48 protein-coding genes (2 of these 48 cut by a window edge) are annotated in these 57,671 nt (G+C 41.4%); 22 read left to right on the plus strand and 26 right to left on the minus strand.

The annotated features are described in order from the left end of the window. Window positions 1–311 carry the beginning of an undecaprenyl-diphosphate phosphatase gene (locus H6G18_RS02760; protein WP_190405554.1) on the minus strand. Its footprint begins 652 nt before the window's first position, so 311 of the gene's 963 nt are visible here — the first part of the coding sequence; its start codon is at window positions 309–311; its stop codon lies off the left edge, out of view. A 309-nt stretch (window positions 312–620) separates the two neighbouring features. On the opposite strand from H6G18_RS02760, the gene H6G18_RS02765 reads away from it, so the two are divergent. The 3 genes from H6G18_RS02765 to nadB all read left to right on the plus strand — a co-directional run bounded on the left by H6G18_RS02765 (window position 621) and on the right by nadB (window position 3,944). Next, on the plus strand, window positions 621–1,400 hold the full coding sequence (locus tag H6G18_RS02765) for a DUF3120 domain-containing protein (protein ID WP_190405555.1): 780 nt from the start codon (window positions 621–623) through the stop codon (window positions 1,398–1,400). A gap of 246 nt (window positions 1,401–1,646) precedes the next feature. After that, window positions 1,647–2,075: a photosystem II complex extrinsic protein PsbU gene (psbU, locus tag H6G18_RS02770; protein ID WP_190405556.1), complete on the plus strand. Its 429-nt coding sequence runs from the start codon at window positions 1,647–1,649 to the stop codon at window positions 2,073–2,075. Window positions 2,076–2,264: 189 nt separating this feature from the next. After that, on the plus strand, window positions 2,265–3,944 hold the full coding sequence (gene nadB, locus H6G18_RS02775; protein ID WP_190405640.1) for an L-aspartate oxidase: 1,680 nt from the start codon (window positions 2,265–2,267) through the stop codon (window positions 3,942–3,944). Window positions 3,945–4,167: 223 nt separating this feature from the next. Here nadB and H6G18_RS02780 read toward each other — a convergent pair whose 3' ends face one another. The 4 genes from H6G18_RS02780 to btpA form a co-directional block, all read right to left on the minus strand. Continuing rightward, on the minus strand, window positions 4,168–4,401 hold the full coding sequence (locus tag H6G18_RS02780; RefSeq protein ID WP_190405557.1) for a hypothetical protein: 234 nt from the start codon (window positions 4,399–4,401) through the stop codon (window positions 4,168–4,170). 758 nt (window positions 4,402–5,159) lie between these two features. Then, complete coding sequence (locus H6G18_RS02785; protein WP_190405558.1) at window positions 5,160–7,352, minus strand: CHASE2 domain-containing protein; 2,193 nt, start codon at window positions 7,350–7,352, stop codon at window positions 5,160–5,162. 637 nt (window positions 7,353–7,989) lie between these two features. Then, on the minus strand, window positions 7,990–8,970 hold the full coding sequence (locus H6G18_RS02790) for a vitamin K epoxide reductase family protein (protein ID WP_190405641.1): 981 nt from the start codon (window positions 8,968–8,970) through the stop codon (window positions 7,990–7,992). A gap of 89 nt (window positions 8,971–9,059) precedes the next feature. Beyond that, window positions 9,060–9,914, minus strand: coding sequence for a photosystem I biogenesis protein BtpA (btpA, locus tag H6G18_RS02795; protein WP_190405559.1), 855 nt, complete (start codon window positions 9,912–9,914; stop codon window positions 9,060–9,062). An 897-nt stretch (window positions 9,915–10,811) separates the two neighbouring features. Between btpA and rimO the strand changes: the two genes are divergently transcribed. The 3 genes from rimO to H6G18_RS02810 all read left to right on the plus strand — a co-directional run bounded on the left by rimO (window position 10,812) and on the right by H6G18_RS02810 (window position 14,465). After that, the gene (gene rimO / locus H6G18_RS02800) at window positions 10,812–12,134 is read left to right on the plus strand and encodes a 30S ribosomal protein S12 methylthiotransferase RimO (RefSeq protein WP_190405560.1); all 1,323 of its coding nucleotides are present in this window, start codon (window positions 10,812–10,814) and stop codon (window positions 12,132–12,134) included. Window positions 12,135–12,203: 69 nt separating this feature from the next. Continuing rightward, window positions 12,204–13,748, plus strand: a complete 1,545-nt coding sequence (locus H6G18_RS02805; protein WP_190405561.1) for a DEAD/DEAH box helicase — start codon at window positions 12,204–12,206, stop codon at window positions 13,746–13,748. A gap of 138 nt (window positions 13,749–13,886) precedes the next feature. Further along, window positions 13,887–14,465: a Uma2 family endonuclease gene (locus H6G18_RS02810; protein WP_190405562.1), complete on the plus strand. Its 579-nt coding sequence runs from the start codon at window positions 13,887–13,889 to the stop codon at window positions 14,463–14,465. A gap of 114 nt (window positions 14,466–14,579) precedes the next feature. Here H6G18_RS02810 and H6G18_RS02815 read toward each other — a convergent pair whose 3' ends face one another. From H6G18_RS02815 to H6G18_RS02865, 11 genes are all read right to left on the minus strand, one after another. Next, window positions 14,580–15,527, minus strand: a complete 948-nt coding sequence (locus H6G18_RS02815; protein ID WP_190405563.1) for an aldo/keto reductase — start codon at window positions 15,525–15,527, stop codon at window positions 14,580–14,582. Between the two features lie 104 nt (window positions 15,528–15,631). Further along, window positions 15,632–16,684 carry a tRNA dihydrouridine synthase DusB gene (dusB, locus tag H6G18_RS02820; protein WP_190405564.1) on the minus strand — a complete coding sequence of 351 codons (1,053 nt, stop codon included), beginning with the start codon at window positions 16,682–16,684 and terminating at the stop codon, window positions 15,632–15,634. Between the two features lie 35 nt (window positions 16,685–16,719). Then, complete coding sequence (locus H6G18_RS02825) at window positions 16,720–17,616, minus strand: MBL fold metallo-hydrolase (RefSeq protein WP_190405565.1); 897 nt, start codon at window positions 17,614–17,616, stop codon at window positions 16,720–16,722. Between the two features lie 531 nt (window positions 17,617–18,147). Beyond that, window positions 18,148–20,070, minus strand: coding sequence for a tetratricopeptide repeat protein (locus tag H6G18_RS02830; RefSeq protein ID WP_190405566.1), 1,923 nt, complete (start codon window positions 20,068–20,070; stop codon window positions 18,148–18,150). After that, window positions 20,064–21,506 carry a caspase family protein gene (locus H6G18_RS25160; protein ID WP_190405567.1) on the minus strand — a complete coding sequence of 481 codons (1,443 nt, stop codon included), beginning with the start codon at window positions 21,504–21,506 and terminating at the stop codon, window positions 20,064–20,066. Before H6G18_RS25160 ends, H6G18_RS02830 begins: the two co-directional genes overlap by 7 nt. After that, window positions 21,497–21,658, minus strand: a complete 162-nt coding sequence (locus H6G18_RS02840; protein ID WP_190405568.1) for a type II toxin-antitoxin system HicB family antitoxin — start codon at window positions 21,656–21,658, stop codon at window positions 21,497–21,499. Before H6G18_RS02840 ends, H6G18_RS25160 begins: the two co-directional genes overlap by 10 nt. Window positions 21,659–21,747: 89 nt before the next feature. Continuing rightward, window positions 21,748–22,923, minus strand: a complete 1,176-nt coding sequence (locus H6G18_RS02845; protein WP_190405569.1) for a hypothetical protein — start codon at window positions 22,921–22,923, stop codon at window positions 21,748–21,750. 214 nt (window positions 22,924–23,137) lie between these two features. Beyond that, window positions 23,138–24,259: a geranylgeranyl reductase family protein gene (locus tag H6G18_RS02850; protein ID WP_190405570.1), complete on the minus strand. Its 1,122-nt coding sequence runs from the start codon at window positions 24,257–24,259 to the stop codon at window positions 23,138–23,140. Window positions 24,260–24,379: 120 nt separating this feature from the next. After that, window positions 24,380–24,928, minus strand: coding sequence for a ribosome recycling factor (frr, locus tag H6G18_RS02855; protein WP_190405571.1), 549 nt, complete (start codon window positions 24,926–24,928; stop codon window positions 24,380–24,382). Next, entirely contained in the window at window positions 24,915–25,643 is a 729-nt protein-coding gene (gene pyrH / locus H6G18_RS02860) for a UMP kinase (protein WP_190405572.1), read from the minus strand. The genes frr and pyrH overlap by 14 nt, the downstream gene beginning before the upstream one ends. Before the next feature lie 70 nt (window positions 25,644–25,713). Then, window positions 25,714–26,268: a thioredoxin family protein gene (locus H6G18_RS02865; RefSeq protein WP_190405573.1), complete on the minus strand. Its 555-nt coding sequence runs from the start codon at window positions 26,266–26,268 to the stop codon at window positions 25,714–25,716. Between the two features lie 479 nt (window positions 26,269–26,747). Here H6G18_RS02865 and H6G18_RS02870 point away from each other — a divergent pair, with 479 nt between their 5' ends. Together H6G18_RS02870 and lepA are read left to right on the plus strand one after the other, a co-directional pair. Further along, window positions 26,748–27,677, plus strand: coding sequence for an alpha/beta fold hydrolase (locus tag H6G18_RS02870; RefSeq protein WP_190405574.1), 930 nt, complete (start codon window positions 26,748–26,750; stop codon window positions 27,675–27,677). A 148-nt stretch (window positions 27,678–27,825) separates the two neighbouring features. Continuing rightward, the gene (gene lepA, locus H6G18_RS02875) at window positions 27,826–29,637 is read left to right on the plus strand and encodes a translation elongation factor 4 (RefSeq protein WP_190405575.1); all 1,812 of its coding nucleotides are present in this window, start codon (window positions 27,826–27,828) and stop codon (window positions 29,635–29,637) included. A 105-nt stretch (window positions 29,638–29,742) separates the two neighbouring features. On the opposite strand, the gene H6G18_RS02880 is transcribed toward lepA, so the two are convergent. Next, a complete protein-coding gene (locus H6G18_RS02880) occupies window positions 29,743–30,465 on the minus strand; it encodes an SDR family NAD(P)-dependent oxidoreductase (RefSeq protein WP_190405576.1) in 723 nt (240 codons plus the stop codon). Between the two features lie 38 nt (window positions 30,466–30,503). Beyond that, entirely contained in the window at window positions 30,504–31,259 is a 756-nt protein-coding gene (locus tag H6G18_RS02885) for a glucose 1-dehydrogenase (RefSeq protein WP_190405642.1), read from the minus strand. A gap of 89 nt (window positions 31,260–31,348) precedes the next feature. On the opposite strand from H6G18_RS02885, the gene H6G18_RS02890 reads away from it, so the two are divergent. The 3 genes from H6G18_RS02890 (at window position 31,349) to H6G18_RS02900 (ending at window position 34,437) form a co-directional block, all read left to right on the plus strand. Next, on the plus strand, window positions 31,349–31,714 hold the full coding sequence (locus tag H6G18_RS02890) for a winged helix-turn-helix transcriptional regulator (RefSeq protein ID WP_190405577.1): 366 nt from the start codon (window positions 31,349–31,351) through the stop codon (window positions 31,712–31,714). A gap of 399 nt (window positions 31,715–32,113) precedes the next feature. Further along, on the plus strand, window positions 32,114–33,301 hold the full coding sequence (locus H6G18_RS02895) for a glycosyltransferase family 4 protein (protein WP_190405578.1): 1,188 nt from the start codon (window positions 32,114–32,116) through the stop codon (window positions 33,299–33,301). 164 nt (window positions 33,302–33,465) lie between these two features. Beyond that, the gene (locus H6G18_RS02900; RefSeq protein WP_190405579.1) at window positions 33,466–34,437 is read left to right on the plus strand and encodes a cyanophycinase; all 972 of its coding nucleotides are present in this window, start codon (window positions 33,466–33,468) and stop codon (window positions 34,435–34,437) included. 54 nt (window positions 34,438–34,491) lie between these two features. Here H6G18_RS02900 and H6G18_RS02905 read toward each other — a convergent pair whose 3' ends face one another. The 6 genes from H6G18_RS02905 to H6G18_RS02930 all read right to left on the minus strand — a co-directional run bounded on the left by H6G18_RS02905 (window position 34,492) and on the right by H6G18_RS02930 (window position 39,948). After that, window positions 34,492–35,658, minus strand: coding sequence for a cysteine desulfurase family protein (locus H6G18_RS02905; protein WP_190405580.1), 1,167 nt, complete (start codon window positions 35,656–35,658; stop codon window positions 34,492–34,494). 2 nt (window positions 35,659–35,660) lie between these two features. Further along, a complete protein-coding gene (locus H6G18_RS02910; protein ID WP_190405581.1) occupies window positions 35,661–36,287 on the minus strand; it encodes a type I restriction endonuclease in 627 nt (208 codons plus the stop codon). Window positions 36,288–36,496: 209 nt separating this feature from the next. Next, a complete protein-coding gene (bcp, locus tag H6G18_RS02915; RefSeq protein WP_190405582.1) occupies window positions 36,497–36,976 on the minus strand; it encodes a thioredoxin-dependent thiol peroxidase in 480 nt (159 codons plus the stop codon). Between the two features lie 72 nt (window positions 36,977–37,048). After that, the gene (locus tag H6G18_RS02920; RefSeq protein WP_190405583.1) at window positions 37,049–37,585 is read right to left on the minus strand and encodes a DoxX family protein; all 537 of its coding nucleotides are present in this window, start codon (window positions 37,583–37,585) and stop codon (window positions 37,049–37,051) included. Window positions 37,586–37,616: 31 nt separating this feature from the next. Further along, window positions 37,617–38,960 carry an NAD(P)/FAD-dependent oxidoreductase gene (locus H6G18_RS02925; protein ID WP_242040162.1) on the minus strand — a complete coding sequence of 448 codons (1,344 nt, stop codon included), beginning with the start codon at window positions 38,958–38,960 and terminating at the stop codon, window positions 37,617–37,619. Between the two features lie 199 nt (window positions 38,961–39,159). Further along, window positions 39,160–39,948, minus strand: coding sequence for an MBL fold metallo-hydrolase (locus H6G18_RS02930; protein WP_190405644.1), 789 nt, complete (start codon window positions 39,946–39,948; stop codon window positions 39,160–39,162). A gap of 218 nt (window positions 39,949–40,166) precedes the next feature. Here H6G18_RS02930 and H6G18_RS02935 point away from each other — a divergent pair, with 218 nt between their 5' ends. From H6G18_RS02935 to H6G18_RS02980, 11 genes are all read left to right on the plus strand, one after another. Further along, complete coding sequence (locus H6G18_RS02935; protein WP_190405584.1) at window positions 40,167–40,385, plus strand: hypothetical protein; 219 nt, start codon at window positions 40,167–40,169, stop codon at window positions 40,383–40,385. 359 nt (window positions 40,386–40,744) lie between these two features. Beyond that, window positions 40,745–41,131 (plus strand): DUF760 domain-containing protein, encoded by a 387-nt coding sequence (locus H6G18_RS02940; protein WP_190405585.1) that lies wholly within the window; start codon window positions 40,745–40,747, stop codon window positions 41,129–41,131. Window positions 41,132–41,509: 378 nt separating this feature from the next. Continuing rightward, window positions 41,510–44,962 (plus strand): response regulator, encoded by a 3,453-nt coding sequence (locus H6G18_RS02945; RefSeq protein ID WP_190405586.1) that lies wholly within the window; start codon window positions 41,510–41,512, stop codon window positions 44,960–44,962. 80 nt (window positions 44,963–45,042) lie between these two features. Continuing rightward, on the plus strand, window positions 45,043–45,819 hold the full coding sequence (locus H6G18_RS02950; RefSeq protein ID WP_190405587.1) for a CobW C-terminal domain-containing protein: 777 nt from the start codon (window positions 45,043–45,045) through the stop codon (window positions 45,817–45,819). Continuing rightward, on the plus strand, window positions 45,816–46,628 hold the full coding sequence (locus H6G18_RS02955; RefSeq protein WP_190405588.1) for a metallophosphoesterase family protein: 813 nt from the start codon (window positions 45,816–45,818) through the stop codon (window positions 46,626–46,628). Before H6G18_RS02950 ends, H6G18_RS02955 begins: the two co-directional genes overlap by 4 nt. A gap of 226 nt (window positions 46,629–46,854) precedes the next feature. Then, on the plus strand, window positions 46,855–47,613 hold the full coding sequence (locus tag H6G18_RS02960; RefSeq protein ID WP_190405589.1) for a metallophosphoesterase family protein: 759 nt from the start codon (window positions 46,855–46,857) through the stop codon (window positions 47,611–47,613). A gap of 1,527 nt (window positions 47,614–49,140) precedes the next feature. Then, complete coding sequence (locus H6G18_RS02965; protein WP_190405590.1) at window positions 49,141–51,273, plus strand: HlyD family efflux transporter periplasmic adaptor subunit; 2,133 nt, start codon at window positions 49,141–49,143, stop codon at window positions 51,271–51,273. A gap of 206 nt (window positions 51,274–51,479) precedes the next feature. Next, window positions 51,480–53,648: a peptidase domain-containing ABC transporter gene (locus H6G18_RS02970; RefSeq protein WP_190405591.1), complete on the plus strand. Its 2,169-nt coding sequence runs from the start codon at window positions 51,480–51,482 to the stop codon at window positions 53,646–53,648. A 471-nt stretch (window positions 53,649–54,119) separates the two neighbouring features. Continuing rightward, a complete protein-coding gene (locus tag H6G18_RS02975; RefSeq protein WP_190405592.1) occupies window positions 54,120–54,320 on the plus strand; it encodes a hypothetical protein in 201 nt (66 codons plus the stop codon). A 351-nt stretch (window positions 54,321–54,671) separates the two neighbouring features. Next, the gene (locus tag H6G18_RS24935) at window positions 54,672–54,800 is read left to right on the plus strand and encodes a hypothetical protein (protein WP_277875556.1); all 129 of its coding nucleotides are present in this window, start codon (window positions 54,672–54,674) and stop codon (window positions 54,798–54,800) included. A gap of 265 nt (window positions 54,801–55,065) precedes the next feature. Beyond that, window positions 55,066–55,335 carry a hypothetical protein gene (locus H6G18_RS02980; RefSeq protein ID WP_190405593.1) on the plus strand — a complete coding sequence of 90 codons (270 nt, stop codon included), beginning with the start codon at window positions 55,066–55,068 and terminating at the stop codon, window positions 55,333–55,335. Between the two features lie 170 nt (window positions 55,336–55,505). Here the strand turns inward: H6G18_RS02980 and H6G18_RS02985 are convergent, their stop codons facing one another. Continuing rightward, on the minus strand, window positions 55,506–56,228 hold the full coding sequence (locus H6G18_RS02985; RefSeq protein WP_190405594.1) for a Uma2 family endonuclease: 723 nt from the start codon (window positions 56,226–56,228) through the stop codon (window positions 55,506–55,508). A gap of 229 nt (window positions 56,229–56,457) precedes the next feature. Next, on the minus strand, window positions 56,458–57,671 hold the 3' portion of the coding sequence (locus H6G18_RS02990; protein WP_190405595.1) for a calcium-binding protein. 388 nt of this gene lie beyond the right edge of the window; only the last 1,214 of its 1,602 coding nucleotides appear in the window; the start codon falls outside the window, past its right edge — the gene reads right to left on this strand; its stop codon occupies window positions 56,458–56,460.

The following is a 57,671-nucleotide window of genomic DNA, read 5'->3' on the forward strand; positions in this document are numbered from 1 at the left end:
TCTCCCCAGAAATACCACAACACAGCTGCAATACTCCCTAGCTGGATGATAGCTGTGAAGGCTACCCCCGGATCGCCCCAGCCAAGGGCTACCGGCACGGCTTTGAGATGTGCTGTACTACTTATAGGTAGGAACTCAGTCATTCCTTGGACAAAACCCAAAAAAATCGCCTGCAAAATATTCATTTGCTGCACCTCATTACCTACTGTATTAGGCGAGGCGCTAAAAACTTCTAAAGGAAACATCACTACCGACAAAGCCGCCGATACTGCACTAACAAACACGAACCATTGACGTTTGAATAAGGTCATTAGTTTACCTACGATCGCTGTAATTACAAACAATTAAATAAACAAACAGCTAACTAGATAAGCTCCCAGGAAAATAACCCAACAAAGCATCTCATGTTCTCGCTTACTGTGCAATAGTCATTGGTTATTGGTCAACAGTTCTCTCTCATCTTCCTCACTTCCCAGAAATTCTTTACTTTTGAACTGGGAATTTTGAACTCTCCCAAGGGGCTGACACGCAAACCGTAGTAATATAAATATGCCCCAGGGGGGGATTCTTGAGTTATGGTATCTTGAGTAATATAAAGATTAGTAACAATTATTAAAACTTTGATTAATAATACTTTGGCTTCTTACGCAGCTTCTACTACTCCAGAGATTACGGAATTACCGCAAAGCGACACTGGGCAGAAGAATATTAAAGAATTGAAATCTACACTACAAGCCTCTCCGTCTTTACCTTTAGCTTTAGTGTCTAGGCAAACATGGTTAGTGTTTGCAGCAGCAGTGTTTCTAGTGTCAGTGCCAGTATTTATAGAAGCACCATTAGTGCGATCGCTACCCACTTTAAGTTTAGCGATGACAGGATTTTGGCTGTGGTTAAGTTTTACTTTAATGTCCCGTCCAGCAACTTATGTTTGGGGAGACTTACTCTTAGGCTTTAGCTGGAGTTGGCTAGCGGGTGGAATCTACTGGGGTTGGCTACGCTGGGAACCCTTGTGGCATCTACCAGTAGAGTCTATAGGATTACCCTTCGCTTGTTGGTGTTTGTTACGGAACTGGGGCAAAGTGGGTAGTTGGTTTTATTTAGGTTCTTTACTCGGTACAGTTTTAACAGATGTATATTTTTATTTAGTAGACTTAATGCCCTACTGGCGGCAAGTCATGCAAGTGGAGCCTACCAGTGTGTCACCAATTTTACGACTAGCAGTTAGTCAGGTGCAAACACATTGGGGTATATCCTGGGCAATTATTCTTGGACTGGTGCTACTTATAGCGGGAACTATACCCTTAAATAAAAAGCAGCGACACTGGTATGCTTTCGGTGGTGCAGTTTTAAGTACAATATTGGTAGATAGCTTATTTTTGATAGCCGCCTTGACAGCATGAGAATCAGAGAAGGGAGAAGGGGGCAGGGAGAAAAAATGACTAATGACTAACACCAAATATTCTGGACATTAATAAGCTGTATATTAGTTTTTGATAGCTGCTGTGTGTTGATTAAGCCATAAGCTTCTCATCAACAGTCAATAGTTGAGTGTCAATAGTCGCAGCTATAGATAATAGGCTATAGATTGTTGAAGACTGTTTGCTTAAAGCTGTTATTTCAGTTTGATGGAAAGAGGTAGAAAAATCGTGAAAGGATTGGTGCGTTTATTAACAGTATTTAGTTTGTTGCTGGGCTGCTGGGGATGGTTGGGAACAACTCAAATTGCTCAAGCTGCCAGTTTACAAAGTTTTTTGGCTCCTCAAGTTACTATTTTGGCAGTTGAACGGCTAAATCGGGCAGATGCCAAACTAGCAACAGAATTTGGGAAAAAAATCGATTTGAACAATACCAACGTAAGAGCTTTTCAACAATATCCAGGGTTATATCCGACTCTGGCTAAGAAAATTATCCAGAATGCTCCTTACGGCAAGGTAGAGGATGTATTGAATCTACCAGGATTGAGCGATCGCCAAAAACAACTCTTAGAAGCTAATTTCGATAAGTTCACAGTGACAGAACTAGAACCGGCTTTCAACGAAGGAGATGATCGCTTTAACAACGGTATCTACAGATAACTACATTTGTATTTACTGTCAAGAAAACTAACCCACTCTCTATCCCAGAGGGTGGGAGTCTTATTATTAAAGAAGGAGATAGGTGATTCGTAATTCGTAATTCCCCACTCCCCAAAGCCACTTCTGACAACGGGGGTAACCCGCAACGTAGTGGCTCCTTCCCACTCCCCATTCCCCAAATTCCTAACCTTGTCGCAAATAGATATTCCTGGCCAATTTGATATTTTAGTAGTCGGTGCTGGTGCGGCTGGATTATATACAGCATTGTGTCTACCAGAATCTTTACGCGTCGGTTTGATCACCAAAGAAACGGTTGCTTTATCTGCTAGTGATTGGGCGCAAGGTGGTATAGCCGCAGCGATCGCCCCTAATGATTCTCCTTCCTTACACATTGAAGATACAATTCATGCAGGGGCAGGCTTGTGTGATCTCGAAGCAGTAAAATTCCTGGCTCAACAAGCACCCAAATGTATAGAATCTTTAGTGAATTTGGGAGTTGCTTTTGATCGACATGGGCAAGCTTTAGCATTAACTTTAGAAGCCGCACATTCTCGTAACCGCGTTCTTCACGCCGCCGATACTACAGGAAGGGAAGTCATCACTACCCTCACTGCCCAAGTATTACGTCGTCCAAATATCCAAGTAATTCAGCAAGCCTTAGCTTTGAGTCTTTGGCTGGAACCCGAAACTGGTCATTGTCAGGGAATCAGCCTATTTTATCAAGGTGCAATTACATGGGTGCGAGCTGGGGCTGTGGTCTTGGCGACTGGTGGTGGCGGTCAGGTATTTGCCCAAACCACAAATCCTGCGGTCAGTACTGGCGATGGAGTAGCAATTGCTTGGCGGGCTGGGGCAATTCTTCGTGATTTAGAATTTGTGCAATTTCACCCTACAGCCTTGACTAAAATTGGTGCAGACCGCTTTCTCATCAGTGAAGCAGTCCGTGGTGAAGGCGCACACCTAGTTGATAATGAAGGGCGACGATTTGCTTTTGACTATCATCCATCTGGAGAATTGGCACCCAGAGATGTAGTAAGTAGGGCAATCTTTAGCCATTTGCAACGTACTGCTGTCGATCCTGCTAGCGCTCATGTGTGGTTGGATATGCGTCCTATCCCTGAAGACAAAATTCGTCAACGTTTTCCCAACATCGTTAAGGTTTGTCAGCGTTGGGGGATAGATGTCTTCCATGAACCGATTCCTGTAGCCCCAGCAGCCCATTATTGGATGGGTGGAATTGCCACCGATTTAAACAATCAAACTAATATTCCTGGGTTGTATGCGGTGGGAGAAACTGCTAGTACAGGTGTACACGGAGCGAATCGTTTAGCGAGTAATTCGCTGCTGGAATGTATTGTATTTGGAGCGCAGTTAGCAAATCTTACACTGGCAGATGTCAAGCTGTACTCAGAGACACCAGCCCTACCAACACAAGAATTTAAGATTGGTGTTAACGAATGGCAACATCAGCAAGCACAGTTAGCCACAATCCGGGAAAAGTTACCGCGTTTGGTTTGGCAAAGTGCTGGTATTTGTCGAGAAGAGTCTGTATTGTCTGCGGCGATCCCTACTGTAGAATCTTGGCAACAAGATTTTGCCGCGTTACCTTTAAGTAAATTTTTGTTGTCATTAGATCCTAACAAGTCGGTGAGGTTTAATTTTCCCGATAGTGATCAGCAACTGCGACTTTGGGCAGAGACTGGTAATTTACTTGATGTCGCTTATTTGATTCTCAAAAGTGCTGCTTTTAGAACTGAAAGCCGTGGAGGTCACTTCCGCCTAGACTATCCCGACTCAAATCCTGATTGGCAAGTCCACACCCTAGTACAAAAACATCAGTGGTTGCAATCTCCGATTTTGAAATCTTAAAAAATGCTTAAGTATATTTAACTAAGTGTTGATTTTCTCTATAATTGCTTCCAAATAGACAAAAAATACTGAGTAATCACTTAACACATAACTTCAAATCATAGTTTTGAAGTAATTTAATTTGTCTTAAATCACATACACAATTTTTAAAAGCTATTGGCTCAATAGTCCCGTAGCTCCTTTAGCTCATTGTTTTTAATTAAAAATCGTAGAAAAAAAATATTTATCGAGTTCCACTACCATGCTGGCTATCTGGCCCACCATAATTTGGTGGAACATAAGCTTCTTCATCTTGGGGATTTTGTTCAAAATTTTTGATGATTTGCTTGTCATCCCTAGAATTACTAGCCGAGGACGAACGATTCAGGTTTCCGGTGGCATCTGCAACCTTAGGAATGATCAGACTGGCACTGATACAAAATATTACTACACTGATGACTCTCCAGTTGACTTTCATATGTTTTGACAATTATTTTAAATTTCTGATTTATCTAGCGTGTTTATTATTTACAAAAGAGAAAATGAGGTTTCCCAAAAATTTAACTTTTGCTGAATTTATTAATTTGACGGAGAAATACTTAAATAGGATGCCATTAAAGGTCATATTCTCTAGAGAATTGCCTTGTAAATGGAGCCAATTATTAAGCAATATAACTTATTGACAGATATTGACATCGGTCTTTGGTTAGAGCTATGTCTCAGAATCAAGTTATGTATTTTCATTAATTACCACAAGAGAAATATCAACCTCATGTTTTTTTAATTATTTCTTAATATTTTTTTGTGTAAATACTCACCCCATTGCTAAAAAATTACGTAACATTACGCAAATTTATCCAAATTTCACACACCCTCAAATATGAAGGATATGTGAAATTTTAGTAGAGACTCACCATTATAGTCTTTATTTATAAAGATTGTATTAACAAATTTCAGTGAAATTCCATAATAATTACAATCAAGGTTGAATATTACTTTTCAACACCTAAAGAGCTAGTATTACTTGCCCTTCGTATTATCCTACGGGTTAGCGTAATATTATGTACATCTACGGAGAACTAAAATGCCCGTTAGTTAGCGTTTCTGTTTGTGGAGCGTCCCTTAGGAAAAAAAAGGCTTATCTGGGGTTCCGATTTTGAATCTGTGTGCCGTGACTAAGGCACACAGATTCAAAATCAAATGAAAATTGCTCTTCCCTAGCCCCACTCCTCATCTTTACGCCAATTCAAAACGATTTTTCCCTAGATGTTTGGCTCTGTACATGGCAGCATCTGCTTGCTTTAGCAATATATCAGGGTCTATACTGTTTTTCGGGTAAATACTAATACCAATACTAACAGAAACCTTAGTAGTACATCCGTTCAAGACAATTGGCTCAGTTATATTCGCTAGAATTTTTTCAGCAACTTTAGCAGCTACTTGCACGTTAGGTATTGCCCGTAGGATCACGGTAAATTCATCGCCACCTAGACGAGCGACTGTATCACTAGCACGTAAAGAATTGCTCAGACGTTGAGCGATTACCACTAACAAGCGATCGCCCATCTCATGACCGAGGTTATCATTAACTTGCTTAAATCCGTCTAGATCAATAAATAGTAATCCGAGTGAGAGCTTGTTATCTTTTGCCCAGTTGATAGATTCGTAAAGTTGTTCAGCGAAGTATTTACGATTAGGTAGACCTGTTAAGGGGTCGTGATAAGCCAAATAACGCAAATGGTCTTCCTTAAGTTTTAATTCATTATTAGAACGAAACAACTCAGCTGCTGTGCGCTTGAGTTCCTCCTCCATCAACTTGCGCTGAGTTATGTCTCGGATTACCCCAACTAAAAAGAAATTGCCAGCTGCATCCTTGTGGAGCGATCGCTTAGTGGCGATTAAATGAGTCTTCCCATAAGCATCAGTAAATTCTTCCTCATTTTCTTGGGGTTTTTGAGTCAAAAATACTAATTCATCTTGCTGTCGAAAGACTTCTGCTTCATGTTTAGGAAAAAAATCAATATCTGATTTTTCAATTAACAAAGTATCAGGATAACCAATAAATCGGCAGTAAGCTTCATTTAAAACAATCCACTGATGTTGTTCATTCTTCACGAAAATAGGGTCAGCAATTGTATCAATAACTTGCTGCAAAAATTCTTTAGAACGCTTTAATTCTTCCTGCATATGAGCAAGATAGTTAGTAATCCAAATTACTGCACCGATAAAGGTTAGTAGGGCTGGAATTAATGGTATCCACCACCCTGATAAAAAAGCCAGATAAGCACTTAAGAAAAGCACACAGCATGAAACGAAGATTGTCACAATACTGTGAATTGGCTGCCTTATTCGCCATGCTGTTACCGCACCTAAATATGACCAAGCAAAAATCCATAAGTATTCCCCAACATGAGACCAAACTTTTAATAGAGGTCTTCCTTTCAAAGCCGCAGAAATTAACTGACTGATAAAATAAGCTTGCAACTCAATTCCTGCTACAGGTTTTGCTTCTTCCATCAAACGACTTGAATAGGGGATAAATACAAAATCCTGTAAGCTCGGAGCATAAGAACCAATTAAAACAATCCGATCTTTAATCCAATTCTCTGGTACTTTATTCTCCAGCACATCCAACATACTGACTGTTCGGAAACCACAAGAGTCTGGAGTGGAAGCGTAACAACCGGGCTTAGGAAAATTAGACAAAATTTGATATCCTCTATCATCAGCTTTTACATAAGCCCCATTATTTCCTCTAAACCTCGTAAAAACTGCCTTACCTAACTGCAAATATTCAGAATTTTTTGCTGCTCTTTTGGGAATAATATCTTCAGCTTTTAAATACAATAAAGCTACTTTTAAAGCAAAGCTTTCGTAGAATTTATTTTCAATATGCCAATACAATAAACTACGGCGGACTTTGCCATCAGGATCGTATAATAAGTTATTAAATCCTATTTGCTTAGAATCTAATTTTGGTGGTGGTGGAACTTTATAATTCTCATTATTTGCTAATAAGTGAGTACCAATTAAATTCGGCATTGACTTATAAGCATTTACCAAAATTTCATAACCATGCTTTGCTGGCAAATTTCGATAAATATCTAAACCAATAGCGCGGGGTTGATTGGCTTGCAATTTTTGTAATAAATCAGCAATAATGCTATCGGGAATTGGAAACCCTTTACTTAAAGAAGCCTCATCAATGGCGACGATAGTAATACGATTATCAGGCTGTTCATATGGGCGGATGTGAAAAAATTGATCTAATGCAGCTAACTCTACGGATTGCAGCAATCCTATAGAACGTAACAATAGGACAAAAACCAAAACGCTAGAAGCAGTAATTAATTCTCTTTGTCCTCGACTAAGCGATTGTTTCAGTCCCAGAATTAACTTCACAAGACGCTTGCCTAGTTGCTTACTCATTCCCAATACCTAAGTGGGATAATCCTCTCTATTGCTTATAAAAATCAACATCAGAATCTAAAAGTCAAAATTCAGAAAAAATTGATATTCAAACCTAATGATTAGAAGAAATATAGAATGTTACGACTTATTGATATTCCCATCATTATGGATTTTGAAACCTGACTCTTGACTTCTTACATATCAACTTGCTATCAAATAACCATCATATATATCTCATATCGTTTCTCTATGAAGCTGTAACATAATTAACTTGCCAAAGGGGTGTTTAATAAAGCGTACCTTCATAACTCTTAAGAAACACAGGGGAAAGGAAAGAAGAAAACAGAGTATTTCTTTCATATTTTTCTAGGGCGTAGCCACACTAGTTACAAGCTTAATCTAAATACTATTTGTGAATAGTATATTTTCACTTAGTTACAATTGCCATCTTTTTTAGGAGAAGTTGTATCATTATTTATGGCTTACTCTAATATTTCCAAAATTGATAGATATTTGGACTTACGTACTCATCACACAAATAAAACAGTCAACTGGTAATAATTTGCCCTTGGCAACCTGTTGACTGTGGAATCAGTAATACTTATTTATTTGCTGTCTAGGCTAGATAGCTACACAAGAGCATCATTTGCGGTAGTTACCTAAAGTACTTGAAATTGCTTGGGCCTGTATAACCTGTATTTTTGGCTAATTCTACGAGGTTTTGTACTCCGCTATAGGTTTTGCCGTTGATAATCCAAGAGGGAAACCCCTGTATTTTTGCTGCTTGACACAATTCTGGTTGACCCTTGGGACTCTCAGCAGCACACTCTACTTTAATGTTGTCGCTGATAATTTGGTAGGCTTCTTTACCAAAAAGTAATTTCTGATCGTGGCAGTGTGGACACCAAAAAGCAACGTATTCCTTAGCACCTACTTTAACTAAATGCTGGGCTAAAGCGATTTCTGCCTCACCAGAAGTAGTGGTGATTTCCCAACCAAATTCTGGGTTAGGATCTGTCTTGGGAACAAAGGGCTGTAATTTTCCGGGTGGTATGTTGGAGGTAACGCTTGGTTGATTTACACCTGCATAAACGCCTAAAGTACCAATCAGCGTCACCATACCCACAATCAAAGCAGTAAAGAATATTTGTCCAATATCCTCCCAAGAGCGCCCGACAATTGTTAGTACTAAAAAGCTCAGGGAGAATAAAGCCGAACTAATACAATAAAGACAAAAGGCTTTAATTTCAAATGCCAGTAAATAAATTAAATAGCCACTGAAGACGGACATGGCGATCGCTCCCACCAACAGTAGCCACCATGTCACATTTTCTAGTTGTTTCCGGCTGTTGTTTTCTCCACCTTTCCAGACAACAGGAGCCAAAGCTAAGACCAACATACCGATGTATGCCAAAAGCCCAAACAAGGCTAATGGCTGTCCGAAAATTGTTGCCCAAGGGCTGGAAAGAACATCATTACAGTTTTTGGCACCAGCCTGTGCCACACAAGCAGCACTACCTCCTGTTAACTTTTCTATAGTTAAGTAGCCGGTAGTTAAGGCACCAAGTCCAGCGATCGCGGCAATTATTAGACGCGACCATTTATGAATCCAAGGAGTAGAACGGCGGCGAATCATAAATTGCGATTTCATAAGGGGAGTTGGGAATAGGGAATTGGAAATGGGGAGTGGTAATTTCCCTACTCCCTAACGCCACTCCCTATTCCCTAAGAATGTAGACTAATTGAGGAAGAAGGAGCAGGCTTACTCTGATCTTTGGAGTTCCAACTCCGACGAGCAGCTTCTACAAATTGACTGACGCGAATCGGGTCGATTGGTTGCTCGATTCGACCTTGGCGTTTAAGCGAACTAGAAACAATCACACCATTTGCAGCCTGCAACAGTGTAGCAATATTTTCCCAGTTTGCTCCACTACCTATAAATACAGGTGTACCATTGGCAGCATCACAAGCTAGTTCCACATCTTCCTGATTGGGGGGGCTACCAGTAGCCCAGCCAGACAAAATTACTGCATCTGCCAAACCCCGCTCAATTGTGTCTTTGACTGCAACAGTGAGATTTGGTGAACTCAGTGGTCTAGCGTGTTTCACCAAGACATCAGCCAAGATTTTCACGTCACTACCCAATTCTCGCCGATAGCGGAGTAATTGATGAGCTTCTCCCTCAATTAATCCCTGGTCTGTAGCCATCACCCCAGTCAGGACGTTGACACGGATAAACTGGGCGCGGACACAGCTAGCGATCGCCATTGCACTTTTACCATCATTTCGCAACACATTTAGCCCTATCGGCAACGTCACCAAATTCTGTATCCGTTGCACCACCACAGTCATGGCACTCACAATTGCTGGATCGACCTGACTCTTTGTGAACGGTGCATCGAAAAAATTCTCTACAATAATACCGTCCACTCCGCCACTAGCCAGTGCCGTTGCTTCTTGTTCCGCGCGATCAATCACTGCCTTAAGACTTCCTCCCCAACGAGCAGAAGTAGGAAGGGGGAGCAGATGAACCACGCCAATAATTGGTGTTCGAGTTTTAAATAGCTGATATAAGTCCACGTCTTTAATTGTTGTCAGGAATTGGGGATTAGATACTGGGGATTGGTCAAAATTGGGAATTGGGGCTGGGGGACACAGGAGAAGAGAGTCTTTGTGTAAGTTTTCCGCTCTGTTCCCTGCTACGCCACTTGCTCCAATTGGGGAGGCCCCTTCTCTACGTTCCCTACGGGACGCTCTGCGTAGCTTGCTTCTCCGTAGGAGTACGCGGAGCGTGTCAGAGACAGAGGCTTGTGCCAACGCGCAGAGTCTAGCAGAGAAGACCGCAGTGGCTCTCCTGCTCCCCTGCTTTTCATCTCCCTCACCCCCAGCCTCTATCACTAAATTCCGGTTTCTACAGGCTATTTTACTGCCTCCTCCTGAAGACAGAATTTAGCGTAAAACTTACCATAAGATATGTTAAGATAAAACCTGGCTACAAGAGGAGTTTGCCACTCACAACACGCAAGGCAGCTTCCTGTGGTTTAGGCACATCGCCTACGTATCATCGTAGGTCAAGCCTAATCATCAGGGTAGCATTACTGCTTCATTGGGCGTAGTCGCAAGTGCGATTTCCCTGAGGGTAGCGACTTCTCAAAAACAGCCCTTTGGGCGGCTTCCCGACGGGTAAATTAACAAAGCACACGCTGCGGTAGTGTAAAATACCAATAGGCGAATTGTTAACAAAAATTTAAAGTGTCGGATTTATCTTAAGACACTAAGATTTACCCTGGGATACAAACTACTAATAGAAACATCATAACATGACCTTAAATGGTAGAGGTCAGAGGTTTAAAGGCAGTTGTTGACAGTGGATATACCCCACCAGATTGCTGTCATTCAAGGGTGCGAATTACAAAGAGCGAGAATATCGTACTTTGTGTTTAATAACAAGAAAAAACTGGAAGTTTTTTTCAAAATATGGGTGAAAAGCCAACAATAGCAATTTCTCACTTGGGCTGTGAGAAAAATCGGATTGATACAGAACATATGTTAGGACTGCTGGTAAAAGCAGGCTATGGTGTAGATACAAATGAAGAGTTAGCCGATTATGTAATAGTTAATACTTGTAGTTTTATCGCAGCTGCAAGGGAAGAATCTGTGAGAACCTTAGTAGAACTCGCAGAAGCCAACAAAAAAATAGTGATTACAGGCTGCATGGCGCAGCACTTCCAAGAACAGTTGTTGGAAGAGTTACCCGAAGCAGTGGCTGTAGTTGGTACAGGTGACTACCATAAAATAGTTAACGTCATTGAGCGAGCAGAGCAAGGTGAACGGGTTAAACTAGTTAGTGCCGAACCGATTTATATTGCTGATGAAACTACACCACGCTACCGCACTACTACCGAAGGTGTCGCTTATCTGCGAGTAGCAGAAGGTTGTGATTACCGTTGTGCATTTTGCATAATTCCCCACTTACGCGGGAACCAACGATCGCGTACTATAGAATCTATAGTTGCTGAGACCGAGCAACTAGTCGCTCAAGGGGTGCAAGAGATCATCCTAATTTCCCAAATCACCACCAACTACGGGTTGGATGTTTATGGTAAGCCCAAATTAGCCGAACTATTGCGTGCTTTAGGGAAAATTAATGTACCTTGGATTAGGATGCACTATGCCTATCCTACGGGATTGACACCGGATGTGATAGCGGCAATTCAAGAAACACCAAACGTCTTACCATATCTAGATTTGCCCTTACAACATTCTCACAGCGAAGTTCTCCGTGCCATGAACCGTCCCTGGCAAGGGCGAGTCAACGATGAAATTATCGAGCGCCTCAAAATAGCCATTCCAGGTGCTGTGTTACGGACAACATTTATAGTAGGCTTCCCTGGAGAAACAGAAGCACAGTTTGAGCATTTACTAGAGTTCGTCCAACGGCATGAGTTTGATCATGTGGGCGTTTTCACCTTTTCCGCAGAAGAGGGAACCCCCGCTTACAAGCTACCCAACCAACTACCCCAAGAGGTTATGGATGAACGCCGCGATCGCCTCATGGCACTCCAGCAACCCATTTCTTGGCGAAAAAATCAGCAAGAAGTCGGCAAAATAGTTGAAGTCCTGATTGAACAAGAAAACCCTGAAAGTGGGAAATTAATTGGTCGTTCTGGCAGATTTTCTCCAGAAGTCGATGGTCAGGTCTACGTTGATGGAGAGGCGAAGCTAGGAACCATCGTCCCTGTGAAAATTCACAGCGCCGATGAGTATGACCTCTTTGGTCAAGTTGTCAGTCATAACTGATTGCTGACAAGTGATACAAAGTTTCAGTTTACAAATCTAAAAGCAAAAAAACAAAATCGAGGAGAATTGATGAATTTATCGTTTCAAGAACTAGGAATTTCCCAGGAACGCGTAGAACACTTAGAAACAATGGGTTTTACCGCACCTACAAATATCCAAGTTCAAGCCATTCCCCAACTATTGTCAGGTCGGGATGTGGTTGGTCAATCACAAACAGGTACAGGTAAAACAGCAGCATTTTCACTGCCAATTTTAGAGCGGTTAGATGTTCAACAAAAAGCAGTACAAGCAATAGTTTTAACCCCAACCCGTGAATTAGCAATTCAAGTCCACGATGCGATCGCTCAATTCGTTGGTAACAGTGGATTGCGGACTTTAGCAATTTATGGAGGTCAATCAATTGACCGCCAAATGTTACAACTCAAACGCGGCGCGCAAATCGTCGTTGGTACACCAGGACGGGTAATTGACTTGCTAGAACGAGGTAACTTGAAGCTAGATCAAGTCAAGTGGTTCGTATTGGATGAAGCTGATGAAATGTTGAGCATGGGCTTTATCGACGATGTAGAGAAAATTCTTTCTCAAGCACCCCAAGACCGTCAGACAGCTTTATTCTCAGCTACGATGCCACCATCAATTCGGATGCTGGTCAACAAATTTTTGCGATCGCCTGTCACTGTCACCGTCGAACAGCCAAAAGCTACACCCAACAAAATCAACCAGGTAGCTTATCTCATCCCCCGTCATTGGACAAAAGCCAGAGCCTTACAGCCAATTCTGGAAATGGAAGACCCAGAAACAGCTTTAATCTTTGTTCGTACCAGACGCACCGCCGCCGAACTCACCAGCCAACTGCAAGCAGCTGGTCACAGTGTGGATGAATATCACGGTGACTTATCCCAACAAGCACGGGAACGCCTACTAACTCGGTTCCGCAGTCGTCAAGTGCGCTGGGTAGTAGCAACCGACATTGCTGCACGAGGCTTGGATGTAGATCAACTATCTCATGTGATCAACTACGACCTACCCGATAGCGTCGAAACCTACGTCCACCGGATTGGTCGTACTGGTCGTGCTGGTAAAGAAGGTACAGCAATTACCTTAGTACAACCCTTTGAGCGTCGCAAACAGCAAATATTTGAACGCCACGTCCGGCAAAATTGGCAATTGCTTTCTATCCCCACCAGGGCGCAAATCGAAGCACGCCACATCCTGAAATTGCAAGAACAAGTCAGAGAAGCCTTAGCTGGTGAGCGTTTGGCTTCCTTCTTGCCCATTGTCAGCGAATTGATCGAGAAATATGATGCTCAAGCGATCGCCGCAGCCGCACTACAAATCGCTTACGATCAAACTCGTCCCGCTTGGTTAAGCACCGAGATGGAAATTCCCGAAGAAACCGCCTCTACTCCCAAGCCCAAACTTGGCAAGCGTCGTGAGTTCTCCGGTGACAGAGACAGAGGTCGTTCCAATTGGAATAAATCTGACAATAACAACAGCGACGACGAAAGACGCGGTAGTCCCAAGCCCAAATTACGGACTGGTCGCCGTGAACCTTCTGTTACACCCGGTAATCCCAAGTTAGGTTCACCTGCTGCTAGAGAATCAGCTTCCTAGAGTGCTGAATACTGAGTTTTGAGTGCTGAGTAGTAAATAAATATTATTTAGATTTATCTCAGAACTCATCAATTGCAGCACCTAACTGTTTTGATCAGCTTGTAGGAACATAGATATAAATGGATTATTTCTACTCTTATGTTCACAATCTCAGACTTAGAGCAGCTACAAGCTGAACATCCAGAATGGCAGATGGAACTGGTAGACGGAAGTATTTTGGTTATGGGGCCATCTGATTATATTTCAGAAGAAATAGGCGTAGAGTTTGCGCGGCAACTAGCTAATTGGGTTCGCCCACGTAAACTAGGACGAGTAACCGGTTCCAGCGCTGGTTTTATTCTGCCGAGACTGGAAACGGAAAATGGTATCGAATCTGATATCGAAAAACGTAATCTCCGCGCTCCTGATGTATCTTTTGTGCGTGCAGAGAGATTAAAAATCAGCAAACGTGATTTTGTAGAATTAGTACCTGACTTGATGATAGAGATTAAGTCTAAATCAGATCGCATCAAGCCACTAGAAGAAAAAATTCAATTATTTTTACAACTGGGGTCTACTGTGGGGATTCTCATTGACCCAGATAAATTAACATTAACTGTTTACCGAATTAATCAAGAGCCGATAATTTTAAAAAATAACGATAAGTTAACATTACCTGATCTACTTCCAGGTTGGGAGCTAACAGTATCAGAAATTTGGCCTCCTGTGTTTGAGTGAGAGAAGCGGGTGTTCAGATACCCGACTTTTTTAAAAAAGTCGGGGGTCTATGACTTATCAGCAGAGGTATGGGGAAGAAATTCAACCCAATCCACAGTCCCCGATACCTAACCGCTATTTCCAAGGACGACTAACTATTTCTAAATCCTGAATTTCTTCATCGCTTAATTTCCAGCCTAAAGCGCCTGCATTTTGTCGTACTTGCTGGGCAGTTTTTACTCCCGCAATGGGAATCACATTACCTTGAGCGATTAACCAATTTAAAGCAACTTGGGCAGGAGTGCGATCGTATTTTTCCCCCAAGCTACGTAACAGAGATATCACAGGTGCGATTTTTTGCAACCCGTCTTTATTAAATCTTGGGTCTATGCTTCTAGCACCAGTTGGACTTTCACCCCTTTCAGCCGAGTATTTGCCTGTAAGTAATCCTTGTGCCAAAGGACTGTAAGCCAAAATAGTTACACCCAACTCATGGGCAGTACCTAAAATTCCGTTAGTTTCTATTTGGCGACTTAATAAAGAATAGCGGACTTGATTCACCGCTAAAGGCACACCCTTAGCCGCTAATATTTGATGAGCTTCCCGCATTTGTGATGCTGAATAATTACTGACACCAACTGCGGCAATTCTCCCCCGCTTCACTTCGTCAGCCAGGGTGTTTAATAAAGTTTCTTGACTTAATAAAAAAGCAAATGGCCAATGCACTTGATATAAGTCTACACACTCTAGTTGCAGCCGCTTGAGGCTGTCTGTTAAAGCATCAGAAACAGACTGACTTGTAAATCGCCAAGGTAAGGGGCCAAATTTTGTGGCAATTTGTACGGGTTGCTGTGCTTGTTTGACAAATTGTCCTAACAATTCTTCTGATAGTCCCAGTCCGTAAACCTCTGCTGTATCAAAGAAAGTAATACCTGCTTCTAGAGCTGCGGTGAATGCTTCTTGTATCTGTTCCGGGCCGTAGCCATTGCCATAATTCCAAAAAAGTTTATCACCCCAAGCCCAAGTTCCAATGCAAAGGGGTGTGACGGTAGGGCCATTTTTCCCTAAAGTGATTGTTTCCACGATCGCCAGATTTAATTTAGTTACATTTCTTTACTTTTTTAGTGTAACGCTGGCAAAGTGAATGTGTTTAGTAAAAAAAATAGCTTCTATGACCGTTTTCATGCTTAAGCTACTTGAAAATTACTTTCTTCTTCTACCAGTTCATAACCATGAGTTAATTTTTCCGTAGCTCTGTCAATCAAATCCAAACCTTGTTGGACTGTTTCAATCACACTTAACTGTCCACGTAACTCAGCAGCACCGACGAAACCCTTAGCATACCAAGTCATGTGCTTGCGGGCTTGACGGACACCGCGATCGCCTTTATATTCCCATAAGGCTTGTAAATGATCTCTGGCACATTCCAAACGTTGAATTGGGGTCGGTGCTGGTAAAATTTCCCCAGTTTTTAAGAAGTGGTCAATTTCTCCCACCAAAAAGGGATAACCCAAAGTCCCACGGGAACACATCACACCATCAGCACCCGTTTGTTCTAAACATTTCACCGCCGATTCCACAGAGAATATATCGCCATTACCAATCACCGGGATGGAAAGTATTTCTTTGACACGGGCTATCCATTCCCAGCGAGCGTTACCATTGTAACCTTGAGCGCGGGTGCGTCCATGCACAGTAATCATTTGCGCTCCCGCATCTTCCATCCGCTTGGCAAAATCGAGAATGGTAATTTCTCTGTCATTCCAACCAATCCGGGTTTTTACGGTGACCGGCACATTCACAGCTTTGACAACTTCCCTTACAATGGCTTCTGCAACTTCCGGCTGTCGTAATAAAGAAGAACCGCCACCATTTTTGGTAATTTTATTTACCGGACACCCCATATTAATATCAATCGTATCAGCACCCTCAGCAACAGCTTTGATTGCTGCTTCTGCGAGGAAATCGGGGCGACAGTCAAACAACTGAATGCTAATTGGTCGCTCGTTTGGGTCTACCTCCATAATTTTTGGTAACTGCTTGACATAGTGTAAACCCGTAGCATTCACCATTTCCGTGTACATCATCGAATCTGGTGCATAGCGACGTACCAAGCGGCGAAACACCATATCTGTCACCCCCGACAAAGGCGACTGAAGGACTCGGCTTTTAACTGCGAATGAGCCGATTTTTAGGGGTTGGGAAAGTCTAGCTTGTAGGTTGGGGGACAGAGTAACCATAGAGGCAATTCAAAATACCAAATCAATCTTAACTGTTAACTGTTGAAGGTTAAAGGTTGACGCTCATCAGTCATTAACTCAATACACTTGTGCATCTGCTGACGCATCGTATCAATATCAGCATGAAAGCGTCGTCCATGTCCTGGTAATACCCACTCAAATGAGTAATCAGCTAATCGGCGCATGGACTTAATTTGTTCTGCCCAAGAATACCAGCATACATCATGAAAGGCGGTCAATTGTTGCCGAGTTCCCGACCATGCAAGATGATCACCCGTAAACAGAAACTTATTTTTGTATAGTAAAACTGTGTGTCCTTTAGTGTGACCAGGAACGGGAATAATTAATATATCTGGTTGTAAAGTAAATGCTTCCGAACCAGTTAATTGGATTTCTACGTTCCGAGTTCCCGCAGAAATTTCATCAGCGTGCAAGATACGCTGACAGTGAAAATGTTCAGCAAACCTTTGATGATCAGCCACATCATCTTGATGAGTTAAATACATATATTTTATTCCCCCCATCGCCTCTATGCGTTTCACTAAAGGCGGTGTAAATCGAGGAGAATCTACTAAGATATTTCCTTGTGACTGTTGAATTAAATAACTAGCAGCACCATAGGATTTTTCGGAATGATAGCCACAGTGATAAATATTTTCAGCGACTAAAATGGGAAAACTTTCCTGAGCAATTTTGATATCTTTGGGTTTTTCAACTGTACCAATGGAACTGGTAGGACAAGATAAAAGTGCTTGCAGTGCGGCTAATCTTTCTGTCTCGTTTGTTGGTTGATGATATACTGCCGACATTTCATCAACACGATGAAAAACATCCGGTGTCATCCAGCGACAGGTATCACAATCAATACAGGTAGTATCTACATAAAAATCGCCGGGAGTATTTTGGGGGCGACGAAGATTTACATGAGCCATAGTACACCTCTGTGTGCCAAGCTAACTGCTAGGCTGTTAACCAACCCTGATTCCACCAGCCTAACAAAAACCACTTCCAACTATCACCATCACTAGAGATATAGCGTTTCTCAATCCACTAAGTTACTAAGTAAAAATCCTCCGCGCCCCTCCGCGCTTTCCTCCGCGCCCCTCTGCGTTTAAAGGCTCATTCACGGAGCAAAAATACTCGTTGACGGAGTTCAAAGACTCGTTAACGGAGCAAAAATACTCGTTGACGGAGTTCAAAGACTCATCAACGGAGCAAAAATACTCGTTGACGGAGTTCAAAGACTCGTTAACGGAGCAAAAATACTCGTTGACGGAGTTCAAAGACTCATCAACGGAGCAAAAATACTCGTTGACGGAGTTCAAAGACTCGTTAACGGAGCAAAAATACTCGTTGACGGAGTTCAAAGACTCATCAACGGAGCAAAAATACTCGTTGACGAAGTTCAAAGACTCGTTCACGGAGCAAAAATACTCGTTGACGGAGTTCAAAGACTCACAAAGCTAAAAATTATTCCGGCGCAAAGCTTCCAAATTATTTCGCACAGTAATTGTATTAGGATGATTTACCCCTAGCCGTTGTTCCAAAATTGCCAAAGCCTCTATATACAAAGGTTCGGCTTCGCTGTACCTGCCCTGGGAATCGTAGAGATAAGCCAAATTGTTGAGGCTAGTTGCCACATCGGGGTGTTCATCCCCCAGCAGGCGTTTTCTCATTGCCAAAGCCTGGATATACAAAGGTTCGGCTTCGCTGTGCCTGCTCTGGGAATAGTAGAGTCCAGCCAAATTGTTCAGGCTAGTTGCCACATCGGGATGTTCATCCCCCAGCAGGCGTTTTCTCATTGCCAAAGCCTGGATATACAAAGGTTCGGCTTCGCTGTACCTTTCCTGTAAATTGTAGAGTAGTGCCAAGTTGTTTATGTTAGATGCCACATTGGGGTGTTCCTCTCCCAGTAAGCCTTTGAGCATTTCCAAAGCTTGAACGTACAAAGGTTCGGCTTCGCTGTAGCGTCCCTGAGAGTAGTAGAGTATAGCCAAATTGTTCAGGCTAGTTGCCACATCGGGATGTTCATCCCCCAGCAGGCGTTTTCTCATTGCCAAAGCCTGGATATACAAAGGTTCGGCTTCGCTGTACCTTTCCTGTAAATTGTAGAGTAGTGCCAAGTTGTTTATGTTAGATGCCACATTGGGGTGTTCCTCTCCCAGTAAGCCTTTGAGCATTTCCAAAGCTTGAACGTACAAAGGTTCGGCTTCGCTGTAGCGTCCCTGAGAGTAGTAGAGTATAGCCAAATTGTTCAGGCTAGTTGCCACATCGGGATGTTCATCCCCCAGTAGGCGTTTTCTCATCGCCAAAGCTTCGACTAACAAAGGTTCGGCTTCGCTGTACCTTCCCTGTGAATCGTAGAGTAGTGCCAAGTTGTTTATGTTAGATACCACATTGGGGTGTTCCTCTCCCAGTAAGCGTTTGAGCATTTCCAAAGCTTGGACGTACAAAGGTTCGGCTTCGCTGTAGCGTCCCTGAGAGTAGTAGAATCCTGCCAAATTATTCAGACTTTCTGCCACATCTGGGTGTAAATACCCCAAAAGATGTTGTCTCATTTCTAAAGCCTGGATGTGCAGAAGTTCGGTATCGCTGTACCTTCCTTGTGAATAGTAAATTTCTGCCAAATTGTTCAGGCTCTCTGCTACATCCGAGTGTTCATTTCCCAGTAACCGTTTTCTCATCTCCAAAGCCTGAATTAAAAAAGGTTCAGCTTCACTGTACCTTCCCTGTGAATAGTAAATTTCTGCCAAATTGTTCAGGCTAGTTGCCACAGAGGGGTGTTCATCCCCAAAGCGTTCTCTAGTAGCTGATAAACATTTTTCCCTCCAAGGTAAAGCTTGCTCGTAAGCTCCTTGTCCTTCGTAAAATCTGCCCAAACCGACAAAAGGCCAAAATAAATCATTATCACTTAACCAAGCTTGGTAAATTGTGGTAACTTCCTCAAGGTGAGGTATAGCCAGGTTTGCTTGAGCAATTTCTATTAATGTGGGTGTCTGTGGAATATCCTGCGCTATTGCTACCATCGCTTGACAAAAGCCGCGCTTGAGTTCGTCAACTTCCGCTAACTCTTCCAACTTCTGCCGCAATAATTCCTGAATGCGTTCGTGAATTTGGTAAGTTTCCTCTGCCAACTCTTGCAGCAAATAACGCTCAACTAAAATATTACGGTTAGCTTTCAGGTCAAAATCTAAATTACTAGCACTCGCTGCTAATTCTACCAAAGACCAGGGAATAGGGGCTAAAGCAAACAAACTCAACAGACAAGCCAACTTTTGCGCCTCTGGTTCTAAGCACTCCCAATTTAAATCAAAGGCAGCAGCTACACCAGACTCACCTGTTGCTGCTTGCTTTTGTTGTAGCCTTGCAAGGATGTCTTTTAACATAACACTCTCCTTGGTTCTCGGCTGTATGCTGCCACTTGGTACAATCCAATCGGTATATTACCCACAAACTGACACAGTTTTTGGGCAAATTCTAATTCCTTTTCAACTCTGTCGCGTCCCAATAGCTGTGTTAATAATTCTAAGGCTGCATCTGGTGACAATTCACCTAACGGCAGAGAGGGATAAGTCAAGCCTGTATTTATACGAGTGGTGATTAACACTTTAAACCGAGAACCTTTAGCTGGCAGATAGTCTTTAACTTGCTTCCAGTCTTTAACATCATCAAACACCAATAAAGCTTTCCCTGCTTGCCAATTCCGCCAACAATAAGCAACCTTACCAGTCAGGCTTAATTCCTGGGGAGGGTTAAAGTTATTAAAATTCACCAAACCAAACTCTACTAACTGTGTTCCTAATTCAGTACCTTGGGGATTCAACCAGCAACACCCCCCAGGATAATCTTCTAAATGTTGCCATGAGTATTGAATGGCTAACTCAGTTTTCCCCACCCCACCTTGCCCAGTTACATCAGAAATTACAACTACATCATTTTCTTGTAATAGTCGGTGCAGTTCTGCTAACTGGTTATCTCTCCCGACAAATTTAATAGCATTACTCTGTTGAATATTGTGGGGGATATCAAAAGGATTGTAATGATACTTTTCTTGATCACCATCCCCATTGCGATAATAAAAATAAGTGGGCAGTTGCTTTTTATCTAAAGTTTGAAATTGCTGTTTAACTTGTTCTGCAACTGCCAACATATTAGGCGGAAAGCTGCCATTCGCTTGTTCTAACGCCTCCCTCACCGCTTGGGAAAAATACCCCGTTTTCTCTGCCGAGTTTACCTTAGCTGTTTCGCCTTCCCGTGCCGCCAGTAACACAAACTGTTGACTATCCGTTCTTGGCTTCCCACTAGGAAATATTTTTCCCCCTAAATTAGTTGGTCGTCCCTGAGTTTCTAAGAAATAATTAGCACAGGCATCAATAATACAGATGTGATGGCGAATGCCAAACCTATCAGAACCCAATAACAGCAGCAAGGAATGTAAATCTAGATTTAGCCAACTCTGCTGAGTCGCATCAGCACAAATCAACCTGCGTTCTCGTTCTGAAGAAATCAAACCATGCCCAGCCCAAAAGATGTAGAGTAAATCACCAGACTGTTGAGAGAGAAAGTTAGTCACAATATTGTAGAGATTTTGTTCTGTTGCTAACTCCACCTTTAACTCACATTCCCCAACCAAGTGATCATTTTCTGGCAGTGACGACAAACACAGGCGAATATTCTCCGTCGGTACACCACACCCACACAACCACCACGCAAACCTCAGCGCATCTTGGGCTTGTCCTCCTGTATTCCAAGCAGTTTCGTGATATTTTTCAATACCCACCACTAACCCATAAGTGCGTTCTGGTTTAGCCGTCAACTGCATAATGTTTCTATGTACAGTTCAACCGCTTCTTTAATGTTTTCTTGTACTTCTGCTAGTGAATCACCTTGAGATTGACAACCAGGAAGTTCAGGACAATAAGCATAATATCCATCTTCATCTTTTTCGATGACAATGCTGACTTTATAGGACATATCAAATTTACCTTTACCCAGCTAATATTTGGAAAATTGAGGGGTTCAGATCCCCGACTTCTCAAAAAAGTCGGGGATCTTTTTGTTCATCACGGCAACCTTGCAAAAATCGCTTCCCAAGTTGTAGCATTTGTCCAATAAGCACCATGAGAACGGGGGAATGGTTGTTTACTATCCACCTCTACATCCTGAACATTAGGAAAAATTCTACTGCCCACGTAGCTGAGGAAATCCCGTAAATCATAAATATTTAACCATTCCTCCGGGAAATATTCCGGTAATGGTTGATCATATTCTAGACTGTACAGAGCGTTAATCTCATATAAAAACGGTGCTTGAGAACCCACCGTAATCAATAATTCCACCTGAGACAGTGGTTGCTGCGCCAGCAAATCTACACAAGCGATACCCCCTAAACTATGGGCGAGTAACACCACCGGCGGTTCAGCTTGGGCGATTTGTTCTTTGATAAAAGCCCGAATTTTCTCCCCCCGCGTCTGATACAACAGGATATCACAGGGCATAGGCGAAACCTTATCAGTCACAGCCCCGCGTCTGCGCTTGACATAATTTGTTCCCAGGTGCAGCAATGGTTGTAATAACCAACCACCCAAACCTAATTCCGCCTCAGCTAAAGCCAAAACCAGGGATTCCACAACTTTGTCGCGCAATTTTGCATCGGTGAGTATGGGCGGAAATTTTTCCTGTTGTTCACAAATCAACATTGCTTGAGCAATAATTGCCCTAACGATAACCACCGCATACTCATTTACATCAGACTCGCCGACTTTGGGTAAAACTTCCTCATAAGCCTGGGAGTGAATCACAGCCTCTCGCGCTTCCTCAAACACCCAAGCAATTCCCGCCTTGGACAATTCCGCTTCCAGTTCGGCGGTGGGGGTAAAATTTTCTACCCGCGCCTGTAATATATCTGATGGTTGCTCCCCGAAAGGATTTGAGCTACTTCCATCAATGGATTTCAACGACAATAACCGCAATTCATACAAAGGATCGCGGTATAATTCCCCCCACAGAACAATATCTGCGTCTTCCGTCTCCACCTCATCTAAAGCCAGCGTCCCATCATACAAAGGCACTGATGCACCGTTAGCATTTAACTTTATGCCGCATACATCACCCCAAAGACAAGGCGTAACTATAATATTTTGATTGTGGTCGTAAATTTTTTGCTTAATTATCTGAAAAGTTTGCTCATATTCTCGTCCTCTTACCCCTGTACCATGTACAAAGATTACAGTGGTCATAGTTATTTATAGGGATTTTAATTTAAAGCTTTCCCTATGTATTATTCACAACCACTGATTAAAATGCAAGTAGACGTGATGAACCGCGTCTATACGAGATGTTAGAAATGTGGTTATTTGATGATGCGAGCCGACACGAGGGGTTCAGATCCCCGACTTCTTTAAGAAGTCGGGGATCTTGTTACTTGTTACAGTCATACTGATGGAATAAATCCTAACCCCTAAAACCAGGAATTAAACGCTTAAGGGCGCGTCCTGCAACACTGCTGTAGGACATTTCACCACAGAGAATTTTACCCATAACCTTGGGTGCAGTGGGACGCTTAACACCAACTTGATAACCAACGCTAGGAAAGCGATAGAAAGCGCCTGCTAATTTTTGCGCCCAAGCCATTTCCACACCCCAGCTTTCATGGATGAGTTCGGTATATTGTTCTAAAGCGTTAATATCACCAGAAAGTGCTTGGTCAACTGCTCCGGCGGCCATGACACCACTATAAATTGAGGGACGAATCCCTTCTGCGGTCATAGGATCAACGACACAAGCTGCTTCCCCAGCCAAAATAGCATTTTGAGTATGTAACTTTTGATTACCATCCCATAAAGCAATTGGATGACCATATTGCTTACTAGTTTTGATATCTATATTGAATAATTTGGAGTATTCAGCCAAGATTTTCTTAAAATCCTGGGGTTGACCACCAATGAAAGTTCCCACCCCAATTGAATAACCATCTTCTTTGGGGAAGTTCCAAATGTAGCCGTTTTTTACTAAACCAAACTCGAAGTGAATTGTAAATTTATCTTCTACATTGGTGGGAACTTCTGCTTCTAATGCACCAGCTAAACGGCGTTTACGGTCTTTGAAACCTAACCATTTTGCCATTGGGCCTTTAGCACCATCAGCAGCAATTAAGTAGCGACCAGTAACAGAGCCATTTGCTGTGTTAACTTGCCAGCGATCGCTTATAAATTCAATTCCTGTAACTTCTGTATTATCTCGCAGTTCTGCACCTTGTTTTTGGGCTTGCTGTACTAAGAACTGGTCAAAAACATCCCGACGCACCATCCATACAGGTTCTTTAGTCTCAATTTTCGCTTCTACGGGGTCGCCTAAGTTCCAGGTAAAGCGGAATGAGTCTACTTTCAGGGAAATTGCTGGGCTAAAGTCAAAATCAAACCATTGGGCAACTATTGGTGACACACCTCCACCACATGGTTTATATCTAGGTAGAGATTCTTTTTCTAAAACTAAGACTGAGCGCCCTTTTTTGGCTAAATGATATGCTGCTGCTCCACCCGCAGGCCCAGCACCAACGATGATGGTGTCATACATAATTCAAAATTCAAAATCTCAAATTCAAAACTTTTTAGAGTGGTCAATAGTCAACCGTTTGAACTATTGACCATTGACTCACAAGCTGAAGGATTTCCAGCACTTTAGCCTTAAAACTTCTTAGACAGTGGAGATGTCTTTTTCTTTTTCTACCAACAATTCATCGATTCTGGCAGTGAATTTATTGGTGATTTTTTGCAGTTTGTCTTGTTGGTCTTTAGATTCATCTTCGGAAACTTCGGCGTTTTTCTCTTGTTTGCGAATGGAATCTAGAGCATCACGGCGAATGTTACGAATAGCAACACGTCCTTCTTCCGCGTACTTAGCCGCAATTTTGACTAGTTCTTTCCGGCGATCGCTTGTTAAAGGTGGTATATTCAAGCGAATGACGGAACCATCATTACTAGGTGTTAAACCAACATCTGACAGAGAGATTGCTTTTTCGACAATATTTAAACTGCTTTTGTCGTAAGGCTGAATTAGTATTGTCGTTGCATCTGGTGTACTGATATTCGCCAGAGATTTTAAGGGTGTGGGTGAACCGTAGTAGTCTACTAACACCTTATCTAACAAGCTGGCGTTGGCGCGGCCAGTACGAATTGTATTAAATGCTCGTTGAGTCGCCTCAACGGTACTTTGCATTTTATTTTCAGCTTCAGCTAATTTCACAAGAACCTCCCACAAGGGTACCGATAGATTCCCCTAAAACAGCGCGGCGAATATTACCACGCGTTGTTAGGTCAAATACAAGAATAGGGATATTATTTTCTTTACAAAGGGCGATCGCAGTACTATCCATTACCCGCAAGTCCTGATTAAGGACATGGGCGTAGGTAAGACTGGTATAACGTTTGGCGTTAGGATAGATTTCCGGGTCTGCATCATACACCCCATCTACCTTAGTAGCTTTAAAAATTACTTCTGCGTCAATTTCTGCGGCTCTTAATGCTGCTGTTGTATCTGTCGTAAAAAACGGATTGCCGGAACCAGCACCAAAAATAACCACCCGTCCCTTTTCTAGATGACGGATGGCTCGACGGCGGATATATGGTTCAGCTAATTCCTGCATAGCGATCGCAGTTTGCACCCGCGTCTGTACTCCTATGCGTTCCAGGGAATCTTGCAGTGTCATGGCATTCATTACTGTGGCAATCATCCCGATGTAATCGGCGGTTGCCCTGTCCATCCCCGCCGATGCTGCTTTTACGCCACGAAAAATATTCCCACCGCCAACGACGATGGCAATCTGAACACCAGTGGCTATCACCTCTGCTATTTCTTGGGCTATTTCCTTGACCACTTCTGGATCAATACCATAGCCCATGTTGCCCATTAAGGCTTCACCGCTCAGTTTGAGTAAAACCCGTCGGTAATTCGTTCCCATGAAGTTCCGCTTTATCAAAAAAGTTGCAAGTGCCTCCAATTTAAGATAGCAGTACAGTGACTATCTATGTCTATATACGCCAGATCAATGAAGTGCCTACTGGTTCCGTCTCAGGTACTGGGATTTCTTCGCCTTTAAACAGAGCAGCGATCGCATTTCGCAGATAGTCTTCACCCAGAGATGATGGCTCTTGAGGATGGTTGTCAATCTGCCCTCTATATCGCAATATACCATGACTGTCGATCAAGAATGCCATCGGTGTTTTAGTAGCACCAAAGCTCCGGCTAACTTCTTGGGTCGAATCCCACAGGTAAGGAAAGTGTAACTCATGATCCTGAGCAAAAGCTTTCATCCTGTCTAAGCTTGACCAACTAGGCCCAGTAATATCACTAGCATTGATGCCAATTAAGATAAAACCGTCCGCCGCAAATTCCTCTTGAATACCTTTTAACCTGTCTAAATACAAGTTTACATAAGGGCAGTAATTGCACAAAGAAATTACACCAACTGCCCGAAAATTACCCAAATAACGGCTGAGATGGTGGACTTGATTATCAATACCTGGTAATTCAAAATCTGGTGCGTAGCCACCAACAGAAGTGTTAGTTGTTTCTAGTATGGTCATCTTCTTTCGCCAGCCTGCACTAGGAACAATAATCTAGGTGAAATTTAACCTCACTGTTTAGGTGTAAATCACCTCTTAGCAGATGCTTTATATCCAGTACATCTTATGGACAATCTTCAGTTCCGTAAATTGTAAAACTACTGAATTTGTCCGGATGCTCATTTCATTAACTTGTATTAGCTTCTAATTTTTGTATAAACACATTAAAAATGTTGTTATTAATCAGCAATTATGCAAACTTTATATCAATTACCAAGCTTATCCGATCAAAATATTACATAATATCTATATATTAATGAGCTAACTTCAAGAATACTTAAACACTACAGTATAGATAAATATCTAAACACGAGCAGATTTTAATAACTCTTATACATGGTTTAGATAAAAATTACATTCATATAAATCGCCTGACATAAAATCACAATTTCAACCAGAATGGCATCACAACTGAACACATCAAATATTTTTCAATTCTCATGAATACTTATACTTCTACAAAAACATGGATTTGGCGAGGCTTCTCCATTTGCTATCAAACCCAAGGAGCTGCTGGTCCGGCTGTTGTACTAGTACATGGCTTTGGTGCTTCGTGGTGCCATTGGCGAAAAAACATCCCGACACTAGCAGCAAATTGCCGCGTTTATGCAATTGATTTAATCGGTTTTGGCGGTTCAGCTAAACCCCAACCAGGTACTGAAATCGCTTACACACTGGAAACTTGGGGAGAGCAAGTAGCAGATTTTTGCCGTGAAGTAGTGGGTGAAGCAGCTTTTTTAGTGGGAAACTCTATTGGCTGTATTGTAGTTATGCAAGCAGCCGTGAGCAACCCAGAAATGAGTTTAGGCCTTGCCTTACTCAATTGTTCTCTACGATTGTTACATGATCGCAAACGGGAAACCCTACCTTGGTCACGTCGTTATGGAGCGCCTTTACTCCAACGTGTACTATCTATTAAACCAATTGGTCAGTTCTTTTTCCGTCAAGTTGCTCAGCCAAAAACAGTCAGAAAAATCCTGCTACAAGCCTATGTTAATAGCGACGCAGTGACAGAGGAACTAGTAGATATTTTGACAGCACCAGCAAGTGATCCTGGTGCTGTGGCTGTATTCTTGGCTTTTACCTCTTATTCTTCAGGCCCTCTACCAGAAGACCTTTTACCCTTGCTACCTTGTCCAGCGATGATTGTGTGGGGAACAGATGATCCTTGGGAACCGGTGGATTTAGGTCGAGAATTAGCCAATTATCCTCAAGTAGTGAAGTTTATTCCTTTGGAAGGGGTAGGGCATTGTCCTCAAGATGAAGCCCCTGAATTAGTCAATCCGATTTTACAAGATTGGATATGGGAACAAGGAAGGCGACTAGAATCCCAAGATATGGAGCATAACTCTCAAGTAATTGGGTCATAAGGTAAGTCGGCGAGCAAAATTCAGGGAAATTTGTATATGGCTAATGATTAATGAAGATTGATTAGCAGCGTGTTGGCTAATAAAGCATTAAAATACATGAAGTAAATGCTCTTATAACCTTGGTTGCTGCTTCAGCAAAGATTAGTATATGACTGACGTTCCCGCAGTTCGCATTCGCAATTTTTGTATTATTGCTCACATCGATCATGGGAAATCTACCCTGGCCGATCGCTTACTGCAAGCCACTGGCACTGTTGACGAGCGGCAGATGAAGGAACAGTTTCTCGACAACATGGATTTGGAACGGGAGCGCGGCATTACAATTAAGCTGCAAGCTGCCCGGATGAATTATCAAGCCAAAGATGGTCAGCAGTATGTGCTGAATTTAATTGATACGCCGGGTCATGTGGACTTTTCCTATGAAGTATCTCGCAGTTTGGCGGCGTGTGAGGGGGCCTTGCTCGTGGTAGATGCGTCTCAAGGTGTTGAGGCGCAAACTTTGGCAAACCTCTATTTAGCTCTCGAACACAATCTAGAAATTATCCCAGTTCTCAACAAAATTGACTTACCAGGGGCAGAACCAGAGCGAGTAATCAGCGAAATTGAAGAGATTATTGGTCTAGATTGCAGTGGCGCTATTCTCGCTTCTGCTAAAGAAGGAATTGGTATAAATGAAATTCTCGAAGCCGTTGTTGAGCGTATACCGCCAGCACCCGATACGGTTCATAAACGCTTGCGGGCATTAATATTTGATAGTTACTATGACAGCTATAGAGGTGTAATAGTATACTTTAGAGTGATGGATGGGACGCTGAAAAAAGGCGATCGCGTCTATCTTATGGCATCAGGGAAAGAATACGAAATTGACGAGTTAGGTGTTCTTTCTCCCACCCAAAAGCAAGTCGATGAACTGCACGCCGGGGAAGTTGGTTATTTGGGAGCTGCAATTAAAGCGGTAGCTGATGCACGGGTGGGTGATACCATCACCTTATCCAACGCCAAAGCAACAGAAGCTTTACCGGGTTACACAGAAGCCAACCCGATGGTTTTTTGTGGAATGTTCCCCATTGATGCCGACCAATTTGAAGACTTGCGGGAAGCCTTAGAAAAGTTGAGGCTGAATGATGCTGCATTGCAATATGAACCAGAAACTTCCAGCGCGATGGGTTTCGGGTTCCGTTGCGGGTTCTTGGGTTTGCTGCACATGGAAATCGTCCAAGAACGGTTGGAGAGAGAGTACAACCTGGATTTAATTATTACAGCCCCCTCGGTAGTTTATAAAGTAATTACCATTAAGGGCGAAGAACTGTATATAGATAATCCTAGCCATTTGCCTGCCCCCAACGATCGCGAAAGAATTGAAGAACCATACGTCCAAGTAGAAATGATTACACCGGAAACTTATGTCGGCACTTTGATGGAGTTGTCGCAAAATCGCCGGGGTATTTTCAAAGATATGAAATATCTCACTAAAGGACGTACCACTCTGACTTACGAAATCCCGTTGGCGGAAGTTGTTACCGACTTTTTCGACCAAATGAAATCGCGATCGCGTGGTTATGCAAGTATGGAATATCACCTCATCGGCTACCGCGAGAACCCCTTGGTAAAGTTGGACATCATGATTAACGGTGATCCTGTGGATTCCTTGGCCATGATTGTTCACCGAGATAAAGCCTATGGCGTTGGACGTTCAATGGCAGAAAAACTGAAGGAGTTAATTCCCCGCCATCAATTTAAAGTTCCCATTCAAGCGTCAATTGGTAGTAAAGTCATTGCCAGTGAACACATCCCCGCCTTACGCAAAGATGTACTTGCCAAGTGCTATGGCGGTGACATTAGCCGGAAGAAGAAACTTTTGCAGAAACAGGCAAAAGGTAAAAAGCGGATGAAATCTGTCGGTACTGTGGATGTACCCCAGGAAGCTTTTATGGCTGTGTTGCGGTTAGACCAAGATTAGAGGCTAGTTTTTTCTCTAGATTATTTGCAGTTATCGAAAGAATGTAGAAGGAACATCCGTACCTTCTACATTTTTGTTTTGGTTTTAATTACCTTGTATTACTAGTTAAGTAGCAGGCTTTTCATACAAGCGTAGGACACTACTATTGACCATATATGCTTCTTCACTAGCAAGCCAAGCTGTAAATTCGCCAATGTCATCAGCACTAATCCAGGTTGGTTGACTGCGTTCTTTACTGCTACGAGTCGCTACCCAGCTATGAACTATAACTTCATTAATCCGCACATTACTACCCTTGTTTTCCTCCATCAACACCTGAGCCAGCATGAGCTGTCCAGCAGCAGAAATGCTGACAAGGCTGACATTGGGAATGGGTACTTCGGCGGCGGCTCCGCCAATCAAGGTGTAGCTAGTCCCCTTATTTTCTTTCAAGACTGGTAGAAAGGTGCGGGCGGCGATAAAGTGACTGGTTAAATTACTATCTAAATATTGTTGCCATTCGGCAATTGAAACTTCATTTACAGGTCTGTTACCAGACCACCAACCGCCAAGGGACGCAACCACAGCATCAAGCTGACCAAATTGTTTGAGCAGTTGATCACGAATCCCTTCTGCACTATCAATTTCACTAATTTCTCCCACAATGGGAATAAAGCGTTCTGGATGAGCCAGTTCACCTAAATAAGTGCGTAGTTCCTCAAGTTTTTCGGCTTTACGGGAAGGCACAACTACTATGGCACCTGCTTTCAGATATGCTCTGACAATACCTTCGCCAACATTACCTGCACCGCCAAGAATTAAGGCGATTTTGTTCTCTAGTTTGGTCATGATTGCTTACCAATTTATGGTTTCAGGTGAAGTATTAATCACGCTGCGAGTATTCCGCCATCAACAGCAAGGGTATGTCCGTTGACAAAATCTGTAGCATCAGCACACAACCACAGCACAGCATTGGCAATGTCATCGGGTTTGCCTAAACGTCCAGCCGGGACAAAACTCTCAAAAGCTTTAGTGTTACCTCCCGTTGCTTGACTGAGCATTTCCGTTTCAATTGGCCCTGGTGCGATCGCATTAATACGGATTTTGTGAGACGCGTATTCCAAGGCTGCTGCTTTTGTCAGCATGATCACAGCCGTTTTTGAGGCATCATAAATTGATAAACCAGGTGATAGAGGGCGAAAACCATTGATGGAAGATGTGTTAATAATTACACCTCCATTGCCTTGAGCCAACATCTGAGTAATTTCGTGCTTCATACACAAAAAAACGCCCTTGACATTAACGCCAAAAACCTTGTCGTAGGTTTGCTCTGTCTGATCTGCCAGTAAAGCATTATCGCCCAGCAACCCAGCGTTATTAAAGGCAATATCGAGGCGACCAAACTTATTGACAACGGTGGCAATAGTTGCTTCTATATCTGCTTGGTGCGATACATCGGCTTTGACAAACAAACCTTCACTACCTACCTGATGAATCGAGCTAACGGTTTCATTCCCTTCGTCTTCTCTCCGCCCGACGACAACAACTTTAGCACCAGCACGAGCAAAAGCGATCGCTGTAGTACGCCCGATGCCAGAAGTCCCACCAGTGACAAGGGCAACTTTATTTTCTAAGGAAATCATCCAAATTCCTCTGTTTTGACTCATAAAGCAGTGTGCCTGATTTACATTCTTCTTTACAAGTAGGAACTTTCTGGTGATATAGTTACTTCATGGTTCCCAAAGATAACCAAACACTTCTCGCAGCAGATTGTCCTATGCGCCAGATGCTCGATCTGGTAGGAGATAAATGGACACCGCCAGTACTGTATCTTTTGTCATCTGGCACTAAGCGATACACTGAATTTCAGCGTCAAATACCAGGTGTGTCTAAAAAAATGCTGACACAAACTCTCCGACGGCTAGAGTCGGCTGGTGTTGTTCAAAGGACTGTATATCCAGTTGTGCCGCCAAAGGTAGAGTATAAATTGACTCCCTTCGGTGAGAAATTGATTGAACCTATCGCTGCTTTGGCAGATTGGGCTTGGCAGCACCAAGAAGAATTAAAGCTAGTTTACGAACGTCAGCAGATGCCATGAGCAGTCAGAAATGGAAATTTTGCAGATTTTCCAGACTGACTTAAGAACTGGTTGAAAATATTGCCATCATAAACGCTATAATCGCAACTCACTGATTTAAAACTGTTCCTTTTGATAGTTATCAGTGGAAAAACTTATACTATAAGCTTTTCTAATTTTATATCTTGGATTTTACATTCTACTTTAGCTATGGGGGGTAATGTACTACATTTCACTTTGGTTTTGATGAGCTACCCTAGAAGGTTTAATCAAGTATTTACCAATTTACCTAGCTCTGATAACTTTTGATCACCGAAACCAAAAAAATGTAAAAAAATCCGAAAATTTTAGTAAACAAATATGCAGTAAGTGTCACCCTCATATTTTTAGATATTTATAAAGCATTGGGGAGTCCAGTCCATGAAGATATTGGTACTAAGTTGGGAGTTTCCACCGAGGATAGTTGGCGGTATTGCCCGTCATGTAGCAGAGTTATACCCTGAACTGGTAAAACTAGGGCATGAAATCCATCTAATTACGGTAGAAGTCGGTCAAGCATCGATGTATGAAGTTGTGGAGGGAATTCACGTACATCGAGTACCAGTTTCTTATAGTAATGATTTTTTTCACTGGGTGGTCAATCTCAATCAGAGCATGGGTCATCATGGTGGAAAATTAATTAGTGAGGAAGGCCCTTTTGATTTAATCCATGCTCATGATTGGTTAGTGGGAGATGCAGCGATCGCTCTCAAGCATAACTTTAAAATTCCCCTGATTGCTACCATCCACGCTACAGAATACGGACGCTACAACGGTATTCACAACGAAACCCAACGCTATATCCACAGCAAAGAAAACCTACTAGCTTACAATGCTTGGCGGATTATTGTGTGTACTAATTATATGCGCCAAGAGGTAGAGCGAGCCTTGGAAAGTCCGTGGAATAAAATTGACGTGATTTATAACGGGATTCGTCCCGAAAAGAAACAACACCACGAAGATTTTCACGCTCAAGATTTTCGGCGGCAATTTGCGGAAGACCATGAGAAGATTGTCTACTATGTGGGACGGATGACCTACGAAAAAGGTGTACCAATTTTACTGAATGCTGCTCCCAAAGTCTTGTCACAGATGGGAGGCTACGTGAAATTCGTGATTGTTGGTGGTGGTAATACTGACAATCTCAAACGTCAGGCTTGGGATTTGGGAATTTGGCACAAATGTTACTTTACGGGTTTTCTTTCCGATGAATATTTGGACAAATTCCAAACTGTGGCTGATTGTGCAGTATTTCCTAGTCTTTACGAACCCTTTGGGATTGTAGCTTTAGAAAGCTTCGCCTCGCGGGTTCCCGTAGTGGTTTCCGATACAGGCGGGTTCCCAGAAGTAGTACAACATACTAGAACTGGTGTAGTGACTTGGGTGAATAATCCCGATTCTTTGGCTTGGGGAATTTTGGAAGTTTTGAAAAATCCTGGTTATAGTCAATGGCTGACTGATAACGCCTATAAGGATTTGGAACGCCGCTTTAGCTGGCCTAAGTTAGCCCAACAAACCGAGACTATTTATCAACAAGTGGTAAAAGAGCGATCGCAAGTTGAATGGTAACAAAATCTCCAGACAAGCTGAGGTTTTCGCAGATTAACTCAGGGAATCAATAATTACTCTGCGCTATTCGGCATTAACAAACAGTACAAGACCTGTACGCTGGGAATTTTAACCTTAGGAGTGCGAAATTAAGCAATAGTTGCAGTTTGCTCCAAAAGGTGCGTATGACAAGGGCATTCCCAAATATAGCAAAGTGCTGGAAGAATTCTATATCTCGTCTTACAGCATACCTGAAACTGTTATTTCAGGGCAAAACTGTCGATGTTCTTCCTGCCCTAGCTGGCCCTGTCCTTAACTTGGGTGGGGGTGGCCCGGATGTGGAAGCGGCTATTCAGTGGATGATTAACCAAGTCAGGGGAACCGCCAGAGTGAATGTCGTTGTGCTTCGCACTTACGGCGGGGATGACTACAATCACCTGATATATCGGATGTCAGGTGTCAACTCTGTACAGACTCTGATCATCAGCAATCGCCAAGATGCTAACAGAGATGATGTTGTGCAGAAAGTCCTCAATGCTGGAGTAGTTTTCTTCGCTGGCGGCGACCAATGTCAATATATTCGTAGCTGGAAAAACACCAAGTTAGAAAATGCTGTCACCTCAGTTTACCGGAGAGGGGGAGCTATTGGTGGTACTAGCGCTGGGGCTATGATCATGAGTGATTTCATATATGATGCTTGCGCTTGTGAAGACCCCATCGAAGCAAAAGACGCACTCGAAGACCCTTACCAGAACATTACTTTTACCTACAACTTTTTCCAATGGCCGCATTTGCGGGGAACTATTATTGACACCCATTTTGATAGTCGTAAGCGCATGGGTCGCATTATGGCGTTTATTGCCAGACAAATTCAAGATGGTGTGTCTAGGAGTGCATTAGGGGTAGCCATTAGTGAGGAGACATCGGTTGTTGTAGATAAATATGGTAAGGCGAAGGTGTTGGGAAGAAACGCCGCCTACTTTGTCTTCGGTGACCATCCACCAGAAGTATGTAAACCGCGATCGCCACTCACATATCATGATTACAAAATTTGGCGAGTCCGCAGTGGTGACACTTTTGATTTGAATAATCCACCAGCTAGGGGTTATTACTTCAGGAGTGTGAAGCGGGGGAGGTTTGATGCAGATCCTTATTAAGAGATGAAGGGGATGAAGTAAGTAGAAATCCTTCCTTTTCTTCCCCTATTTCCCCTAAACCAGAGTCGCTTGTTTGCGTAAACTTTGAATGGTAGCGATCGCGTGTTTCGCTACTATATCAATTTCTTCTGCTGTATTAAAGCGTCCAATGCCAAAGCGAATGGAAGCATAAGCTTGTTTTTCTGGGCTTCCTAAGGCTGTGAGGACGTGGGAGGGGGCGGTTTTGGTGGAGGAACAAGCGGAACCGGAAGATACCGCCATCACAGGCTGTAAACCTAACTGGAGTGCAGCACCATCTACACCCTCAACGCTGATATTCAAGTTTCCGGCTAGTCTTTGGGTGGGATGTCCGTTGAGGTGAATACCTTCTAGTTGTGATAGTTGTGACCACAATCTTTGTCTTAATTGGGTGAGGCGTTGATTTTCTGCTGTTTGTTCTGCTATGGCGATTTCTACAGCTTTGGCAAAACCGACGATTTGCGGCGTGTATAACGTCCCTGAACGCATCCCTCGTTCATGTCCACCGCCATGCTGCTGGGGTGCGAGTTGGACTCTGGGGTTGCGTCTTCTGACGTACAATGCACCAATACCTTTAGGCCCGTAAACTTTATGGGCTGTGAGGGACATCAAATCGACTTTCATGGCTTGTACATCTAAGGGGATTTTGCCAATGGCTTGAGCTGCATCTGTGTGGAAAATGATATTGTAACTGCGGCACATTTCCCCAATTTCTGCCAGAGGTTGCAACACACCGATTTCGTTATTTGCTGCCATCACCGATACTAAAATCGTCTCAGGACGCAACGCCTTTTGTAATTCTGCTAAATCAATTAATCCATCTGCTTCCACTGGCAGAATAGTAATATCAAAACCAAGAGTTTTTAAATATTCACAAGCGTCAAGTACGGCATTATGTTCAGTTACAACAGTAATAATATGCTGACCTTTGGGAAAATAAGCTTCAGCTACACCTTTAATTGCTAAATTATTCGCTTCCGTTGCCCCACTAGTAAAGACAATTTCTTCTGGGGTAGCATTAATGGCTGCTGCTAAAATTTCTCTTGCTTGTTTCACAGCCGCTTCTGCTTCCCAACCATAAACATGACTGATACTAGCTGGGTTGCCAAATTTTTCTGTAAAGTAAGGTAGCATTGCTGCCAGTACCTGCTCATCTACAGGTGTGGTGGCGTGACAATCGAGATATATAGGACGATTAGACATAATTAGCTCAAAATCTGACTAAAATTTTTTAATATGCCGAGAACTTTATATAATTCATTCTCTCGCTTAAATAAAGTGAACTGGTCAGACAAATCATACTTTAGAACATCATCTTTAGTTAACTTTATAAATATAAAATCACTACCATTTGTGACTAATCCAAATATGGGTTTATTTTGATCAGGATTAGCTATCATATAGGCTAATGCTTGGGGTATACCTTCCAAAAGTGACCAACTAGACCTTTTTGATTCTATTGCCAGTAACCATAATCTTTGTTGAATTACTAAAACATCAATTCTACCTCTAACAATTTCTCCCTTATCTTCAGCAGCAATTTCTATAGATTGCTTACTTCTAATAAAAAAAGGTTCATCATAAAATCCAGCTAAATCTAGCAAGGGGGACAGAATCACTAATTTTACAGTTTCTTCGGCTATTGGAGGGTGATTTACTAAACGAAGAAATTGAAATTTTGCTCTATCTAAATATTGCTTCTCTAAATCTGTAATTTCTGGTAAGTTTTCTAACCATTCGGTGAAGAAAGATTCATCTTTTGCTGGTTGCAGTCCAAATCTTTCTTCTAGATAGGCAAGTCCGATATTTTGCGCTTGGATAAATTGAACCATAGTTAATTAAGGGAATTTCAGATAAAAATATCTAAAATTTAGGGTGTGTCAGTGCGAGAAAACTTAGCTGTACCAAGAAATTATTCATAAGTAGCGCGCCCTACTAACTTTAGTTCTCCAAGAAGGACTAAAGTCCTTACTACAAAACGAATCTTTGTATTTTTACATTACTTAATGTATGTTGTTTTTTTCAAGTTTTTTTACTTAATTTAACTATTAGTTAATTCCTGCAATTTATTTAACACTGCTTGAGCATGACCCTTAGTTTTGACGTTAGGCCAAGCATAGGCAATGATTCTATCAGGTGATATTACAAAAGTTGAACGCGCTACACCCATATATTCTTTACCCATAAATTTCTTTAAACGCCAAGCACCATAAGCTTCTATAAGTTTATGTTCTGGGTCAGTTAATAGGGTAATGGATAAATTATGTTTGTCAATAAATTTGCAGTGGGCTTTACCAGAATCGGGACTAACGCCTAAAATTTTCGCTCCTAGTTGACTGAATTGCTGATGTAATTCGGTGAAATCTTTGGCTTCTGTAGTGCAACCTGGGGTATCATCTTTGGGGTAGAAATAAATGACAATCCATTGATTATGGAAATCACCCAAGGTAACTACATTACCATTTTGGTCAGGGGTAGAGAAATCAGGCGCTTGCTGTCCGACTTCGGGAATGTTGCTCATAATGTTACTGATATAAATCTCGTAGTGTAGATGTGTTCGCTGTTAGTCCTAATCTCTAGCCCCTGACTATTCTTAAAAATTGTGGCGTTGCTGTCGGCGGCGTTTTCCTGATAATTTACTCATGACAAAGTTCAACATACCTTGTTCAGAAGATGCTGTTGATTCTGCACGATTTTGTTTTTTACTTCTCCAATAGTCTAGAGAATAAATATTAAATCCGTGACCAGCAAGCAAAATAAACAGGACAATTCCATAACTTATCATGGAAGTAGCAGCACTCCAATTTTGAATTGATGTCACGCCTAATTTCAAAATTATCATTAGCACAAAAGTGACAATCAAAGAACTACGCGTTGCTAAACCAATTGTGATTAATACACCTACGATTAATTCTACTGGGGGAACTAAGTAGGAATTGATTCTGACTAAAAATTCTGGGAAATAAGAAGCTTCTAGTTGTTTGACAGTAGCTTCCACAAATCCGGGGATGTTACCAATACGAGTAAATCCATGATTGAAGTAATTTACCCCAATGAGGATTCTGAGTAATAGATAGGCGATCGCAATATCTTTTTGTCTGAGACTAATATGAGTTCTATTTTCATTCATGGTTGTTCACTCCCACTTTGATTGGTTGCAATTACAGAGATTCGACTCGACGGGATTCTTGCAGATAGTGCAAATCGGCTTGACTATTCTGCACATTTCTGCTTTTAGCAGACAAAATTAAACGCACGTGGCGATCGCTAAATAAATAAGTATGCAGCCAAGTGAGTAACACTAGCAAACGACTGCGGTAGCCAGGAAGATAGACTAAATGAACTCCCAGCCACATCAGCCAAGCTAAGAAGCCTGTAAACGCAAAAGCACCTATTTTACCCACGCCTGAATAACAGCCAATTATTGCCAATCTACCTTTATTGAAATAGCTAAAAGGCTTTGGTGATTTCCCTTGTATTTGCTTTTGGATATTGCGGGCTACGGCCACACCTTGCTGAAGGGCTTCTGGTGCAACTCCTGATAATGACTTACCATTCTTTTCCACATAAGCCAAATCCCCAATTGCATACACATTGGGATGTTCCAGCACTTGTAGGGTGGGATGAACGACTATTTTGCTTTTACTCGCCACAGGTAACTCCTCGGAAATTCCGGGGAGATTCGCTTCCAAACCCGCAGTCCAAATAACGGTTGCAGAGGGAATTATTTCCTCGTTTTCCAGGTGTACAAATCCAGATGTGACTTCACTGACTCTTGTTTGCAGATAAATTTCTACTCCTAGCCGATGCAATTTTTTGTAAGTGTAGTTTCCTAACTTTTTTGGCAGTTCAACTAACAGGCGATCGCCCGACTGCACTAAAATTATTCTCACTTCCCTAAAATCTAATGTGGGATAATCCCGACGTAAGCAGCCTCGCACCATCTCCACGACAGCACCAGCCATTTCCACACCGGTTGCGCCCCCGCCAACAATGGTAAAAGTTAGTAATTGTTGGCGTTTGATGTCATCAGATTCTTGAATAGCTTGTTCAAAACAGGCAAAAATATGATTTCGTAGCGCTACTGCTTCTTCTAAAGTTCTCATAGAAAAAGCATATTCTTCAGCCCCGGTAACTCCCCAAAACTGAGTTCTACTACCAGTCGCCAGCACCAGGAAGTCATAATTAATTGCACCGCTACCTGTTTTCACAATCTGCCCTGAAAAATCAATTTGCTCAACCTCAGTCATGAGAAACTGAACTGGAGGTTTTTGATGTTGCCTTCTGTAGTTGAAAGAGAAACGCCGTAAAATTGTGCGAATAGGGTAAGCAATGTATTCAGGTTCTATTTGCCCTGTGGCTACTTGATAGAGTAACGGAACAAAAGTATGATAGTTATTGCGATCAATTAGTAATACATCTGCACCAGAATTCGCTAAAGATTGGGCAGCTTGTAAACCACCAAATCCAGCACCAACAATAACAACGCGGCGATTCCTCATCATTCCCCTCTTGATTGAGTTGGCTGGTCAAACTATTTAATTTTAATAAAATGTAATAAATCGATAATATAGCTATTATAAATAAGTTGCCAGAAAATACACACCCTAATAGCAGCAAGTGATACTAAAAATTCCCAGCACTGAGAAAACCTACATCTCCTGATGGATGTAGATTTTGAATAATTTTGTGGATGGCGATAGTCTAAAAGCTAGGAGATTTCGGACTTGTGAATTTTTTTTGTAATTCTAAGCGATCGCCTGGATTTGGTTCTAGCACCTGTATGGATAAGTTGTGCTTTTCCAATAACAAACGGAAGTCTGCAATACTTCCCTCAATTTTGAGTAATTTTGTCAAAATTCCTTCATAGGTTGTTTCTTTGGCATTAGCTGTAGGTAGCATAGCTTGTGGTCGTAACCATTGTGCTACTTCCAATGCGCTTTTATTACCTTTAATAATGCGCCCAATTAAAGGTAGCGTTGCATCAACAATAGGTGTAATCACTACATCGACTGGTGCAAACTGTTTCAATTGTGGAGAATGTTCGCCGTGAGGTTCGTAGTAAAGAGTGAAACCCGTTGCTAAATCTTTCAACAGATAACTATTTTCTATAAGTGTGGGGCCGATAGAAGACCCAGGAAAAGCTCTAATTTCTATCTGATTATTTAAAATGAAATTTTCGCCATGATTCAAAGTGGTGACAGAAGCATAACCTAATCCTTGGGCAACTTTGGCTCCATTGGGAGAAGCCACCACCGGAATCTTGTGGTCAAGTCGCTTTAATGTGGGTGGATGAGCATGGTCTTCTAAACCTTGAGACAGCAGAATTAGATCAATATTTTCTGGTATTTGACAATCTTGACGATGGGAGGCTTTGAATAACCAGTCTAAATTCCCAAAAGTTAACACATCAACCAGCCAAGGGTCTATGAGTATTCGCTGGTTATTGAGTTCTAGCAGCCAACTATTGTTGTCTAACCAAGTTAAGTACATAGCTAAAAAAAGATAACGCTTCACTTCATTGTGACACTACCGCGATCGCTCCGGAATGTCGAAAGCTAGAACGCAAGATACATAACTTTCGGGAATAAATATTATGGCGCTGTATTTATTATTGAAATCACTGACAAGTATTTTTGCTGACAGTGGTTTTTGTTGAATGTTTTGTATCTATTAAACTTTAGTTAGAGGTTTACATGAGCAATTCTTCTATGGCTAAAACAGCTGCTGCTTGTTGTGCAGGCGCAGGTGCAGTAGTAGCTAGTGGTGCTGTACCGGCAGCTACTGCTGGTGTTATCTCTCCAGTAATCGGTGCTGTAACAACTTTTGGTTCTTTTGCTGCTAGTAGCGCTGCTTTACCAGTTCTCATTCCGTTAGCTCTGATTGGCGGTGCTGTTTATCTTGGTGCTAAAGCTATTGATAAGAGTTAAAACTTTACTTAAGGGTATTTACTAGCTAAACTTGCTCGGTCTTCACTTTAAAAGGCGCTCAAAGCCTCTCCCCGTGTCGGGGAGAGGTACTCTACGAGAAGCGCTGAGTGCAAAGCACACGCTACGCGAACGCTCTATGGATAGGGGTTATTCCGAATCCATCGAACTCACGTTATTTTTAATAAATTGCAAAACACCCATTACATTATTCAACTACTTTGAATTCGTTAGCATCCAATATTATCTATTTTTTTATCTGTTAGGATAACCTATCTTTAAAAGTTCGGTTATGCGAACTAGGATCTAAAAACTAAATTGCTAAATTAGTGGATAGTTGAGCCATATTTGAGATAGTGACCATGAGTAATGATTCCCATCGTAATCCAGAGTATTTTGCTTCTGAAGGACTTAACATTAATGGGCTATGGGAATATGTGCAATCAATGAGTCCCCAAACTGTTACCCAGTTATCTAAACCTGGTTCATCAGAAGTGCTGCAATTGATTCAACGTGCTGTTATGGCAACTTTGGGTAATTTACCTCGTGAGCAATTTAACACAAACATCACTACCAGTCGTGAAGAGTTGGGTCAGCTTTTAGGATCTGCAATGGTAGATGGGTATTTTTTGCGTAATGTTGAACAACGCCTGGAGTTAGAAAAATCTTTTTTACCTCCAGGTAATGAAAAAGCTACTGATTTTTACTTAACAGGTGAAACTCCGGTAAATGAAGAGTTACGCGAATAAACAAATGTTAGTTGATTCTTCATTGCCCAGACTTAACCTTTTTGGCACACGAAAATTAACCTTTGGTTCTTGAGTATCTTTACTTACTGTTTATGGCGCGAACTGTGAGTTCTTGATAAAAAAGAGGTTTAATTTGATCAGGCGATCGCTATTTATTTAGTTCATCAATTACCAAGTACTTTAAGTAATTATATTTAGCTTCCTAGTATAATTTATTGCTAACTACCAAGGTAGCTCAAATATTTACATTTACGAAGGCAAACAAAATTACTGCTCTAATATAAGCTAGCCTTAGAGTGTAATTTTAAAAAAGCCTTTGTATCTAATTCTTTATTTTTTGCAATTAATAATAACTAGCAATTGCGGTTGTCTGCCGCCATGAGAATTTTATTAGTAGAAGATGACGAACTGATTGGTGAATTACTGGTTAAATCGCTGACACATCAGCACTACACTGTTGATTTTGCTAAAGATGGACAGGAAGGCTGGGATTTAGCAGATTTATATACTTATGACCTGATTTTACTAGACTTAATCTTGCCTAAGCTGGATGGTCTTAGCTTCTGTCGGCGGTTACGCGCTAGTGGTAATCAAACACCAATCCTCCTGTTAACTTCCCAAGATACCAGCATCATCAAGGTTACAGGATTGGATGCTGGAGCCGATGATTATGTAGCAAAACCTTTTGATTTTCAAGAGTTATTAGCCAGAATTAGGGCTTTACTACGTCGTGGTGGTTCAGCTTTACCACCTCTATTGGAGTGGAATAACCTCCGACTTGATCCCAGTACTTGCGAAGTCACCTGTGACGAAAAACTCTTACATTTAACCCCCAAAGAATACGGTTTGCTAGAGCTTTTTCTTCGCAACAGTCACCGGATTTTTAGCTGTAGTGCCTTAATAGACCATTTGTGGTCATTTGAAGAACCACCGACAGAAGATACAGTCAGATCCCACATCAAAGGATTGCGACAAAAGCTGAAAGCAGCCGGAGTCACCGAAGACCCAATTGATACAGTTTATGGGATTGGGTATCGGCTCAAGCCAGTGCAGACAGCAGGAGAAGAAGAAGCGTCAAACACAGAAAAAGTTGTCACCGCTTCTGTGGTAAATCAGGTTGAAGATGGGATAACGAAAGCTTGGGAAGAGGTAGTAGAGAAAATAGAGGAACGAGTCACCGTAATTGAGCAAGCCTCTACAAAACTACTACAGAGTAAAGTTACTGAAGAAATGCAATCACAAGCCAAGCTAGAAGCTCACAAATTGGCGGGTTCGTTGGGAATGTTTGGTTCTGATGAGGGTTCCCGTGTAGCACAAGAAATAGAGTCGTTGTTAGAAAAAGGTAAAACGCTAAAACCTGCGACTAAAAAGCATTTAGGGCAACTAGTTAAGGCATTACGTCAAGAATTAGAAAGTTTAAAATCTGGATATAAAGCAGAACTATTAGCAGTTGACAAACAATCGGTTGCTACGGGAACAAGGGTTATGGTTGTAGATGATGACCCACAGATATTGACTGCAATCCAGACTTTCCTGGTTCCTTGGGGAATAGAGGTTTATACCTTTGATAGTTCTCGGCAAATTTTGGCAGCAATGGCAGTTACAGAACCAGAATTGCTGATTTTAGATATGGAGATGGATGGAATCAGTGGTATAGAATTATGCCAGCTTATCCGCCAAGAAAAACAGTGGACTGGTTTACCAATCCTATTTCTCACCACTCACAACGATACTGTCACTAGACATCAAATATTTGCAGCAGGCGCTGACGACTATATTAACAAGCCCATTGTTGAACCAGAATTGAGAGCGCGGATTCTCCACCGCCTAGAACGTACACACCCATTACAGAATCAGGCCGCAATTGATGTTTCCACATCGCCAAAACTCCCAGTTACAGGCTCTATTGGCAAAATAACCGATATTAAAGCAGACCAAACAGCAGCAGAAGAACTTCTTCACCTCAGCCAAGCATTGGAAAGCGCTGTAGAGGGTATTGCACAGTTAGATACACAGGGGCGTTACATCAAAGTCAATCCAGCCTATGCCAAAATAACTGGGTATGAACCAGAAGAAATGATTGGGATGGAGTGGCAATTGACACTCCACCCAGATGACTTAGAAAAAATGATGGCTGCCTACCAACAAATGCTCATCAAGGGTAAGGTAGAAATCGAAGCTAGAGCCATGCGTAAAGATGGTACTGCCTTTGATAAGCAAGTAGTGATGGTCACAGCCCATAACCAACAGCAGCAATTTATCGGGCATTATTGCTTCATGAAAGATATTAGCGATCGCCGGGAAGTCGAACGTCTCAAAGATGAATTTGTCTCAGTAGTCAGCCACGAGTTACGCACCCCCTTGACTTCTATTTCCGGCGCTTTAGATTTACTGGCTAGTGGAGTTTTGCTAGCAGGTTCTGAAGATGCTCAACGGATGTTAAATATTGCCGCTAAGAACACCGATAGATTGGTGCGTCTGATTAATGACATCTTAGATATTGAACGTATCGAGTCGGGAAAAATCCAAATCACCCCTCAAGCTTGCAATGCTGCCGATTTAATGACCCAATCCGTAGAGGTCATGGAAGAAATGGCAGAACAAGCCGGGGTAGAAATTGCTATCTCACCCTTATCTGCTAACCTATGGGCAGATCCTGACCGCATCATCCAAGTATTTACCAACCTCCTCAGTAATGCGATTAAATTCTCCCCTCCCGGTTCCACAGTTTGCTTGACGGCTGAAATTCCCGCCAGAGGAGAGGATAAAAAACCCTATACCCCCATGATTCTGTTCCAAGTCAAAGACCAAGGCCGGGGTATCCCCCCTGATAAACTGGAATCTATCTTTGAACGTTTTGGACAAGTCGATGCTTCAGATTCCCGTAAAAAAGGTGGCACGGGTTTAGGTTTAGCTATCTGTCGCAGCATCTTGCAGCATCATGGAGGACAAATCTGGGCGAATAGCACCTTGGGAGAAGGTAGCACTTTCTCTTTTACCTTACCAATTTTGCCAGAAGAACATCAGGAAAAGGATGATTTTTTACACCTCCCTTACACCCTACCCCAGTATTCCACTAACTCAACCCCTCCTCTGATACTGCATTGTGATGATGATCCTTCCGTGCGGTCTGTTGTGCAAGTCATGCTAGAACGGCAAGGTTATCGAGTTATGACAGTAGCATCAGGACAAGAAGCCGTAGAACAGGCGACATTAAATCAACCTGATGCAATTATTCTCAACTTGATGATGCCGGAGATGGACGGTTGGGAAACTTTAGCACTTCTCAAGCAACAGTCAGAGACAAAAAATGTGCCAGTGATTATTCTTAGCGGTGTATCTCCCGACGGCACTAAAGAACTACCCAATAATGTGAGTGATTGGATTATCAAACCTCCTGATATCAGGTTGTTATGCCACGCCTTAGAAAAAGCTACTGCCAAACAACAAGCTATTAAAGTCCTAGTTGTAGAAGATGATCCAGATTTAGCACAGGTATTGATTGCCATGTTCAATCGCCACGGCACAACTACCTTTTATGCTCAAACAGGACGGGAAGCCATCCAAGTCAGCCAAGATATTATCCCTGATTTATTGGTTCTAGATTTGGGATTACCTGAATGTGACGGTTTTGCTGTGGTGGATTGGTTGCGGCAATATCAACGTTTGTCTCATGTACCTTTAGTAGTGTACACAGCCCGTGATGTAGATGAAAGCGATCGCCAACGATTAAAGTTAGGACAAACACTATTTCTCACTAAAGGACGCATTAACCCCCAAGAATTTGAACAGCGCGTGATTAGCTTACTCAATCGGATGATTCGCACTTAGCCTTAATAGTTTCATCGCTTTAGTCCTGTATATTTCATATATCGCTTTGCAAAGCGTATGAAAATGATTATCATTTACTTATGAGTTTACCAACAATTATTGTCGTTGCCGGGCCTGCTGGCTGTGGCAAAACCACCTGGATTTGCCAACAGATACAGAACACCACTTCTAATGAAAATGTGATTTATTTTAGTCCTGGGACAGGCAAGGTTCCCATTGACCAGACCCGCTTAGGGGCAGAATGTCCAGAAGTAAAAGTTTTTAGTGATGGGCAAGAAGTCGAGTTTCTGACCAAACTAGCAACAGCAGATAATGTCTATATAGAACTAGGATTTTATTTAGAATTAAACGCCATTCAACCAATATTAAATCATTTGCCTTACCAAGCGGTGGCTGTATTACCACCACATCTGCAAGATTCCGAATATCATGCTTGGGCAGAGAAAACTATAGTTGGTGCAAATATTGACACCAACATGACACCAACCAAACTCTGGCGCGTACCCAGCACAGGTCAAGTAATTGACGAAGACTCTTTAAAAGAGTTTTGGTATGAAATTACTCATGGTGCTTACGGTACAGTTAACCGCGCCAAGGGTATATTTGACGTTGCTGATGGTAGGTCACTTTATGCAGATTTTGTCGCCGGTATACCAGCAACCGATTTTTGGGAACTAGACTTACCCCGCCACTTAGAGGGCAGACCACAACGGTTTAGTGGTATAGAGGTATTGGGACAAAACTTAGATGAGTCGGCAATGAGACAGACCTTGGCAGATTGCTATTTAACAGATAGTGCGATCGCGCAATACCAAGAACAGGTAACACAAATTTTACTAGAGGAGACCATCCAGTGAAAATAGCAGTCATGTCCTGCATTCATAGTAACTATGAAGCGTTAGATGCAGTCTTGTTAGATATTGACCAACAAAAAGCTGACCAAATCTATTGTTTAGGTGATTTAGTGGGATATGGCCCTTATCCTAACGCAGTCGTTACCCAAATTCGTTCACTAGATATATCCACCTGTGTTGGTTGTTGGGATGAAGATATTGTGGAAGGTTTAAACTCCTGTGATTGTAGTTATCCTTCCCTATTAGCAGAAAAACGCGGTAAACTTGCTCACGAGTGGACACATAAAGAACTCCATCCAGAGAACCAAGAATTCCTCGCCCAATTACCTCACACTTTACGTCAAGACAACTTGGTTTTCGTTCATGGTAGCCCCCAAAGTAACCACGAATATTTGTTACCAGAACTTGACGCTTTCGCTGCATTAGAAAGAGTACTTTCCACTGATGCAGATGTATTATTTTGTGGACACACTCATGTACCCTATATCCGTACCTTAGATGCAGGTAGTTTACAAGTGTCCGTCAAGGGTGTGGGAATAGAAGAGAAAGAAATTAATTTTTCTGCTTCTGTAAAACGAATTGTCAACGTCGGTTCCGTGGGAGAACCCCGACATGGGCGACCCAATGCCACCTACGCCATTTATGATACGGATACACAAGAAGTAAATCTCAGGGAAGTACCTTACAACTATCAAAAAACCTGCGCCGCCATCATCGAACAAGGTCTACCTCCTATTTTTGCTTGGCGTTTAGCCCAAGGTTTGGAATATGCAGAAAGGGCTGATGATCCAACTCATGTTTGTATTAGATGATGAATGGGGAGTGGAGAATTTTAGATTTTGGATTGAACAATTTAAAATTTAAAATTGTAAATTCAAAATTGTAGGAATACTGGGCTAAAAAAGCCTCTAGTAAAGTACAGCATAAATAAGCATAGGATTGGAAATCGAAAAAAAGCCAGAAATACAATTCTTTTGACTTATGACTTGTAGTACTAGCCTCTATTTTTAAATCAATAATTTGAAATCAAAAATTAATATGAATAAATGGGCAATTTTAAGCGGTATTGAGGGTAACTTGGCGGCTTATGAGGCTGTGATAGCAGATATTAAGCGCCAGATTAATCAAGTTGAAGCTATATATATTTTGGGTGATTTGGTGGGGCCAAGACCAGAAACCGAGAAAGTAGTAGAACGAGTACGCAACCCACGACATGGTGAGTTAGAACCTCTCGTTTGTAAAGGTTGGTGGGAAGAACAATGTCTGATTTTGCATGGACTTGGCCCTAATGGTGAGGCGAATGATTTAATGGCGCAGTATGGGGGAGAAACTGTTAAGTTATTGTTTGAATCTGTTTCTCGTCAAACAGTGCAATGGTTAAGAAATCTTGATTTTGGTTTTTTTGAACTAGATTGTTTATTAATTCACGGCACAACTGTATCAATTGATGAAGAATTAACCCCCGATACCCCACCAATTCAAATGCTTGACCGCTTGACAAGAATGCAGGCAAATAATTTATTTTGCGGTCGTTCTGGTTTAGCTTTTCAATATCAGTTACAAGCAGGTTCAGTGACTACAGATGTCACAACTCTGGATAGTCCAAAATTTCCTCAAACCATGACAATTTCCCCGCGCCAGATCATTGGAGTAGGCAATGTAGGCAGAACACTAGGTCTAGCAACCTACACTCTCTATACCCCAAGTACAAATTCTGTGGAATTTAAAACTATCCATTACGGTGTTAGTCAAGGATTTCAGAACAAGTCAGTTAAAGTCACTTCCACTGAGTTTTAAATACAAGTACTCTCTTTCCGTGATCTTTAACCAATAGTAGAAGACGAATACAATCTGATCACACGCCATAACAGTATGAGAAAATTTTGCATCTACTCTACGTAGTAAATATCAAAGTTTGATTTCTGTCTCCAGGTTTATGAATTCTTGGCAGAGAGTGCTTATAGTTAAGTTCTTAGGTGAGGCTACACCTGGTCACGTAAGTGAGGCTAAAAATCATGTCACTCAAATATTTGCACTTGCATTGTTTCTCAATCACTGATTGGTTCAACTGTAATTACCATTCTGAATAAATCCTTGTTGTAGAGCTTTCCTGTTGAAGATTCCCTCGATAGCACCGTAAATTTGGGGTTCTTCAGCTAATAGGCGTTGAAATTATCTATTTTCTGCCAAGGTACTAAATATCAGACAGTTTGTAGTCAGGTCTTTATTCCTAATTGTTCTCAGAACTAAAACGGTGACTAAAAACCCTGCAAACTAGCTTGAAACAGCACTAGAGTGAAGCACATAAAAATGGGGTTAATTATTGCTCTTGTGTGAAGTACATACACTATAGAGTGAGTATCTTGCTCACATCAAAAAAAATAATGGTACAAGTATCGTACAAGGAAACTATGTACCGCCGAATAATGAACAAGCTTACTAGTTATCTAAAAAACATCTAATTTGCATATCAAGTTTTATTTAATTATTTTGGGTGTGCATCTTGTCTGCCCAGGATATGCAGTTAAATGTGGAAAAGGTTATTACTTTAATATATTTGTTGTGTGCGAGTTTACACAATTCTAGAAAATATTCTAGAAAACGGAATTGGAAAGGAATTTTTCGACCATACTATATCTCACTTGTTTCTACATTTTCCTTTGTTGAAGTAGGATATGGCTCTGCTAATGCTGTCAAGTATTATGCAGCTATAAAATCCTTCAACAAAAAAATGGCATTGCTGAATCAAGGGATGATTTTTGTAGGGTAGCCATCTTACCCACCCGATAAATACACAGGATGGGCATCTTGTCCTTGCTACAAAACTATTAAAATCATCCCGCATTTATGAAACGTCAAAAAATGAATAGATAAACCCTATCTGTGACGACTAATGTTGAAGTATGTTAACAAACTTCTTGGTGTGTCTTTTTTTGAAAAAAGGGGAGAGGAGATGATACTAACTCGCTCAACGTAAGTGAGGTTTTTGAGGGAGTCTGAGCGTTCTCCTCTATATTGCTCTATACGTTATTCACGTTAGAGATTAAAGAAAAGCAGGCACAGCTAATAGCGCATCCTTTTCTTATTCCCCATATTCTATTATAGCCAATTATGCAAGTGGGGAGGGGTGATTTTAGATTGTGGATTAAAAAATCTAAAATCTAAAATCGTAAATCCCAAATTGAAGAGTGAATGGGGGAATATTGCTTTATAAATCGGCAAAATCAACTTGTGAAGCTGTGAATAACAGCGTCCATGAAAATAAACGAACACATCATTTAATAGCTTTATTTCTGTCACATTCATATATAAAGGTGCAATATCGTGAACACCTTACACCGCCAAGAAAATGATTTTTGGCATCGTTCCAATCAGCAAATTCCAGAGGAGCTTCCTATATTGGAGGCTAATGAGTTTCTTCCCCATATTGGTAAATGGACAAGTATTGGTGGGGTAGTTGTCTTCTGTATCTTTGTCGCCGGGATAGCTCTTTCATCTATTCTCAAGTACAACGTGACAGTGAAAGTACCTGCAACTATTCGTCCTGTGGGAGAACTCAAGTTGGTTCAATCGCTGATTAGTGGCAAAATTCTCAACATTGATGTTGCAGAAAATCAGATGGTGGCTGAAGGACAAGCGATCGCTCTAATTGATAATTCTCGCCTCCAGACTCAAAAGAGCCAATTACAGAACGTTATTCAGCAAAGTCAACTACAATTCCATAAAATCGATGCCCAATTGAGAGAAATCGATGCTCAGATTACAGCACAGACAAACTTAAATGAGCGTACAACTATTGCTGCACAAGCTGAACTCAGTGGTACACAACGCAACTATGCAGATCAGCAGGTGAAAGCTACGGCTGATATGACTCAAGCACAATCATCCTTAATTCTAGCCAGAATTCAAAAAGACCGTCTGCAACGGGAAAAGCTCTTAACAGCAACTGTACGAGAAACAGAAGCCGCCTTAGATTTAGCAAAGGTGCAAAGCGATCGCCTACAACGGGAAAAACTTTTAAAAACCACCGTAGATGAAGCAGAAACCGCCTTAAACTTGGCTAGAGAACAACGCGATCGCCTGCGGCGGGAAAGGCTGTTAAGGACGACTGTCCAAGAAACAGAAACCGCTTTGAACTTAGCCAAGGCGCAACAAGAAAGATTGCAGAGAGAACAACTCTTAGCCAAAACTATACAAGAAGCAGAAACAGCCTTGAACTTAGCTAGAAGACAACGCGATCGCTTACAACAAGACAACTTGTTAACTGCAACTGTACAAGAAGCAGAAGCCGCCTTGACTCTAGCTAGAGTGCAGAGAGAAAGATTACAGCCGATAGTAAAATCGGGGGCGATCGCTCGCAGTTTCTTCGAGGAGAAAGAACAAGCTGTATTATCGGCTGAGACGAAGCTTGCTCAAGCTAGGAGTAATGCCAAAAATCTCCTAGAACAACAACAACAAGCAATAATTTCGGCTGAGGCGAAATTTGAACAAGCCAAGGCTAACGCCAAAAATCTTTTGGAGGAGAAAGAACAGGCTGTCAAATCGGCTGAGGCGAAATTTGAACAAGCCAAGGCTAACGCCAAAAATCTTTTGGAGGAGAAAGAACAGGCTGTCAAATCGGCTGAAGCGAAATTTGAACAAGCCAAGGCTAACGCCAAAAATCTCTTAGAGGAGAAAGAACAGGCTGTCAAATCGGCTGAGGCGAAATTTGAACAAGCCAAGGCTAACGCTAAAAATCTCCAAGAAGAAAAAGAGCAAGCTTTGATAGTTGCTCAAACAAATTTGCAAAAAGCAAGAACAGCGATAAATCCCAGTGATGCTAACGTGACTGTAGCATCAGAACGAATTAAACAAGAACAAGCCAGGGGTGAAGCTACTTTAGCAGCTTTGAAAAAAGAAAGAGAAACCTTACTGCAACAACGTTTAGAATTTCAAAAACAACTAGATAGAACTACTAAAGAACTGCAACAAACAGAAAATGACCTGAATCAGAGTGTGATTCGCGCACCCATTGCCGGTACAGTGCTGCAATTGAATTTGCGTAACCCTGGCCAGGTAGTCCAACCGAGTGAAGCGATCGCTCAGATTGCTCCTTTGAATGCACCAATACAGATTAAAGCTAATATTCAGGCTCAAGATATCAACAAGGTCAAACCGGGTCAACAAGTGCAAATGCAGGTGTCAGCTTGTCCCTATCCAGACTACGGAACTCTTAAAGGGACGGTCAAAACAGTTGCACCAGATGCCTTACCTGTAACTAGCAATAACCCACAAGCTAATGTCACTAAAGCTACAGCCTATGAGGTAATTGTAGAACCACAAACCCTATATGTTGGTAGAGGCGATCGGCGATGCCAACTCAAAGCCGGGATGCAGGGCAAAGCAGATATTATCTCCCGCCAAGAAACAGTGTTACGCTTCATTCTCCGCAAAGCTAGATTAATCGCAGATTTGTAATTTAAGCAGGAAGCAAAGGGCAAAGTGAGTTCTACTAAAAATTCCTCTCCATAGCTTGCTTTCCTGTGGAGGTGTAAGTCTACTCTACAAGGAAAGAGGCTTAAAAAGCCTAATTTTTCATATTTAAGCCCCTCTCCTCTTCAGAAAGGGGTTTGGGAGAGGTTTATCAAACTCATGTTAACTCAGCACTCAAATTAAGAATTATTATGTTGAACTTCTTCCAACCGCGAAAAAAGTATCACTCTGTGTTGCAGTTAAGTGAAGAAGATTGTGGAGCTGCTTGTATAGTTTCAATTTGTCGGCAATACGGACGCTTTTTAAGCATGAATAAAAGCCGCGAAGCCGTAGGAACTGGACAGCTAGGCACAACTTTATTAGGTCTTAAACGTGGCTCTGAAAATTTAGGTTTTAACGCCAGAGCTGTTAAAGCTTCACCCGCAATCTTAGACAGAATCAAAGAAATTCAACTACCAGCAATTATTCATTGGCGGGGCTATCACTGGGTGGTTTTATACGGTAAACGAGGAAACAAATATGTCATAGCCGATCCAGCTGTAGGTATTCGTTATATCAACCGTGAAGAATTCACAGCCGCTTGGAATGGGGTCATGCTCTTAATGGAGCCAGATCACCAGCGCTTCTCGCAACAACCCCAAGACAAACCACAGCCAGGATTTACCCGCTTTCTCCAGCGCATCTTGCCTTATCGTGGGCTACTATCCCAGGTTTTTATGATCAACATTGTCCTGGGTGTATTGGCTTTAGGTGCGCCTGTCCTGATTCAACTGCTGACAGATGATGTTTTAGTTCGCGGCGATACTCAGCTACTAACTGTCATAGTGATAGCCGTTGTTGTGATGAATTTATTTAGTAGTAGTATGCAAATACTAGAATCTACTATGATTGCCCATTTTAGCCAACGACTGCAATTAGGTTTAGTGTTGGAATTTGGGCGAAGAATTCTGCAATTGCCATTAACTTATTACGAAGCTCGTCGTAGTGGAGAAATCACCAGCCGACTCAGAGATATTAATGAAATCAACCAATTAGTATCACAGGTTGTGGTGCTTTTACCTAGCCAATTTTTTGTTGCAATAATTTCATTTGGCTTAATGGTGTTTTATAGTTGGCAACTTGCATTAGCTGTAATTTTCATTGGCGTGTTGATGAGTTTATCTACTTTGCCATTTTTACCAGTCTTACAACAAAAGACTCGCAGCCTTTTAGTATTGGGGTCAGAAAATCAAGGCGTTTTGGTAGAAACTTTTAAAGGCGCACAAGTACTTAAAACCACAAATGCAGCTCCACAATTTTGGGATGAATTACAAAATCGTTTTGGTCGTCTGGCAAATTTAACTTTTGGTACTATTCAAATTGGCATTATCAACAACACTATTTCTAAATTTCTCTCTACTATCGGCGGCGTAGTTTTATTAGGACTAGGAAGTATTTTAGTAATTCAGGGGAATTTAAGCATTGGTCAAATGTTAGCGATTAATGCTCTACAAGTTAATGTGCTGACATTAATTAGTTCTCTAGTAGGTTTAGTGGATGAATATTTTCGTTCCCAAACTGCTATCTCTCGTCTTCTGGAAGTGATTGATGCTACTCCAGAAGTAGATGATAAATCTCAAAAACCATTTGCACAAATCTCTAGTGATGCGGATATTCGTTTTTCCCATATCAATTTTCACCATCCTGGTAGAGTTGACCTATTAGAAGATTTTTCCCTCAAGCTACCAGGAGGAAAAATCATTGCTTTAATTGGCAAGTCAGGCTGTGGTAAAAGTTCCTTAGCCAAAATCATGGCAGGATTATATGAGCCAAATTCTGGTAATATCCGCATTGGTTTTTATAATATTCATGACCTTGCCCTTGATTGTTTGCGACAGCAAGTAGTTTATGTACCCCAAGAACCTCATTTTTGGAGTCGCTCAATTTTAGAGAACTTTCGTTTAGGAAGTCCCCATATTTCCTTTGAAGAAATTGCCACGGCTTGTCAAATTGCTGATGCTGATAGTTTTATTAGCCAACTACCAAATAAGTATCAAACAGTGTTAGGTGAATTTGGGGCAAATCTCTCTGGAGGACAAAAACAAAGATTAGCGATCGCCAGAGGTATTCTCACTAATCCACCAGTACTAATTTTAGATGAAGCAACAGCAGGATTAGATCCAGTTAGTGAAACTCAAGTTCTTGATCAACTTTTAGAATCACGCCAAGGTAAAACCACAATTCTTATTACCCATCGTCCCAGCGTAGTCCATCGCGCTGATTGGATTGTTTTACTAGATCAAGGTAAAGTACAACTACAAGGAACTTTAGAATATTTTCTCTCTCAACAAGGAGAACATCTAAAATTCTTATCACTATGAATAAATATGATTTTTCGTTATACAGAAATAAGATTTGATTTTTGTTAGCATAGCCTGCGGTTCTGCGTCAAAATCTCAGTATACGTTTGGTGGATATTGCCCACCAAAATATTGATATATTAGTCTTTTTATAAAAATTTTTCGCCCTCGAAAAGATACTACACAAAAAATAATCAGGAAAATTTTGATAGGCTAAATTATATTTATTTACTTAAATATCATCTTTTTAGCAAAAAATATCATAAATATAATATGTATATTTTAGGGATATAATTTATTATGTTTCTATATTTGCTTGAGCTTTAAATCCTCCACAAAAATGCTATTTTATTTGCAATTCATGATTCAAAAGAAATAAATTTTTATTTTATAAATACCACCACAGACTAATTTAAAAATACAGTAATTATTTCATAATAAAAACATAGGTAATAACAAACCTATATTGTACGTAAGTGAGGTAAAAAATTCATGTCAAACCAAATGCTTGTTTCTAACTTACTTGAGGATCTATCCTTAGATCAACAGCAATCTTTAGCTGGTGGTCAATGGTTTGAAGATGGAGAAGGTGAAGGTGAAAGTGAAACTGTAAGCGGTGCTAGTACCGGCGAGACTCGTCGTTATAGAGTTAGAAGCGTCGGCATTATTAGTGTACGCAAATTATCCAGTTAATAGTGAGTGGAGTGAACTGAAATAAACTGCCAAAATCTAATTCTATTTGAGTGAGTATTTTTGGCCAGTCTCCTCTTTTCTGCTAAAGACAATTAAGCTAGGCACTATTATTAGTGTCTAGTTTTCTGCTATTCTTTCATTTATCAAAAAAATCTCATTATAATGACCATTTCTCATAAACCGAAAGTTAGATATTTAATTAAATATTTTATAACTAAAGAATAATTTAAAAAAGATAGTAATAGTGAAAAATAAAATTATTAGGTGTTAGACACCTATGTAAGTAAGTGAGGTAAATAATTATGTCCAACCAAAAAAATACAACCGACTTGTTTGTTGATTTATCTACAGATGAACAGCAACTTCTATCAGGAGGACAACAAGAAGGTTTTACAGGTGGAAGTGGAGGATGTTTCAGGTTTAGAAGATGTGTTAGGAGATGCTTACGATTCTCTTAATTTGGCAAAATCAACGGACTAACTAGTTCCATAATTTAAACTTCGATGTTGCACCCATGCAGGGATTTTACCTGTATGGGTGCTATCTATTTTCTGGAATTAATTATGCAAGAAACATGAATATTTTATGAGCAAAAAAAACATTTTAAATGTTTTAATTCAAGACCTAAAGTTAGAATTGCTGCATATTTTTTTATATCCAAAGGATAATTTTTTTTGAAAAAAATATATTTATAACAGAAGCATAGGTGATTAAAACCTATGTAACGTAAGTGAGGTAATTAATTATGTTGAGTCAAACAATTGCATCCGATTTATTAGCTGATTTATCCACAGATGAACAACAACTTTTAGCTGGCGGTTTTAGAAAATCTATGCGTGGTTGTGGTTGTAATGGTGGTAGTGGTAATGTCGGTACTGAAGGGTCAACTCCAGCAGTATCACCTATTAAAACACGTATGGCAGTGGGTCACATAATAACAGTGTCACCATTTGCCAAGTGCTTAAATGGTGGCACAACTAATGGAAGTGGCACAACTAATGGAAATGATGACTAATGAGATTCTAATGACTCACTCAAGAAGAATCAAATCTTGAGGAGGTTTGGATAATCTCTTCTGTTCTCTGAATTAAATCAACAAAAAAGAGATATAAAAACTAGGTGTTAGTTGTAACACCTAGTTTTCATTTTCTCCATGATTTCATTACAAGTAGCTTGTAATTAATTTCAAACCATCGTTTCTGGCTCAAAACCTAGTGATTTTAACCTTTCTGCTAAAATTTGCACTTGTTTTTCTGCATCTAAACGTCGATATTCTTCAAGATTTGCTCTTTGTTCTGCTTCCAAAAGACGCTCTTCAGGGGTAAGCAGCCTTTCCCCTTTCTCGTCATACCAGTACAACCACTCCCGCGCTATGCCTTGATAAACTCCCCGTTCTCGTCCAATTCCTAAACCAATTTCTGGCAACCAAATCGAATCTCCTGACATGAGGATATATTCCCCATCTTCTAACCGATACACTTCCAGGGGTGGTTTCTTGCGCCGAAAAGGATTGTACACAACGTAGTATAAAATTCCTAATTCTTTAGCATATAACTCTTTTTTGCTGCTATATTCTCCTAGATGTTTTGGGGAAGCAACCTCCACCACTAAAACAGGTGGTTTTTTTTCTTCCCACAATACATAACTCAGGCGTAAGTCCCCATCAATAAAGCGGTTAACTTCTATGCTGAGAAACCCATCTGGTACAATTGCTGGCTTTTTCGGGTCATAATATATACCCATATTTACACCAAAGTACCAATTCCATCGCTCTGCCCACACTAAGGATAGTGTCGATTTTAACAAGCTAGGAATTAAATCTTGTAGTTCATTATCCACAGGCGTATCATCAGAATCGGGTAACTCTTCAGACGATGGTAAACAGTGTAACGGGTTGTAGTTTAACATGAGATATTTGCTTTGGTTCTAATTCTGAATAAATAAATTTATCTGTTATCTTTTTGTTCAATCTCACTTTGCTCAGATGAATATTTATTTTTTTCAAAAGTATTTTTAACACAAAGATTCGTCCGTCATACTTCAAGATTCTGACTAACGTGTATTCGTTGTACATATTTTTGATACAAAAAGAATACACGTTATTTGATTATTCTCAGTGAAAACTACTAGAAATTTATTAGACAAACACAAAATCGTTAGAGTTGAAGCCGTTGGCTACTGTTGCTACTAAGTCCAAGGAAGCAATGTTGATTTGATTGTCTGTAGCTGTTATGGAGAAAGGTGTGCGGAAAATGGAAGTATTGCCTAATAAGAAGTAGTTATCAATAGTGCCATTAAGTTGAATTTTATCAAAGCCAGACTGAAAATCAACAATGATAGCAAAATCTTCAGAACCGCCTCCTTGATAGTATGCTTGGTTGCGATCGCCTAAGACAAATAAATCTTCATTAACACCACCAGTTAGGGTATCGATTTCACCTAATCCTGCCCGACGACTGTTAGGATCGACTCCAATCAGTGTATTTTTACCTGCTATACCGAAAATCTCATCATTACCTTGACCACCAATTATCTGGTTACTACCATTGTTACCCACAATGCGATCGCTTTTCGATGAGCCGATCACATTAGAGAAGTTTTCTACAGTGAAATTCAAGTCACCAACAGCAGTTCCCAATACCTGTAAACTATTTTGGGATAAGTCTACCCGCAATGAAACTGTAGTACTAGTAGTAGAACCATCAATAGTGCTAATTGAGCGTGTGAAAAGACCGGAAGGTGCAATAATCCTTTCTACCTGAAATAGCTGATCTGTTCCTAAACTTCCCTTTTGAATTATCCCTGTTGCTTGCAGGATAATTCCTTGTCCCAGATTGCTGTAGTCTACAGTGTCAAAGCCGAATCCACCATCAATGAAGTCGTTACCACCAGAACCCACGATGTAATCATCGCCAGCGCCACTGAGGATTTTGTTATTACTAATGCTACCAGCAATTATATCGCTGTTGTTTGTTCCTATAACATTGGCAAAGTTTTTGGCAGTAAAATTCAAGTTACCACCGGGAATACCTGTAACTGTTAACTGTCCAGTCGCCAGATTAACATTTATCGCAACATTGCCTGTGGCGGTAGAGTTATCAATGGTGTTGGATTGGGTGGGGTTAGCGATAATTTCTTCAATTTCAAACAGACTATCAACCCCTGCGGTTCCTTTATCAACTATCCCAGTTGGTTTGAGGGTAATTGCTTGGTTGAGGAAACGATAGTCAACAGTATCTGTTCCACTCCCGCCAATAATGGTGTCATTACCAAAGCCAGCATAAACTAGATCGTTACCATTTCCGCCCAAGAGAATGTCATCGTCCTGCTCGGTTGGCGAACTCGGCCCAC

Origin of the sequence: Anabaena subtropica FACHB-260, from assembly GCF_014697105.1 — a bacterium.
Lineage (GTDB): Bacteria > Cyanobacteriota > Cyanobacteriia > Cyanobacteriales > Nostocaceae > Trichormus > Trichormus subtropicus.

Coding starts and splice junctions, on each gene's coding strand:
- H6G18_RS02780 (WP_190405557.1), bottom strand. CDS start 4,401: ATGAAAGTCAACTGGAGAGTCATCAGTGTAGTAATATTTTGTATCAGT.
- H6G18_RS02785 (WP_190405558.1), bottom strand. CDS start 7,352: ATGAGTAAGCAACTAGGCAAGCGTCTTGTGAAGTTAATTCTGGGACTG.
- H6G18_RS02790 (WP_190405641.1), bottom strand. CDS start 8,970: ATGATTCGCCGCCGTTCTACTCCTTGGATTCATAAATGGTCGCGTCTA.
- rimO (WP_190405560.1), top strand. CDS start 10,812: ATGGGTGAAAAGCCAACAATAGCAATTTCTCACTTGGGCTGTGAGAAA.
- H6G18_RS02805 (WP_190405561.1), top strand. CDS start 12,204: ATGAATTTATCGTTTCAAGAACTAGGAATTTCCCAGGAACGCGTAGAA.
- H6G18_RS02810 (WP_190405562.1), top strand. CDS start 13,887: ATGTTCACAATCTCAGACTTAGAGCAGCTACAAGCTGAACATCCAGAA.
- dusB (WP_190405564.1), bottom strand. CDS start 16,684: ATGGTTACTCTGTCCCCCAACCTACAAGCTAGACTTTCCCAACCCCTA.
- H6G18_RS02825 (WP_190405565.1), bottom strand. CDS start 17,616: ATGGCTCATGTAAATCTTCGTCGCCCCCAAAATACTCCCGGCGATTTT.
- H6G18_RS02830 (WP_190405566.1), bottom strand. CDS start 20,070: ATGTTAAAAGACATCCTTGCAAGGCTACAACAAAAGCAAGCAGCAACA.
- H6G18_RS25160 (WP_190405567.1), bottom strand. CDS start 21,506: ATGCAGTTGACGGCTAAACCAGAACGCACTTATGGGTTAGTGGTGGGT.
- H6G18_RS02840 (WP_190405568.1), bottom strand. CDS start 21,658: ATGTCCTATAAAGTCAGCATTGTCATCGAAAAAGATGAAGATGGATAT.
- H6G18_RS02845 (WP_190405569.1), bottom strand. CDS start 22,923: ATGACCACTGTAATCTTTGTACATGGTACAGGGGTAAGAGGACGAGAA.
- H6G18_RS02850 (WP_190405570.1), bottom strand. CDS start 24,259: ATGTATGACACCATCATCGTTGGTGCTGGGCCTGCGGGTGGAGCAGCA.
- pyrH (WP_190405572.1), bottom strand. CDS start 25,643: ATGGGAACGAATTACCGACGGGTTTTACTCAAACTGAGCGGTGAAGCC.
- H6G18_RS02865 (WP_190405573.1), bottom strand. CDS start 26,268: ATGACCATACTAGAAACAACTAACACTTCTGTTGGTGGCTACGCACCA.
- H6G18_RS02870 (WP_190405574.1), top strand. CDS start 26,748: ATGAATACTTATACTTCTACAAAAACATGGATTTGGCGAGGCTTCTCC.
- lepA (WP_190405575.1), top strand. CDS start 27,826: ATGACTGACGTTCCCGCAGTTCGCATTCGCAATTTTTGTATTATTGCT.
- H6G18_RS02880 (WP_190405576.1), bottom strand. CDS start 30,465: ATGACCAAACTAGAGAACAAAATCGCCTTAATTCTTGGCGGTGCAGGT.
- H6G18_RS02885 (WP_190405642.1), bottom strand. CDS start 31,259: ATGATTTCCTTAGAAAATAAAGTTGCCCTTGTCACTGGTGGGACTTCT.
- H6G18_RS02890 (WP_190405577.1), top strand. CDS start 31,349: ATGGTTCCCAAAGATAACCAAACACTTCTCGCAGCAGATTGTCCTATG.
- H6G18_RS02895 (WP_190405578.1), top strand. CDS start 32,114: ATGAAGATATTGGTACTAAGTTGGGAGTTTCCACCGAGGATAGTTGGC.
- H6G18_RS02900 (WP_190405579.1), top strand. CDS start 33,466: ATGACAAGGGCATTCCCAAATATAGCAAAGTGCTGGAAGAATTCTATA.
- H6G18_RS02905 (WP_190405580.1), bottom strand. CDS start 35,658: ATGTCTAATCGTCCTATATATCTCGATTGTCACGCCACCACACCTGTA.
- H6G18_RS02910 (WP_190405581.1), bottom strand. CDS start 36,287: ATGGTTCAATTTATCCAAGCGCAAAATATCGGACTTGCCTATCTAGAA.
- bcp (WP_190405582.1), bottom strand. CDS start 36,976: ATGAGCAACATTCCCGAAGTCGGACAGCAAGCGCCTGATTTCTCTACC.
- H6G18_RS02920 (WP_190405583.1), bottom strand. CDS start 37,585: ATGAATGAAAATAGAACTCATATTAGTCTCAGACAAAAAGATATTGCG.
- H6G18_RS02925 (WP_242040162.1), bottom strand. CDS start 38,960: ATGATGAGGAATCGCCGCGTTGTTATTGTTGGTGCTGGATTTGGTGGT.
- H6G18_RS02930 (WP_190405644.1), bottom strand. CDS start 39,948: ATGTACTTAACTTGGTTAGACAACAATAGTTGGCTGCTAGAACTCAAT.
- H6G18_RS02935 (WP_190405584.1), top strand. CDS start 40,167: ATGGCTAAAACAGCTGCTGCTTGTTGTGCAGGCGCAGGTGCAGTAGTA.
- H6G18_RS02940 (WP_190405585.1), top strand. CDS start 40,745: ATGAGTAATGATTCCCATCGTAATCCAGAGTATTTTGCTTCTGAAGGA.
- H6G18_RS02945 (WP_190405586.1), top strand. CDS start 41,510: ATGAGAATTTTATTAGTAGAAGATGACGAACTGATTGGTGAATTACTG.
- H6G18_RS02950 (WP_190405587.1), top strand. CDS start 45,043: ATGAGTTTACCAACAATTATTGTCGTTGCCGGGCCTGCTGGCTGTGGC.
- H6G18_RS02960 (WP_190405589.1), top strand. CDS start 46,855: ATGAATAAATGGGCAATTTTAAGCGGTATTGAGGGTAACTTGGCGGCT.
- H6G18_RS02970 (WP_190405591.1), top strand. CDS start 51,480: ATGTTGAACTTCTTCCAACCGCGAAAAAAGTATCACTCTGTGTTGCAG.
- H6G18_RS02975 (WP_190405592.1), top strand. CDS start 54,120: ATGTCAAACCAAATGCTTGTTTCTAACTTACTTGAGGATCTATCCTTA.
- H6G18_RS24935 (WP_277875556.1), top strand. CDS start 54,672: ATGAACAGCAACTTCTATCAGGAGGACAACAAGAAGGTTTTACAGGTG.
- H6G18_RS02980 (WP_190405593.1), top strand. CDS start 55,066: ATGTTGAGTCAAACAATTGCATCCGATTTATTAGCTGATTTATCCACA.
- H6G18_RS02985 (WP_190405594.1), bottom strand. CDS start 56,228: ATGTTAAACTACAACCCGTTACACTGTTTACCATCGTCTGAAGAGTTA.